The organism is Ensifer adhaerens (assembly GCF_002007205.1).
GTDB lineage: Bacteria > Pseudomonadota > Alphaproteobacteria > Rhizobiales > Rhizobiaceae > Ensifer > Ensifer adhaerens_D.
Genome location: NZ_LAZS01000006.1, coordinates 792,430 through 848,579 on the forward strand (window position 1 = coordinate 792,430; position 56,150 = coordinate 848,579).

Annotated in this window: 56 protein-coding genes and 2 pseudogenes (2 of these 58 only partly in view); 34 read left to right on the plus strand and 24 right to left on the minus strand. The window is 62.9% G+C overall.

What is annotated here, in order from left to right:
- Window positions 1–511: the 3' portion of a bifunctional phosphopantothenoylcysteine decarboxylase/phosphopantothenate--cysteine ligase CoaBC gene (gene coaBC / locus XB14_RS16440; RefSeq protein WP_077962639.1), read on the plus strand. It extends 704 nt beyond the left edge of the window; 511 of the gene's 1,215 nt are visible here — the last part of the coding sequence; the start codon falls outside the window, past its left edge; it ends in the stop codon at window positions 509–511.
- Between the two features lie 202 nt (window positions 512–713).
- On the opposite strand, the gene XB14_RS16445 is transcribed toward coaBC, so the two are convergent.
- The gene (locus XB14_RS16445; RefSeq protein ID WP_077962640.1) at window positions 714–1,520 is read right to left on the minus strand and encodes a class II glutamine amidotransferase; all 807 of its coding nucleotides are present in this window, start codon (window positions 1,518–1,520) and stop codon (window positions 714–716) included.
- 271 nt (window positions 1,521–1,791) lie between these two features.
- Between XB14_RS16445 and XB14_RS16450 the strand changes: the two genes are divergently transcribed.
- The 7 genes from XB14_RS16450 to XB14_RS16480 all read left to right on the plus strand — a co-directional run bounded on the left by XB14_RS16450 (window position 1,792) and on the right by XB14_RS16480 (window position 10,841).
- Window positions 1,792–2,919: a Gfo/Idh/MocA family protein gene (locus XB14_RS16450; protein WP_077962641.1), complete on the plus strand. Its 1,128-nt coding sequence runs from the start codon at window positions 1,792–1,794 to the stop codon at window positions 2,917–2,919.
- A 246-nt stretch (window positions 2,920–3,165) separates the two neighbouring features.
- Window positions 3,166–4,020, plus strand: a complete 855-nt coding sequence (locus XB14_RS16455) for a MurR/RpiR family transcriptional regulator (RefSeq protein ID WP_077962642.1) — start codon at window positions 3,166–3,168, stop codon at window positions 4,018–4,020.
- A 124-nt stretch (window positions 4,021–4,144) separates the two neighbouring features.
- Window positions 4,145–6,082, plus strand: a complete 1,938-nt coding sequence (locus XB14_RS16460; protein WP_077962643.1) for a bifunctional 5-dehydro-2-deoxygluconokinase/5-dehydro-2-deoxyphosphogluconate aldolase — start codon at window positions 4,145–4,147, stop codon at window positions 6,080–6,082.
- 74 nt (window positions 6,083–6,156) lie between these two features.
- On the plus strand, window positions 6,157–8,010 hold the full coding sequence (gene iolD, locus XB14_RS16465) for a 3D-(3,5/4)-trihydroxycyclohexane-1,2-dione acylhydrolase (decyclizing) (protein WP_077962644.1): 1,854 nt from the start codon (window positions 6,157–6,159) through the stop codon (window positions 8,008–8,010).
- A 285-nt stretch (window positions 8,011–8,295) separates the two neighbouring features.
- Window positions 8,296–9,195 (plus strand): myo-inosose-2 dehydratase, encoded by a 900-nt coding sequence (gene iolE, locus XB14_RS16470; RefSeq protein WP_077962645.1) that lies wholly within the window; start codon window positions 8,296–8,298, stop codon window positions 9,193–9,195.
- Window positions 9,196–9,449: 254 nt separating this feature from the next.
- Window positions 9,450–10,250 carry a 5-deoxy-glucuronate isomerase gene (iolB, locus tag XB14_RS16475; RefSeq protein WP_077962646.1) on the plus strand — a complete coding sequence of 267 codons (801 nt, stop codon included), beginning with the start codon at window positions 9,450–9,452 and terminating at the stop codon, window positions 10,248–10,250.
- 171 nt (window positions 10,251–10,421) lie between these two features.
- Window positions 10,422–10,841: a GFA family protein gene (locus XB14_RS16480; RefSeq protein ID WP_077962647.1), complete on the plus strand. Its 420-nt coding sequence runs from the start codon at window positions 10,422–10,424 to the stop codon at window positions 10,839–10,841.
- 18 nt (window positions 10,842–10,859) lie between these two features.
- Here XB14_RS16480 and XB14_RS16485 read toward each other — a convergent pair whose 3' ends face one another.
- Window positions 10,860–11,555 carry a DUF2268 domain-containing putative Zn-dependent protease gene (locus XB14_RS16485; RefSeq protein ID WP_179119601.1) on the minus strand — a complete coding sequence of 232 codons (696 nt, stop codon included), beginning with the start codon at window positions 11,553–11,555 and terminating at the stop codon, window positions 10,860–10,862.
- A 185-nt stretch (window positions 11,556–11,740) separates the two neighbouring features.
- Here XB14_RS16485 and XB14_RS16490 point away from each other — a divergent pair, with 185 nt between their 5' ends.
- The 3 genes from XB14_RS16490 (at window position 11,741) to XB14_RS16500 (ending at window position 14,288) form a co-directional block, all read left to right on the plus strand.
- Window positions 11,741–12,547 (plus strand): AraC family transcriptional regulator, encoded by an 807-nt coding sequence (locus tag XB14_RS16490; RefSeq protein ID WP_077962649.1) that lies wholly within the window; start codon window positions 11,741–11,743, stop codon window positions 12,545–12,547.
- Window positions 12,548–12,638: 91 nt separating this feature from the next.
- On the plus strand, window positions 12,639–13,556 hold the full coding sequence (locus tag XB14_RS16495) for a DMT family transporter (protein ID WP_077962650.1): 918 nt from the start codon (window positions 12,639–12,641) through the stop codon (window positions 13,554–13,556).
- 33 nt (window positions 13,557–13,589) lie between these two features.
- Entirely contained in the window at window positions 13,590–14,288 is a 699-nt protein-coding gene (locus XB14_RS16500; RefSeq protein ID WP_077962651.1) for a B3/4 domain-containing protein, read from the plus strand.
- 76 nt (window positions 14,289–14,364) lie between these two features.
- Here XB14_RS16500 and XB14_RS16505 read toward each other — a convergent pair whose 3' ends face one another.
- Window positions 14,365–15,948, minus strand: coding sequence for a peptide chain release factor 3 (locus XB14_RS16505; protein WP_034797554.1), 1,584 nt, complete (start codon window positions 15,946–15,948; stop codon window positions 14,365–14,367).
- 91 nt (window positions 15,949–16,039) lie between these two features.
- Here XB14_RS16505 and dut point away from each other — a divergent pair, with 91 nt between their 5' ends.
- On the plus strand, window positions 16,040–16,513 hold the full coding sequence (gene dut, locus XB14_RS16510) for a dUTP diphosphatase (RefSeq protein ID WP_077962652.1): 474 nt from the start codon (window positions 16,040–16,042) through the stop codon (window positions 16,511–16,513).
- Between the two features lie 49 nt (window positions 16,514–16,562).
- Here the strand turns inward: dut and XB14_RS16515 are convergent, their stop codons facing one another.
- Window positions 16,563–17,000 (minus strand): Lrp/AsnC family transcriptional regulator, encoded by a 438-nt coding sequence (locus XB14_RS16515; protein WP_077962653.1) that lies wholly within the window; start codon window positions 16,998–17,000, stop codon window positions 16,563–16,565.
- Between the two features lie 132 nt (window positions 17,001–17,132).
- Between XB14_RS16515 and XB14_RS16520 the strand changes: the two genes are divergently transcribed.
- Window positions 17,133–18,047, plus strand: coding sequence for a DMT family transporter (locus XB14_RS16520; RefSeq protein WP_077962654.1), 915 nt, complete (start codon window positions 17,133–17,135; stop codon window positions 18,045–18,047).
- On the plus strand, window positions 18,044–18,349 hold the full coding sequence (locus tag XB14_RS16525; RefSeq protein WP_077962655.1) for an NIPSNAP family protein: 306 nt from the start codon (window positions 18,044–18,046) through the stop codon (window positions 18,347–18,349). The genes XB14_RS16520 and XB14_RS16525 overlap by 4 nt, the downstream gene beginning before the upstream one ends.
- Before the next feature lie 24 nt (window positions 18,350–18,373).
- Here XB14_RS16525 and XB14_RS16530 read toward each other — a convergent pair whose 3' ends face one another.
- Window positions 18,374–19,006: a LysE family translocator gene (locus XB14_RS16530; RefSeq protein ID WP_077962656.1), complete on the minus strand. Its 633-nt coding sequence runs from the start codon at window positions 19,004–19,006 to the stop codon at window positions 18,374–18,376.
- Between the two features lie 270 nt (window positions 19,007–19,276).
- On the opposite strand from XB14_RS16530, the gene XB14_RS16535 reads away from it, so the two are divergent.
- Together XB14_RS16535 and cysK are read left to right on the plus strand one after the other, a co-directional pair.
- Entirely contained in the window at window positions 19,277–19,894 is a 618-nt protein-coding gene (locus tag XB14_RS16535; RefSeq protein WP_077962657.1) for a LysE family translocator, read from the plus strand.
- 137 nt (window positions 19,895–20,031) lie between these two features.
- A complete protein-coding gene (cysK, locus tag XB14_RS16540; protein ID WP_077962658.1) occupies window positions 20,032–21,000 on the plus strand; it encodes a cysteine synthase A in 969 nt (322 codons plus the stop codon).
- A gap of 74 nt (window positions 21,001–21,074) precedes the next feature.
- Here the strand turns inward: cysK and XB14_RS16545 are convergent, their stop codons facing one another.
- The gene (locus XB14_RS16545; protein WP_234804059.1) at window positions 21,075–21,629 is read right to left on the minus strand and encodes an SRPBCC family protein; all 555 of its coding nucleotides are present in this window, start codon (window positions 21,627–21,629) and stop codon (window positions 21,075–21,077) included.
- Window positions 21,630–21,816: 187 nt separating this feature from the next.
- Window positions 21,817–22,719: pseudogene (locus tag XB14_RS16550) on the minus strand (YifB family Mg chelatase-like AAA ATPase); the annotation flags it as partial.
- 438 nt (window positions 22,720–23,157) lie between these two features.
- On the opposite strand from XB14_RS16550, the gene XB14_RS16555 reads away from it, so the two are divergent.
- The gene (locus tag XB14_RS16555; protein WP_143348402.1) at window positions 23,158–23,385 is read left to right on the plus strand and encodes a hypothetical protein; all 228 of its coding nucleotides are present in this window, start codon (window positions 23,158–23,160) and stop codon (window positions 23,383–23,385) included.
- 101 nt (window positions 23,386–23,486) lie between these two features.
- Here XB14_RS16555 and XB14_RS32690 read toward each other — a convergent pair whose 3' ends face one another.
- The 6 genes from XB14_RS32690 to XB14_RS16585 all read right to left on the minus strand — a co-directional run bounded on the left by XB14_RS32690 (window position 23,487) and on the right by XB14_RS16585 (window position 29,086).
- On the minus strand, window positions 23,487–23,771 hold the full coding sequence (locus XB14_RS32690; protein ID WP_143348403.1) for a hypothetical protein: 285 nt from the start codon (window positions 23,769–23,771) through the stop codon (window positions 23,487–23,489).
- 239 nt (window positions 23,772–24,010) lie between these two features.
- Window positions 24,011–25,264, minus strand: coding sequence for a hypothetical protein (locus tag XB14_RS16565; protein ID WP_077962662.1), 1,254 nt, complete (start codon window positions 25,262–25,264; stop codon window positions 24,011–24,013).
- A gap of 6 nt (window positions 25,265–25,270) precedes the next feature.
- Window positions 25,271–25,528, minus strand: a complete 258-nt coding sequence (locus XB14_RS16570; RefSeq protein WP_077962663.1) for a hypothetical protein — start codon at window positions 25,526–25,528, stop codon at window positions 25,271–25,273.
- Window positions 25,529–25,684: 156 nt separating this feature from the next.
- Entirely contained in the window at window positions 25,685–26,842 is a 1,158-nt protein-coding gene (locus XB14_RS16575; RefSeq protein ID WP_419178595.1) for a protein rep, read from the minus strand.
- A 524-nt stretch (window positions 26,843–27,366) separates the two neighbouring features.
- Window positions 27,367–27,777 carry a very short patch repair endonuclease gene (locus tag XB14_RS16580; RefSeq protein ID WP_077962665.1) on the minus strand — a complete coding sequence of 137 codons (411 nt, stop codon included), beginning with the start codon at window positions 27,775–27,777 and terminating at the stop codon, window positions 27,367–27,369.
- 55 nt (window positions 27,778–27,832) lie between these two features.
- Entirely contained in the window at window positions 27,833–29,086 is a 1,254-nt protein-coding gene (locus tag XB14_RS16585; RefSeq protein ID WP_210190023.1) for a DNA cytosine methyltransferase, read from the minus strand.
- 222 nt (window positions 29,087–29,308) lie between these two features.
- Here XB14_RS16585 and XB14_RS16590 point away from each other — a divergent pair, with 222 nt between their 5' ends.
- Both XB14_RS16590 and XB14_RS16595 read left to right on the plus strand, forming a co-directional pair.
- Window positions 29,309–29,551, plus strand: coding sequence for a helix-turn-helix domain-containing protein (locus XB14_RS16590; RefSeq protein ID WP_077962667.1), 243 nt, complete (start codon window positions 29,309–29,311; stop codon window positions 29,549–29,551).
- A 165-nt stretch (window positions 29,552–29,716) separates the two neighbouring features.
- Entirely contained in the window at window positions 29,717–30,586 is an 870-nt protein-coding gene (locus XB14_RS16595) for a Cfr10I/Bse634I family restriction endonuclease (RefSeq protein WP_210190024.1), read from the plus strand.
- 274 nt (window positions 30,587–30,860) lie between these two features.
- Here the strand turns inward: XB14_RS16595 and XB14_RS16600 are convergent, their stop codons facing one another.
- The 10 genes and pseudogenes from XB14_RS16600 to rsmI all read right to left on the minus strand — a co-directional run bounded on the left by XB14_RS16600 (window position 30,861) and on the right by rsmI (window position 41,344).
- Window positions 30,861–32,555, minus strand: a complete 1,695-nt coding sequence (locus tag XB14_RS16600) for a recombinase family protein (RefSeq protein ID WP_077962668.1) — start codon at window positions 32,553–32,555, stop codon at window positions 30,861–30,863.
- 43 nt (window positions 32,556–32,598) lie between these two features.
- A pseudogene (locus XB14_RS16605) lies at window positions 32,599–33,240 on the minus strand (magnesium chelatase domain-containing protein); the annotation flags it as partial.
- Between the two features lie 221 nt (window positions 33,241–33,461).
- The gene (gene gshB / locus XB14_RS16610) at window positions 33,462–34,409 is read right to left on the minus strand and encodes a glutathione synthase (protein ID WP_077962669.1); all 948 of its coding nucleotides are present in this window, start codon (window positions 34,407–34,409) and stop codon (window positions 33,462–33,464) included.
- 148 nt (window positions 34,410–34,557) lie between these two features.
- The gene (locus XB14_RS16615) at window positions 34,558–35,547 is read right to left on the minus strand and encodes an endonuclease/exonuclease/phosphatase family protein (protein ID WP_077962670.1); all 990 of its coding nucleotides are present in this window, start codon (window positions 35,545–35,547) and stop codon (window positions 34,558–34,560) included.
- A complete protein-coding gene (locus tag XB14_RS16620; RefSeq protein WP_077962671.1) occupies window positions 35,544–36,656 on the minus strand; it encodes a sn-glycerol-3-phosphate import ATP-binding protein UgpC in 1,113 nt (370 codons plus the stop codon). Before XB14_RS16620 ends, XB14_RS16615 begins: the two co-directional genes overlap by 4 nt.
- A gap of 66 nt (window positions 36,657–36,722) precedes the next feature.
- Complete coding sequence (ugpE, locus tag XB14_RS16625; RefSeq protein WP_077962672.1) at window positions 36,723–37,565, minus strand: sn-glycerol-3-phosphate ABC transporter permease UgpE; 843 nt, start codon at window positions 37,563–37,565, stop codon at window positions 36,723–36,725.
- Window positions 37,566–37,575: 10 nt separating this feature from the next.
- Window positions 37,576–38,577 (minus strand): ABC transporter permease subunit, encoded by a 1,002-nt coding sequence (locus tag XB14_RS16630; RefSeq protein ID WP_234804060.1) that lies wholly within the window; start codon window positions 38,575–38,577, stop codon window positions 37,576–37,578.
- A gap of 5 nt (window positions 38,578–38,582) precedes the next feature.
- Window positions 38,583–39,881, minus strand: a complete 1,299-nt coding sequence (locus XB14_RS16635; protein ID WP_077962674.1) for an extracellular solute-binding protein — start codon at window positions 39,879–39,881, stop codon at window positions 38,583–38,585.
- A gap of 160 nt (window positions 39,882–40,041) precedes the next feature.
- Window positions 40,042–40,410 (minus strand): YraN family protein, encoded by a 369-nt coding sequence (locus XB14_RS16640; RefSeq protein WP_077962675.1) that lies wholly within the window; start codon window positions 40,408–40,410, stop codon window positions 40,042–40,044.
- Window positions 40,400–41,344 (minus strand): 16S rRNA (cytidine(1402)-2'-O)-methyltransferase, encoded by a 945-nt coding sequence (gene rsmI, locus XB14_RS16645; RefSeq protein WP_419178598.1) that lies wholly within the window; start codon window positions 41,342–41,344, stop codon window positions 40,400–40,402. The genes XB14_RS16640 and rsmI overlap by 11 nt, the downstream gene beginning before the upstream one ends.
- A 236-nt stretch (window positions 41,345–41,580) precedes the next feature.
- On the opposite strand from rsmI, the gene dnaN reads away from it, so the two are divergent.
- The 7 genes from dnaN to XB14_RS32695 all read left to right on the plus strand — a co-directional run bounded on the left by dnaN (window position 41,581) and on the right by XB14_RS32695 (window position 46,741).
- Window positions 41,581–42,699 (plus strand): DNA polymerase III subunit beta, encoded by a 1,119-nt coding sequence (dnaN, locus tag XB14_RS16650; protein ID WP_077962677.1) that lies wholly within the window; start codon window positions 41,581–41,583, stop codon window positions 42,697–42,699.
- Window positions 42,700–42,934: 235 nt separating this feature from the next.
- Window positions 42,935–43,537, plus strand: a complete 603-nt coding sequence (gene pmtA / locus XB14_RS16655; RefSeq protein ID WP_077962678.1) for a phospholipid N-methyltransferase PmtA — start codon at window positions 42,935–42,937, stop codon at window positions 43,535–43,537.
- 4 nt (window positions 43,538–43,541) lie between these two features.
- Window positions 43,542–44,129 (plus strand): histidine phosphatase family protein, encoded by a 588-nt coding sequence (locus tag XB14_RS16660; protein WP_077962679.1) that lies wholly within the window; start codon window positions 43,542–43,544, stop codon window positions 44,127–44,129.
- Between the two features lies 1 nt (window position 44,130).
- Window positions 44,131–44,835 carry an orotidine-5'-phosphate decarboxylase gene (gene pyrF, locus XB14_RS16665; protein WP_077962680.1) on the plus strand — a complete coding sequence of 235 codons (705 nt, stop codon included), beginning with the start codon at window positions 44,131–44,133 and terminating at the stop codon, window positions 44,833–44,835.
- A gap of 116 nt (window positions 44,836–44,951) precedes the next feature.
- Window positions 44,952–45,239 (plus strand): DUF1330 domain-containing protein, encoded by a 288-nt coding sequence (locus XB14_RS16670; RefSeq protein WP_077962681.1) that lies wholly within the window; start codon window positions 44,952–44,954, stop codon window positions 45,237–45,239.
- Window positions 45,240–45,358: 119 nt separating this feature from the next.
- Entirely contained in the window at window positions 45,359–46,339 is a 981-nt protein-coding gene (locus XB14_RS16675) for a complex I NDUFA9 subunit family protein (RefSeq protein ID WP_077962682.1), read from the plus strand.
- A gap of 240 nt (window positions 46,340–46,579) precedes the next feature.
- The gene (locus XB14_RS32695) at window positions 46,580–46,741 is read left to right on the plus strand and encodes a hypothetical protein (protein ID WP_113132000.1); all 162 of its coding nucleotides are present in this window, start codon (window positions 46,580–46,582) and stop codon (window positions 46,739–46,741) included.
- Between the two features lie 165 nt (window positions 46,742–46,906).
- Here XB14_RS32695 and XB14_RS16680 read toward each other — a convergent pair whose 3' ends face one another.
- Entirely contained in the window at window positions 46,907–47,713 is an 807-nt protein-coding gene (locus tag XB14_RS16680) for an undecaprenyl-diphosphate phosphatase (RefSeq protein WP_077962683.1), read from the minus strand.
- Between the two features lie 159 nt (window positions 47,714–47,872).
- On the opposite strand from XB14_RS16680, the gene XB14_RS16685 reads away from it, so the two are divergent.
- From XB14_RS16685 to XB14_RS16720, 8 genes are all read left to right on the plus strand, one after another.
- A complete protein-coding gene (locus XB14_RS16685) occupies window positions 47,873–48,565 on the plus strand; it encodes a glutathione S-transferase family protein (protein ID WP_077962684.1) in 693 nt (230 codons plus the stop codon).
- Window positions 48,546–49,748 carry a tRNA epoxyqueuosine(34) reductase QueG gene (queG, locus tag XB14_RS16690; RefSeq protein ID WP_077962685.1) on the plus strand — a complete coding sequence of 401 codons (1,203 nt, stop codon included), beginning with the start codon at window positions 48,546–48,548 and terminating at the stop codon, window positions 49,746–49,748. Before XB14_RS16685 ends, queG begins: the two co-directional genes overlap by 20 nt.
- On the plus strand, window positions 49,736–50,611 hold the full coding sequence (locus tag XB14_RS16695) for an SDR family oxidoreductase (RefSeq protein WP_077962686.1): 876 nt from the start codon (window positions 49,736–49,738) through the stop codon (window positions 50,609–50,611). Before queG ends, XB14_RS16695 begins: the two co-directional genes overlap by 13 nt.
- Before the next feature lie 461 nt (window positions 50,612–51,072).
- On the plus strand, window positions 51,073–51,447 hold the full coding sequence (locus XB14_RS16700; protein ID WP_077962687.1) for a septal ring lytic transglycosylase RlpA family protein: 375 nt from the start codon (window positions 51,073–51,075) through the stop codon (window positions 51,445–51,447).
- A 136-nt stretch (window positions 51,448–51,583) separates the two neighbouring features.
- The gene (locus XB14_RS16705; RefSeq protein WP_077962688.1) at window positions 51,584–52,870 is read left to right on the plus strand and encodes an RsmB/NOP family class I SAM-dependent RNA methyltransferase; all 1,287 of its coding nucleotides are present in this window, start codon (window positions 51,584–51,586) and stop codon (window positions 52,868–52,870) included.
- 189 nt (window positions 52,871–53,059) lie between these two features.
- The gene (locus XB14_RS16710) at window positions 53,060–54,340 is read left to right on the plus strand and encodes an imelysin family protein (RefSeq protein ID WP_077962689.1); all 1,281 of its coding nucleotides are present in this window, start codon (window positions 53,060–53,062) and stop codon (window positions 54,338–54,340) included.
- Window positions 54,341–54,388: 48 nt separating this feature from the next.
- Window positions 54,389–55,918 carry a di-heme oxidoredictase family protein gene (locus XB14_RS16715; RefSeq protein WP_077962690.1) on the plus strand — a complete coding sequence of 510 codons (1,530 nt, stop codon included), beginning with the start codon at window positions 54,389–54,391 and terminating at the stop codon, window positions 55,916–55,918.
- Window positions 55,918–56,150, plus strand: partial view of an imelysin family protein gene (locus tag XB14_RS16720; protein ID WP_077962691.1) — the start only. 880 nt of this gene lie beyond the right edge of the window; the window shows 233 of its 1,113 coding nt (coding positions 1–233); it begins with the start codon at window positions 55,918–55,920; its stop codon lies beyond the right edge, outside the window. Before XB14_RS16715 ends, XB14_RS16720 begins: the two co-directional genes overlap by 1 nt.

A 56,150-nucleotide genomic window follows, 5' to 3' on the forward strand; every position in this document is an offset into this window, starting at 1 on the left:
GGTCTCCGGCCCGGTGACGATCCCGGATCCGGCGAGCGTCAGGGTCGTGCATGTGGAGCGGGCCGAGGAGATGCGCGACGCGGTGCTTGCCGCCCTTCCCGCCGATGTCGCGGTCATGGTCGCCGCCGTTGCCGACTGGCGGGTGGCCACAGCCGCCGGCAACAAAATTAAGAAGAAGCCGGGCGAGGCCCCGCCTCCGCTGCAGCTTGCGGAAAACCCCGATATCCTGAAAACGGTCGGCCATCATGCCAAGCGGCCGAAGCTCGTCATCGGTTTTGCCGCCGAGACCGAGAACGTCGCCGACAACGGTCGCGCCAAGCTCGAGCGCAAGGGCGCCGACTTCATCCTCGCCAACGACGTTTCGCCTGCAACCGGCATAATGGGCGGCGACCGCAACAAGGTGAAACTGATTTCCGCTGCCGGCAACGACGACTGGCCGGAGATGGACAAGGACGCCGTGGCGGAGAAGCTGGCTGCGATGATTGCAGAGCAGTTGGCGCTGAAAGGCTGAGCAATCGACGACTGCCCCCTCACCCTAACCCTCTCCCCGCAGGCGGGGCGAGGGGACGTGCCCTGCGTCAACGAAGCGTTCGCAGCAAGCACGTAGAGTAGGGAGAGTGCGGCATTGTCCCTTCTCCCCGCTCGCGGGGAGAAGGTGGCGGCAGCCGGATGAGGGGCTAGCGCCGTTCGTCAAAGTGGTAAGCCATCCCGCCTCAGGCGAGATGCCGCGACCGGACCGGAGCACCTTTGGTCGAAAACAGCCGAACATCAACGCCATTCTCGCCGACGATGACCGCGGTGCCGTCGGGGATTTCGACCCAGGCGCTGTCGTCGTCGTTGAGCGGTTCGGAGACGAGGCAATAGCCGCCGCTCGGGCCCATCGGTGCGGCATAGAGCGTCGGTGCCTTCCAGTCGGAGGCATAGCGCACGGCGTAGAGATCGTGACCATCGGAGAAGGCGGCGGTAAAGCGGACCAGCACCTGGCGCTCCAGATGTTCGGCAAGCTGCTCGATGAAGGCGAGCGCTTCGGCGATCGCACCGAGTGGATCGCGATCGAGCCCGAACTGCATGGCGAGCAGGAACAGAAGCTCGGAATCCGTCGTGCCCGTGCGCGCCGAATAGAGGTCGTTGTCGAGCATGCTTTCCATCGGCCGGCGCAGATGCTCGAAATCGCCGATCTGGCCGTTGTGCATGAAGGACCAGCGGCCGAAGACGAAGGGATGACAGTTGTCGCGCCTGGTGCCGCCGCCGGTTGCGGCGCGCACATGGGCGAGGAAGAGCGGCGAGCGTATCTGCCGTGCGATGCTCTTCAGGTTGCAATCGGACCAGGCGGGCAGGATATCGCGATACCGTCCCGGCTCCGGGTGATCGCCATACCAGGCGATGCCGAAGCCGTCGCCGTTGGTGGCGGTTTTCGCCCGCGTCGCGCAATGGGACTGTTCGATCAGCGAGTGCGCCGGAGAGGTCACCAGTTCCTCGAGATAGAGCGGCTCTCCGCGATAGGCTGCCCAGCGGCACATGCTGATTTCACTCCAGCTCCGCCCCATCCAATGCGAGGCGATTCGTTAACCATGACGAAATGCGATGTTTCAACGGAACATGGTAAAAATGCGTTAACACATTCCCCCTTCGTCAAGGTGAGGTTAGCCGGAACGCACAGATTTGGCTGTTTCGGACGGCACAGTTTCGGCACTGCCGCAACATTTCGAACAAATATTCCATATTGACAAAACTTGCACAATTCATTTCATTTCAGCCCAATACGGCAGCGCCGCCAGGGAGGAATTCAGTATGAGCAGCAAGCGCAAACTCGGGATCGGCCTGATCGGCACGGGCTTCATGGGCAAGGCCCATGCGCTCGGCTTCACCATCGCGGCGCGGGTCTTCGACCTGCCCTTCGAGCTCGATCTCGTTTCGGTCGCCGACGTGACCGTCGAAAGTGCCGAGCGTGCGCGCGGCCAGCTCGGCTTCCGCAAGGCGACGGCCGACTGGCGCGAACTTCTGACCGATCCGGACATCGACATCATCGACATCACCACGCCGAACCTGCTGCACAAGGAAATGGCGCTGGCGGCCATCGCCCATGGCAAGCATGTCTATTGCGAAAAACCACTGGCGCCGACGGTTGCCGAATGCCGCGAGATGGTCGAGGCAGCGGAAAAAGCAGGTGTCGTCACCCAGGTCGGCTTCAACTATCTGAAGAACCCGCTGATCTTCCTTGCCAAGGACATCATCGCAAGCGGCGAGATCGGCGAAATCCGCTCGATGCGCGGCATCCATGCGGAAGACTTCATGGCCGACGCGCAGGTTCCGTGGGGCTGGCGCCTGAACCCGGCCAGCGGCGGCGGCGCGCTCGCCGATATCGGCAGCCACATCATCGCCTCCATGCGCCACCTGGTCGGGCCGATCAAGCAGGTGCTCGCCGAAACGATCATCCAGATCCCGGAACGCCCGGTAGCCGCCGGCTCCAGCGAAACCCGCGCGGTCGAAGTCGACGACATCACGCGTGCCTTCGTGCGCTTCGAAAACGGCGCCACCGGCAGCTTCGAGGCAAGCTGGATCGCGACAGGCCGCAAGATGCAGCACGATTTCGAGATCTACGGTTCGAAGGGCAGCATCGTCTTCACCCAGGAGCGGCTGAACGAAATCCGCCTCTACAAGATCGGCGATGATATCCGCACCCGCGGCTTCCGCACCATCTGGGCCGGACCGGAGCATCCGCCCTATGGCGCGTTCTGCGTAGCGCCGGGCCACCAGATCGGCTTCAACGACCTGAAGGCCATCGAGGTGAAGGAGTTCCTCGACGCCATCGCCGGCGGCAAGTCTCCCTCGACCGATTTCCGCGAAGGCTACGAGGTGCAGAAGGTGCTTTCGGCGACCTATCAATCGGCCAAGACAAACGAATGGGTGCGGATCTAGGCGGCTTCGACGGCCGGCGTGTCGTAGGAAAACCATCTATTTTTGCACGCACGTCGGGACGCTAAACCGCTACGCACTTTTGCTGGAAATGCCGCCCGTCTTGCTGCGCATTTCGGACGCAAAACCGCTGCGCACTTTTCCTGGACATGCTCCGAGAAAAATAGAATGCCTGTTCTATCCCGTTCCCGACTAATCGATTAGGGTGAGGCCGAAAGCCAGACTGACATCGAGGGAGACGAGCGAGACATGGCCATGCCGGAAACGACGACAGAGGTGCCGCAGGATTTCGAGGCGCTGAAAGCCGCCATTCTGGAACGCAAGGCGGAGCTGCCGAAACGGCTGCGCCAGGTTGCCGCCTATTCGCTCGACAATCCCGATGAAATCGCCTTCGGCACGGCAGCGAGCATCGCGACTTCCGCCGAAGTGCAGCCGTCGACGCTGGTGCGCTTCGCCCAGCATTTCGGCTTCGAGGGCTTTTCCAGCCTGCAGCAGATTTTTCGCGCCCGGCTGCGTGAGCGCACACCCGGCTATGAGGACCGGCTGAAGGCGCTCAGCGCCAACGACCACAGCAAGCTCGAAAGCGGTTCGATCTTCAACGGCTTCGTCGCTGCCGCCCACCGCTCGCTCGACAACATCGCCTCCTCGGTGGATCCTGAAGCCTTCGAACGCGCCGTCGATATCCTCGCCAAGGCCGACACCGTCTACCTGATCGCCAAGCGCCGCTCCTATCCGATCTCCAGCTACATGGCCTATGCCTTCGGCAAGCTGAAGGTGAAATACCAGCTCGTCGGCACCGCCGCCGGCATCGACGAGGACATGCTGGCGATGGCGACGAAAAACGATGCCGCCTTTGCCGTCAGCTTCTCGCCCTACGCCTCCGAAAGTGCGGCCCAGGCGCGGCTTCTCGCCGAACGCAAGGTGCCCGTCGTGTCGCTGACGGACTCGGCCTTCTCGCCCTTGGCAGAATCCTCGAAGGTCTGGTTCGAACTGGTCGAGGCCGACCATGCCGGTTTCCGTTCTCTTTCCGCCAGCATGGCCTTCGCCATGGCGCTGACGGTCGCCATTGCCGAGAAGCGGCAGCGGCTGGCGGAGGAGAAATAGCACAAACGGAATGAATGGAATGAAAATTCCATATTGACGAAACGTCGGAATTTATGTTTCATACCGCCATCACCCACAGTACGGAAATGGTCGGGCCCGCCAAGGTGTCCGCGGGGAGGAAGCAGTGAGCCAGAACGTTTCGGCACAGGGAGCAAAGCCGCTCGACCTGATCACCATCGGCCGGGCCTCGGTCGATCTCTATGGCCAGCAGATCGGCACGCGGCTTGAAGACGTTTCGAGTTTTGCCAAGTCGGTCGGCGGCTGCCCCTGCAACATTTCCGTCGGCACCGCGCGGCTCGGGCTCAAGTCGGCCCTGCTCACCCGCGTCGGCGACGAGCAGATGGGCCGCTTCATCCGCGAACAGCTCACCCGGGAAGGCGTCGAGACTCGCGGCATCGTCACCGATCCGGAGCGCCTGACGGCGCTTGCGATCCTCGCGGTCGAAAACGACAAGTCCTTCCCGCTGCTCTTCTATCGCGACAACTGCGCCGACAACGCGCTTTGCGAAGACGACGTCTCGGAGGAGTTCATCCGTTCCGCCCGGGCGATCCTCGTTTCCGGCACCCATTTCTCCAAGCCGAACACCGATGCCGCCCAGCGCAAGGCGATCCGCATCGCCAAGGAGAGCGGCGCCAAGATCGTCTTCGATATCGACTACCGCCCGAACCTCTGGGGCCTGGCCGGCCATGACGCCGGCGAAAGCCGCTATATCGCGTCGGATCGCGTCTCGGCGCACCTGAAGACCGTCCTTGCCGATTGCGACCTGATCGTCGGCACGGAAGAGGAAGTGCTGATCGCGTCGGGCGAGAGCGACCTGCTGCAGGCACTGAAAACCATCCGCTCGCTATCCAGGGCGACGATCGTGCTCAAGCGCGGACCGATGGGCTGCATCGTCTATGACGGCCCGATCACCGACGATCTCGAAGACGGCATCGTCGGCAAGGGTTTCCCGATCGAGGTCTACAACGTGCTCGGCGCCGGCGACGCCTTCATGTCCGGGTTCCTGCGGGGCTGGCTCAAGGACGAGCCGCACGCGACATCGGCCACCTGGGCCAACGCCTGTGGCGCCTTCGCCGTCTCCCGCCTGCTCTGCGCGCCTGAAATCCCGACCTGGACGGAGCTCAAGTTCTTCCTCGAAAACGGCAGCAAGGAACGGGCGCTGCGCAAGGACGAGGCGATCAACCACGTCCACTGGGCGACCACCCGCCGCCGCGACATTCCGCTTCTGATGGCGCTGGCGATCGACCACCGCAGCCAACTCGAAGACATCGCCGCCGGCGATCCGGCACTGCTTGCCCGCATTCCCGCCTTCAAGGTTCTGGCGGTCAAGGCCGCAGCGCAGGTCGCGGCGGGACGCTCCGGCTTCGGCATGCTGATCGACGACAAATATGGCCGTGATGCGCTCTATGCCACCGGTGCCTATCGCGACTTCTGGATCGGCAAGCCGATCGAGTTGCCCGGCTCGCGCCCGTTGCAGTTCGAATTCAGCCAGGATCTCGGCAGCCGCCTGATCGACTGGCCGGTCGACCATTGCATCAAGGTGCTCTCCTTCTACCACCCGGACGACCCGGCCGAGCTGAAAGCCCAGCAGGTGGCAAAGCTCCGCTCGGCCTTCGAGGCGGCACGCAAGGTCGGTCGCGAAATCCTGATCGAGATCATCGCGGGCAAGCATGGCAAGCTCGACGACCAGACCATTCCGCGCGCGCTCAACGAGCTCTACGATGCAGGCCTCAAGCCGGACTGGTGGAAGCTCGAGCCGCAGGCAAGCCGCAGCGCCTGGGCAGCGATCGACGCCGTCATTGAGGCGCGCGATCCGCTCTGCCGTGGCGTGGTGCTGCTCGGCCTCGAAGCGCCCTATGAGCAGCTCAAGGACGGCTTTGCGGCCGCCCGCACCTCGAAGACCGTCAAGGGCTTCGCCGTCGGCCGCACGATCTTCGCCGACGCCGGACGGGCCTGGCTCGGCGGCACGATGACGGACGACCAGGCGATCGCCGACATGGCCGGAAAGTTCAAGGCCCTGGTCGATCTCTGGCTGCAACTGGGTGAAACAAAGGCGGCATAGGATCGACGCAATCGTTGACCATGCAGCAGACAGGGTGGAACGGGACGATTTCGCCCACGAGGAGGAAACAGATTATGAGCCAGAAGACCGTGCGCCTGACCATGGCCCAGGCCGTGGCGCGGTTCCTGACCCGCCAGATGACCGTCATCGATGGCAAGAAGGTGCCGATCTTCGGCGGCGTCTTTGCCATCTTCGGCCACGGCAACGTCGCCGGCGTCGGCGAGGCGCTGCATGCGATCAAGGAGACGCTGCCGACCTATCGCGCCCAGAACGAGCAGGGCATGGCGAATGCGGCGATCGCCTTTGCCAAGGCGAGCTTCCGCCGCCGCTTCATGGCCTGCACCACCTCGATCGGCCCGGGCGCGCTCAACATGGTGACCTCGGCGGCACTCGCCCATGTCAACCGCCTACCGGTCCTGTTCCTGCCCGGCGATGTTTTCGCCAACCGCCGGCCCGATCCGGTGCTGCAGCAGGTCGAAAGCTTCGGCGACGGCACGATCTCGGCGAACGACTGCTTCCGCCCGGTGTCGCGCTACTTTGACCGTATCACCCGTCCCGAACAGATCGTCCCGGCGCTGCGGCGCGCCATGCAGGTGCTGACCGATCCCGCCGATTGCGGCCCGGTGACGCTGTCGCTCTGCCAGGATGTGCAGGCGGAAGCCTATGACTATCCGGAAAACTTCTTCGACGAGAAGGTCTGGGTGCCGCGCCGCATCGAACCCGATCTCGACGAACTGGCAACGGCGATCGCGGCGCTCAAAGCAGCAAAGAAACCGATCATCATCGCCGGCGGCGGCGTGCTCTATTCGGAAGCGAGCAAGGAGCTCGCTGATTTCGCCGAGCGCCACGGCATTCCCGTCGTCGAGACCCAGGCCGGCAAGTCGGCGCTGCCGCATTCGCATACGCTCAACATGGGCTCGGTCGGCGTGACCGGCACCTCTGCCTCCAACGCGCTCGCCGAGGATGCCGACGTCGTTCTCGCCGTCGGCTCGCGCTTGCAGGACTTCACCACCGGCTCCTGGGCGCTGTTCAAGAACGACGGCCTGAAGATCATCGGCCTCAACGTCCAGCCCTTCGATGCCGGCAAGCATAACGGCCTGCCGCTGATCGCCGACGCCCGAGCCGGTCTTAACCGCATCTCCGGCGGCCTCGGCGGCTACAAGGCCGATCCGAGCTGGACCGCCAAGGCCAAGACCGGCAAGGCCGAATGGCTGGCCGCTGCCGACAAGGCGACGGCGACGACCAATGCAGCCCTTCCCTCGGACGCCCAGGTGATCGGCGCAGTACAGCGCGCCCGCGGCGGCAAGAACACGACGCTCGTCTGCGCCGCCGGCGGTCTGCCCGGTGAGTTGCACAAGCTCTGGCAGGCGGAAGAGCCAGGCGGCTATCACATGGAATACGGCTTCTCGACCATGGGTTACGAAGTCGCCGGCGGTCTTGGCGTCAAGCTCGCCAAGCCCGAGAGCGACGTGATCGTCATGGTCGGCGACGGCAGCTACATGATGCTGAACTCGGAGATCGCCTCCTCGATCATGCTCGGCGCCAAGTTCACCATCGTGCTGCTCGACAATGCCGGCTACGGCTGCATCAACCGGCTGCAGATGGGCACCGGCGGCGCCAACTTCAACAATCTCTTGAAGGACACGCACCACGTCGAACTGCCGCAGATCGACTTCGCGGCCCATGCCGGTGCCATGGGCGCCGTCACCCGCAAGGTCGGCTCGATCTCCGAGCTTGAAGCGGCGCTCAAGGAGACCGCGAGCGAGACGCGCACGACCGTCATCGTCATCGACACCGATCCGCTGATCACGACGGAGGCGGGCGGCCACTGGTGGGACGTGGCGGTGCCGGAGGTTTCAGAGCGTAGCCAAGTGAACGACGCGCGCCAGGGCTACGAGAAGGCCCTCACCGCCCAGCGCTTCGGCTAAGATTGCCCTTTCGGCGCCCGCGTTTTCGCGCGGGCGTCATTCTGCTTTATGCCCCTCACCCTAACCCTCTCCCCGCATGCGGGGAGAGGGGACATCGAAGAGCCCGGCGTGTCCGTTTCGCGACGCCTAAGAGAGGATACGAAGGGGCGCGACATATCCCTTCTCCCCGCCTGCGGGGAGAAGGTGGCGGCAGCCGGATGAGGGGCCATTGTCCTCTCCTTCCGCGCCAACCAGACAACACGAACGATCCGCCTGCGCGGACAATGCTATAGGAAACGACAGACAATGATCCGCTACGGAACCAACCCGATCGCCTGGAGCAACGACGACGATCATTCGATCGGCGCGCATCTGACGCTCGAGGACTGCCTCTCCGATTGCCAGAAGATCGGCTTCGACGGCATCGAGAAGGGCCACAAGATGCCATCCGACCCGGAGGCGCTGAAGCAGAAGCTCGGCTCCTACGATCTCGTCTTCGTTTCCGGCTGGCACTCGACCAACCTGCTCACCCATGACGTCGAGGCCGAGAAGAAGGCGATCCAGCCGCATCTCGACCTCCTGAAGCACAATGGCTGCAAGGTGGCGATCGTCTGCGAAACCTCGAACGCCATCCATGGCGACGACGGCAAGTCGGTTGCCAGCGACAAGCCGGTGCTGCCGGCCGACCAGTGGAAGAAGTTCGGCGCCGACCTCGAAGCGATCGCTCAGTATTGCGCCGACCAGGGCATCGATCTCGTCTACCATCACCACATGGGCACGATCGTCCAGACGGGCGAGGAGATCGACCTCCTGATGCAGAACACCGGCCCGGCGACCAAACTTTTGCTTGATACCGGTCACGCTTGGTTCGGCGGTTCCGATCCGGCTGAGGTCGCCAAGAAATACATGCATCGTGTGCGCCACATCCATTGCAAGAACGTGCGTCCCGCTGTCCGCAAGGTGGTCGAGGGCGAAGGCCTCTCCTTCCTCGAAGGCGTGCGCCGTGGTGTCTTCACGGTTCCCGGCGACAGCGAGGGAGGCGTCGACTTCCTGCCCGTGCTGAAGATCGCCGCCGAACACAACTATTCCGGCTGGCTGGTCATCGAGGCGGAACAGGATTCGGCCGTGCGCAACCCGTTCGAATACCAGTCGCTCGGCCTGAAGTCGCTGAAGGCCTTCGCCAAGGAAGCCGGGCTCGACAAGTAAGCCCAGACTTTCGGTCGCCGGACTTGGAGTGAGTGCCCCTCATCCGGCTGCCGCCACCTTCTCCCCGCTGGCGGGGAGAAGGGATATGCCGCGCGCCCTCCGGCCCCTCGCGACGTAGAGGTGGGGAGCGCGAAGCAAACTCCGAAAATCCCCTCTCCCCGTAAGCGGGGAGAGGGTTAGTCCTCGGTTAAACCCGAGGAGAGGGGCAAGCCATAAGTTCGGCCTGCCCGTAGCAAAGAATCAGGGAGATCGACATGTCCAAGCTGCTCGTCAAACCGAAGGCCAAATCGGGCCTTATGCAAAACGTGACGCCGGAGAGCGCCGGCTGGACCTATGTCGGCTTCGCGCTGGAACGGCTGAAAGCGGGCGAGACGACCGAGGGCGAGACCGGCGACAAGGAAATCTGCCTGGTGCTGGTTTCCGGCAAGGCGAAGGTCGCGGTCGACGGCGAAAGCCTCGGCGAGCTCGGAGAGCGCATGACCCCCTTCGAGGGCCAGCCCTATGCCGTCTACGTGCCGAAAGGCAGCCGCTGGCAGGCAACGGCGACCTCCGATCTCGATCTTGCCATCTGCTCGGCGCCGGGCGGCGACGGCTTCAAGGCGAAGGTGATCGCGCCGGGCACGCACAAGCAGATGACCCGCGGCAAGGGCACCAATACCCGCTACGTCACCAACATCATGCCGGAAGACGACGGTTCGGCCCAGTCGCTGCTCGTCGTCGAGGTGATCACGCCCGGCGGCCATACCTCCTCCTATCCGCCGCACAAGCACGATCAGGACGACCTGCCGGCCGAAAGCTATCTGGAAGAGACCTATTACCATCGGCTGAACCCGCCGCAGGGTTTCGCGATGCAGCGCGTCTATACCGACGACCGCTCGCTGGACGAGACCATGGCGGTCGAGGACGGCGACGTGACGCTGGTGCCGAGGGGCTATCACCCGGTTGCCGCCGTGCACGGCTACGACGTCTACTATCTCAACGTCATGGCCGGGCCGAAGCGCATCTGGAAGTTCCACAACGCCCGCGAACACGAGTGGCTGTTCACCGGCGTGTAGGCGGTAACGAACCAAGCGGTCGTGCTCCGCCGCTCGTCGTCCATGTATCGCGGGACACGGCGAGGTGCTGCACCCCTTATCCCGTTCGCTCCCTGAGGCTTCGGGGCGGGTGAGAGCGGCATACACTTTTGCCCGTTCCGCCCTAGCTTCCCTGCTTTCAGGGAGGCCTTGATGCAAATCGACGGACAATGCCATTGCGGCTTCGTCACCTACGAGGCGGAGATCGATCCGGCCGACGTGGGGATCTGCCATTGCACCGATTGCCAGCAGCTGACCGGAACCGCCTATCGCGTCACGGCCGGTACGGCGCGCGAGAACTTTCGCCTGACCGGCGGCGAACCGAAGCTCTATGTGAAGATCGGCGCAAACGGGCGGCAGCGCCTGCAGTTCTTCTGCCCGAACTGCGGCTCGCCGATCTATACGACCGGCACCGACGAGGATGCCCTCGAGGTCGGGATACGGGTGGGTACGATCAACCAGCGCCGGGAACTGAGGCCGCGGTCGCAGATCTGGTGTTCCTCGGCGCTCCCGTGGATCGGTCATGTCAGGAAATTGCCGGGGCGCGAGCGTGACGAAGCGCCCCACGCGTAGACCAGCGCGACCGGGGCATCATGCGGCGGCGAGCAGACGATCCTTCAGCGGCGCCCACGCTTCGCCGATCACGACAGATGCCGGTGTCGCCGTCATCTGCGACGGGCGCGCATCCGGGTTTGCCGCAAGATAGGTCTTCACCAGATGATAGCCGATCGTGTAGCCGGCCCAGCGCGGCAGAGAACGATCGGTGCCAAAGAACCAGCCCGCATGATCGTAGGTCTCGGCCCAGAGCTGCCGTTCGGCACTTTCCAGCACCGCGGCCCAATCGGCCGCTGCGATGGCGTGGTTCCACGCATGGCCGTCGCCGCCGTTGATCTCGGCATCGAAGGCATCGGCCAACCCCTCGGTGACCAGAGCTTCACCGAGCTTGGAGCCATAGCCGCAGGTCGCGTGGCGGAAGGAGTGATGCAGCTCGTGCGTCAGCAATTTCCGCACCTCTCCCGCTGCAAGGCTCGCCTCGAAGTTCTCGTTGCCGGGATCGACCGTGAAGAAGACCAGCGCCCTGCGGTAGCAGGCGCCTCCAATGCCGAGTTCGGGGATCGTCTCGCCCGCACGATACTCGACGAGGACATCGATGGGAGCGGCGCTGTCAGAGGCGGAAACCGACGCGCCGACACGCTCGGCGGTTTCACGCACCGCCTCCCGTATCCGTTCGCGCCACGGCGCCAGAGATCCGTCCGCTTCGAGGAAGTGAACACGCAGATCCAGCATTTCGACCATCTCCTATTGTCTCTCCGCCTGGCATCGCAACGTAAGGATGCGGCCAGTGATTGCAACGCCGGAAAGATGAAAGTTTCGAAGGACCGCCGATATCGGCCAGACACGGCGTCAATGCGATGGCCGGATGTGGCGCCGCGGTGTACAAGACAGGCAAAAGAACGGAGCCGGCGCGCGGAATGGCAAAGGGTCACATCAGGATGCTGCGCAGTGCCGCCGCGGGCATAGACGCGGTCGAGGCCGAAACGCGCCAGTCGTTCGCCCGCCACACGCACGACCAGTTCGGCATCGGGCTCATCTATGAGGGCGCGCAAAAGTCGCTCAGCGGCCGCGGCATGGTGGAGGCCGGCGCCGGCGACATGATCACCGTCAACCCCGGCGAGGTACACGACGGCATGCCGATCGGCGACGCCGGGCGTGCCTGGCGCATGCTCTATTTCGATCCCTCCGTCATTGCCGCCGCCGCCGAGGATATCAGCCAGGGCCGCGCGCATTCCGGCGAGTTCACCGCCCCCGCCTTCCACGACCGGGCGGTGGCCGATCAGTTCCGATCACTGTTTGCGGCAATCACCGCCCCGATGGCGCAGGGTGACGCCATCCGGCACGACGAGCGGCTTCTGTTGCTGCTTGCGAGCGTTCTCGCCACCGGCGGCCACCGGCCCATGGAAAGACCGGCCACGGTCACCGCCGCCAAGACGATGATCGACGACGATCCGACGGTCGCGATCACGCTTGCCGACCTCGCCGCCGAGACAGGACTCAGCCGTTTCCAACTGGTGCGCCACTTCGCCGGGGCCGTCGGGCTCACGCCGCATGCCTATATCGTCCAGCGCCGCATCGATCTCGCCCGCCGCCTGATCGGCGGAGGCATGCCGCTGGCGGAGGCAGCATTTGCCGCCGGTTTCGCCGACCAGAGCCACATGACCCGTGTCTTCGTCCGCAAGTACGGTCTTTCGCCCGGCGCCTATGCCGAGGCCAAAAAGTAACGCCTGCAATTCCGTTCAAGACCCGCCCTTTCCTCTGGCGCATTGCTCACCTGCGCATCGACGACGCGCGGCATCGCAATGGAGAACGGACATGTCGGGAAAATTTCAGGGCTATCTCTATCTGTCGCTGGCGATGATCCTTGTCGGCAGCACCGTGATCGCCAGCAAGGTCATTGCCGTCGGCCTTGCGCCCTTCACCGCAACAGCCCTGCGCTTTGCCGTCGCCTTCCCGCTCTTCCTGCTGTTGATGTGGTTCACCAGGACATCATGGCCAAAACTCAAGGTCCGCGACTGGCTGCTCCTCACTGCCCAGGCGGGCGCCGGTAGCGTCGGCTACACGACCTTGCTGATCTCCGGCCTGCGCCTGACGTCTGCAACCGATGCCGGCGTGGTGATCGGCACGCTGCCGGTCGTTTCCGCGGCAATCGCCATCGTCGTTCTCAGCGAGCGCCCGGACCGCAGGGTGCTTGCGGCGATCGTACTTGCCGCAGTCGGCGTGCTGACGATCGTCTTCAAGCCCAGCGAAGGCGGCGTCCATTCGGCGCTCGGCATCGCCCTCATCTTCGGCGCCGTCATCTGCGAAGGCCTGTTCATCCTTCTCAACAAACGCGTGAAGACTGAGATCTCGCCGCTCGCACTTTCGACGCTGATGGCCGTCCTCGGCTTTGCCGTCGCTCTCGTGCCCGCCCTCTTCGAGACACCTTCGGCTGAACAGATCGACAGGAGCGCGATCGTTGCGGTGCTCTACTACGCGCTCATCCCGACGGTGGCCGGGTTCGTGCTCTGGTATGCCGGTTCCGCAAGGGTGAGCGGCACCGAGGCTTCCGTCTTCACCGCGCTGGCGCCGGTCTCGGCCGTGCTCTTTGCCTTCCTTCTGCTCGGCGAGCCGGTCGGCGTCCACCAGTTGCTTGGGATCGGCTGCGTTCTTGCCGCCGTCCTCGGCCTGACCTTGCCTCAGATCCTTGCCGGCCGAAGGACAGCACGCGCCCTTCCCGCCGCAGAGGCTTGAACCAGAATGAACCCATCCGATTCGAGGCCTTCCATGCACTTCCAACACGCAGACGACATCTGGCGCGATTTCCCGGAGCTCAGCGCCGGAGCGCTTTTCATCGACGGCATAAACGGTGACGTTTCGGTTGAGGACCATGCTCACCAGTTCCAGGCGATCGCGAATGATCGCCTCGAAACGGCTTCGGAAAGCGACCTGCCCGAGATCCAGGCCTGGCGCCGAACCTTTGCCAGGATGGGATTGAAGCCGACGCAATACCGCTCGGCCGCCGAAGCCTTGCTTCGGCGCTTCCGGAAAGAAGGCAGCCTGCCGGCGATCCACCCGCTGATCGATCTCTGCAACGCCGCCTCGCTCGCCTTCGCCATTCCGATCGCGGTGTTCGATCTCGCGCAGGTTGCCGACTACCTCCATGTCCGTCGAGCGATCGGCGACGAGACCTACCTGACATTCGCAGGAGAGATCGAGAACCCGGAAACCGGCGAAGTGATTTTCGCTGACGCCAAAGGACAGGCGCATGCCCGGCGCTGGACCAACAGGCAGAGCGGCCTCTCAGCCATAAGGCCACAGACGACGCGCGCGCTGATCGTGGCCGAAGCGCTGCACGAAACGGCGCGCGCGGATATCGAGCGGCTGATGGCAGCGCTTTCGCAAGCGCTCGAAAGCACCTTGGGCGCTCGCCCGAACATAACCATGCTCGATCGTTCGTCGCCGCGTTTCGATTTTTCGGTTTAGGGATTTCGTTCAGATACGGCGCTCCGGCGCCGAGAGACCGGCCGATGCCTTTGCACCGGCCGGTATGATCAGCTGATCACGCCGCCTTGGCGACGTGATATTCCTTGATCGCGACCATCTTGATCGCCGGATAACGCTCCGCCTCGTAGCGCAGCGAGAAGCTGTCCTGCGCCAGGAACACCGGGTCGCCGTCGAGATCGCGGGCGATGTCGCCGCGACGTGCGGTCACGAACTTGTCGAGCTCGGCAGGCTGATCGGACGAAATCCAACGGCAGACCGAGAAGCGCGACATTTCGAAGGAAACCGGCAGGCCGTATTCGGCGCTGAGGCGCTCCTTCAACACGTCGAGCTGCAGCGCACCGACGACGCCGACGATCGCCGGCGAGCCGTCTTCCGGCGAGAAGAGCTGCACGACGCCCTCTTCCGCCATCTGCTGCAGCGCTTCCTTCAGCTTCTTCGCCTTCATCGCATCCTCGAGCCGCACGCGGCGCAGGATTTCCGGCGAGAAGTTCGGCACGCCCTGAAACACCAGCGGCTCGCCCTCGGTCAGCGTGTCGCCGATACGGAGCGTTCCGTGGTTGGGGATGCCGACGACGTCGCCGGCATAGGCGGTGTCGGCGAGCTGGCGCTGCGAGGCGAAGAAGAACTGCGGGGCGCTGAGTCCAAGCTGCTTGCCGGTGCGCGACAGGCGCGCCTTCATGCCGCGTTCGAGCTTGCCGGAGCAGACACGGGCAAAGGCGATGCGGTCGCGGTGGTTGGGGTCCATGTTGGCCTGGATCTTGAAGACGAAGGCCGTCATCTTGTCGTCGGTCGCATGCACCGTGCGGATATCGGCGACCTGGTCGCGCGGCGGCGGCGCGATGTCGCCGAGCGCGTTGATGAGATCGCGCACACCGAAGTTGCGCAGCGCCGAGCCGAAGAACACCGGCGTCAGATGGCCTTCGAGGAAAGCCTTCTTGTCGAACGGCTTGCAGGCCTCGATCGCCAGCATCAACTCTTCGGTGAAGGCGTCGCGCTCGTTTTCCGGCAGGCGGTGGGAGGCCATCTCCGGACCGTTGACCTTGGTCGGGATTTCCTGCGTGTCCGAACCGCGCACCGTGTTGTCGGCGAGATTGTAGGAGCCGCAGAAGGTCTTCGAGCGGCCGATCGGCCAGGTGACCGGCGCGCAGTCGAGCGCCAGCTTCTCCTCGACCTCGTCCAGGATCTCGAAGGGATCGCGGCTCTCGCGGTCCATCTTGTTGACGAAGGTGATGATCGGGATGTCGCGCATGCGGCAGACTTCGAAGAGCTTCAGCGTGCGCGGCTCGATACCCTTGGCGGCGTCGATGACCATGACGGCCGCATCCACCGCCGTCAGCGTGCGGTAGGTGTCGTCGGCGAAGTCTTCGTGACCGGGCGTGTCGAGGATGTTGAAGACGTTGCCGCCATACTCGAAGGTCATCACCGAGGTGACGACCGAGATGCCGCGCTCGCGCTCGATCTTCATCCAGTCCGAACGGGTCTGGATGCGATCCTTCTTGGCCTTGACTTCACCGGCGAGCTGGATCGCACCGCCGAACAGCAGCAACTTTTCAGTGAGCGTGGTCTTACCGGCGTCCGGGTGGGCGATAATCGCAAATGTGCGGCGGCGGGAGACCGCCTCGGCGAGAGTTTCAGCCATGTCGTAAAATCCTGTGAGTTGCCGCGTCCTTTACAGGCTCGGCCCCGATTATGCAATTGACCGAGGCGCCCGCCGCCCGGCTTATGCGGGCATGAGCACGCACACTTCCGAAACCCGCCCGACCCTCAACCTCGTTCGCCTGCCGCATGGCGAAGGCCTGGAGCTGCCGGCCTACGAGACGGCAGGTGCCGCCGGCATGGATTTGCGCGCGGCCGTGCCCGGCGATCGTCCGCTGATGCTGATGCCCGGCAAGCGCGCGCTGGTGCCGACCGGCTTCGTCTTCGAGGTGCCGGCAGGCTACGAGGCGCAGATCCGCCCGCGCTCCGGCCTTGCCTTCAAGAACGGCATTACCTGCCTCAACACACCCGGAACGATCGACAGCGACTATCGCGGTGAGGTGAAGGTGCTGCTCGTCAATCTCGGCGACGAGGATTTCATCATCGAGCGCGACATGCGCATCGCCCAGATGGTGATCGCGCCGGTGACCCAGGTTGCCGTGTGCGAGACCGACAACGCCAGCGAAACGACGCGCGGCGCCGGCGGCTTCGGCTCGACCGGGGTCTGATCCGCACTTCCGGACGGAAAACCGCTTCACACTTTTCCTGGAATTGCTTCTAAAGCAGCGGCGGCAGGCGGCGCTTGACGGGCGTCGACTTGACGATCGAGGTGTTGGTCTGCGCCTTCTCGGCGATCCGGTCGAGGATCGTGTCCAGTTGCGCCATGTCGCGCACGAAGAGCTTGGCGATGAAGCAGTCGTCGCCGGTAACCTTGTCGCATTCGACGATTTCGGGCGTGTCTTGGATCAGCCGCTCGACGATGTGCAGCATGCCCGGCATCGGCCGGACACGGATGACCGCCTGCAGAGGATAGCCGAGTTTCATCGGGTTCAGAGCGATGGTGAAGCCATCGAGCACGCCGCGCTCTTCCAGCTTGCGCAGCCGATCGGCCGCACTCGGCGAAGACAGGCCAGCCTCCTGCGCCAGTTCCTTCAGCGACACCCGGGCATTGGCGGCCAGAATGTCGAGGATTCGTCGGTCAATCTCGTCCAGCATCACGGCACCCTAAGTCACAACACCAAACCGAACTTCGATAATTAGGCAATCTAGCACAACTGCCTTCGTTGAGCCATGGGAAAGACCACAGGCACCGGTTATTCTGCGGCCAGCAACATGGGAGCAGCAATCATGAATTCCGAACTCAAGCGCGGCAGCATCGAGATGACGGCAGCGATGCTGATCTCCGGCACCATCGGCTGGTTCGTGCTGATGTCGGGGCAGCCGGTGACGAGCGTCGTGTTCTGGCGCTGCGTCTTCGGGGCGGCGACGCTCGTTGTCATCGCCTGGGCGCTCGGGCTTATCGACCGCCGGCACTTCAGCCGCCGGATGCTTTTGCTCTCGGTCGTTGGCGGCATCGCGATCGTCGTCAACTGGCTGTTGCTTTTCGCCGCCTATTCCCATTCCTCGATCTCGATCGCGACCATGGTCTACAACACGCAGCCCTTCATGCTGCTCGGGCTCGGCGCGCTCTTCCTCGGCGAGAAGATCACCGCCACCAAGATCTTCTGGCTCTCGGTCTCCTTCGTCGGCATGCTGGCGATCATCGCAGCCAAACCCGGCCAAGGCTTCGCGCCCGAAAGCTACCTGATCGGCATCGCGCTTTCGATCGGCGCCGCCTTCTTCTACGCGATCGCCGCCATAACGACGAAGCTGCTCAAGGGGACGCCGCCGCACCTGATCGCGCTGATCCAGGTGATCACCGGCACCTTGATGCTGGCGCCGATGGCGCTGGCCGCCCCTGCCCCGTCAGGAGCGGCGCAATGGTCGATCCTCGTTTCCGTCGGCGTCATCCACACGGGCCTGATGTATGTGCTGCTCTACGGCGCGATCCAGCGGCTGCCGACGCACATGACCGGGGCGCTTTCCTTCATCTATCCGATCGCCGCCATCGTCGTCGACCGGATCGCCTTTGGCCACCAGTTGCAACCGGTCCAGATCCTCGGCTCCATCGCCATCCTCATTGCCGCCGCCGGCATGAATCTCGGCTGGAAACTTCGCCTGCCCTCTTCTATCAAGCGGAAGCGCGAAGGGAGAACCGCATGATCACCTGCTACCTGAAATACGTCATCGATCCCTACAAGACGGCCGAGTTCGAGCACTACGCCAAGCTCTGGATTCCGCTCGTCAACCGTCTCGGCGGCACGCATCACGGCTATTTCATGCCACATGAAGGGGCGAACAACATCGCGCTGGCGCTCTTCAGCTTTCCAAGCCTTACGGCCTATGAAATCTATCGCCAGGAAATGGCCGCAGATCCGGAGTGCCAGGAAGCCTTCGCCTACGCCGAAAAGACGCGTTGCATCTTGAGCTACGAGCGCAGCTTCATGCGTCCGGTCTTCGAATAGCGCCAGGGGCGAGGCGAGCGCGGATTAACGCCGCGCTTCCGCCGCCATGCTCAGCGCAAAACCGAACAGCGCCGTGCCCATCGCCCAGCGCTGCACGACCATGAACAGCGGCCGTCCGGCGAGGAAAGCCGAGATGCCGCCTGCGGCAAGCGCGATCAGCGCATTGACGGTGACGCTGGTGACGATCTGGATCGAGCCAAAGACTAGGGACTGGCCGAGCACGTTGCCGAGCTCCGGCCGGATGAATTGCGGCAAGAGCGAGAGATAGAGGATCGCCACCTTGGGATTGAGCAAACTCGTCAGGAAGCCCATCACGAACAGCTTCTTCGGCCCGTCCTTCGGCAGATGGCGAACCTGAAACGGCGAGCGGCCGCCGGGCTTTATCGCCTGCCAGGCGAGATAGAGGAGATAGGCAGCCCCCGCGAACCGCAGCGCGTCATAGGCGAAGGGCACGGCAATCAGCAGCGCGGTGATGCCGAGTGCCGCCGAGACCATGTAGACGACGAAACCGAGCGCAACGCCGCCGAGCGAAATCAACCCGGCAGCAGGTCCCTGGCTGATCGAGCGCGAGATCAGGTAAATCATGTTCGGTCCCGGCGTCAGCACCATGCCGAGGGCCAAAAGCGCAAAGCCGATCATGTCTTTCAGTTCGGGCATGGAAACGTCTCCCGCTTATCTTCCACCGCAAGCTCTACGCACCGGGCGCCGCCAGACAATGACTGACTTGTCACCGGGTCAATATTTGTCGCCGAGCAACCACTGCACCACCCCTCAAGCGCGCATAGGCGACGATAACACCTCCAATGGCTGCAGTATCGCTAAATCGGCTGAGCATTCGGGCAGCAAGCGGCAGGCGCTGTCGTTCTCGACGTTCCCTTCTTTAGCGGATTACGCTAAAAGGCTGCATCATCACCGGAAGGATCGTTCATGACGCTCGTGGCTCTCATCGCCTATAGCGGCGCGCTCTTCATCGCCGCGGCCATCCCCGGTCCCGGCGTCACCGCGCTGGTCGCCCACGCGCTGGGCTCCGGTTTCCGCGAGACCTTCTTCATGGGCCTCGGCATCGTGCTCGGCGACATGATCTACCTGACGGCCGTCATTCTCGGGCTGGCGCTGATCGCCCAGACCTTCACGACCGCCTTCCTGGTCGTGAAGTTCGCCGGTGTTCTCTATCTCGGCTACATCGCCTGGAAGCTCTGGAGCCCGGGTCTGCTGCCGGAGGACATCAAGGCAAAGCCGTCGACGAGTGCGGCCATGTCCTTCCTGTCGGGCCTGCTGGTCACGCTCGGCAACCCGAAGACGATGCTGTTTTACGTGGCGCTGGTGCCGACGCTGATCGACATCGAGGCGATCGGTCCCCGCGACTACGGCCTGCTCCTCACGGCAACCTTCCTGGTGCTCCTGGCGGTGCTTACGCCCTACATGCTGCTCGCGGCACGTGCGCGCCTGCTGCTCAAGCAACCGAAGGCGCTCAAGGCGCTGAACCGCGTTGCGGCCAGCGTGCTGGCAGGAACGGCGGCCTATATCGCCGTCCGCGCCAACTGAAAAAACTTTTCCCGAACAACGACTTCGCCGGTGCTTTTTCCTCCGGCAGATCGCTGGACTGCGTTTGCCGTTCTGGAAACGCGCGGGCATTGTTCCTATTCTCATAGCTCGACAATTCACGCCCAAGGGAGAAACCCATGTCCGACACACGCAAGCCCGGCCGCGGCCGCGTCTATTCCTCGATCACGGAAACGATCGGCGATACCCCGATCGTGCGCCTCGACAAGCTTGCCAAGGAAAAGGGCGTCAAGGCGAACCTGCTCGCCAAGCTCGAGTTCTTCAACCCGATCGCGTCGGTGAAGGACCGTATCGGCGTAGCGATGATCGAGAGCCTGGAAGCGCAGGGCAAGATTACGCCCGGCCGTACGACGCTCGTCGAACCGACCTCGGGCAACACCGGCATCGCGCTCGCCTTCGTCGCGGCTGCCAAGGGCTACAAGCTGATCCTGACGATGCCGGAGACCATGTCGGTCGAGCGGCGCAAGATGCTGGCGCTGCTCGGCGCCGAGCTGGTACTGACCGAAGGCGCCAAGGGCATGAAGGGCGCGATCGCCAAGGCGCAGGAACTGGTCGAAACGCTGCCGGACGCGATCATTCCGCAGCAGTTCGAAAACCCGGCCAACCCGGAAATCCACCGCAAGACCACGGCCGAGGAAATCTGGAACGACACCGACGGCGCCGTCGACATTTTCGTCTCCGGCATCGGCACCGGCGGCACCATCACCGGCGCCGGCCAGGTGCTGAAGGCGCGCAAACCCTCGATCAAGGTGATCGCCGTGGAGCCTGAAGAATCCCCGGTTTTGTCCGGCGGCGCGCCCGGCCCGCACAAGATTCAGGGCATCGGCGCAGGCTTCGCGCCGGCGATCCTCGACACCTCGATCTATGACGAGATCGTTACGGTCAACAGCGCCGAGGCGATCGAGGCCGCCCGCCTTGTCGCGAAGCTCGAAGGCGTGCCGGTCGGCATTTCCGCAGGCGCGGCGCTGACGGCGGCGATCGAAGTCGGCCAGCGCGACGAAAACGCCGGCAAGACCATCGTCGTCATCATCCCGTCCTTTGCCGAACGCTACCTCTCGACGGTGCTGTTCGAAGGGCTGGGCGGCTGATTGGCTGACATCACTTCCAATTGGAAAGGGCGCCACGGGCGCCCTTTTGTTTTGCCGTTGATTCGCGTTCCGCTTCAGCCAGCTTGCTCCATGAAGCTTGCAAGATTTGCGAGTGTCGAGCGCAGGCCGGCGTCGTGATCTACTCTGGAAATACCATCCGGCACGTTTTCGCAGGTGACGCTCACGCGGGTGCCATCTGCCACCGGCTCCAGCGCCCAAGTGATCCGCATCGTCCCGGCAAAGGCCGGATCGTCGGATTGAAACTCGGTCTCCTGCACCACGCACCGATCCGGCTCCAACGCGACGAAGCGGCCGGAAACGATGTCGGCATCCTCCGAACTTTTGCCCTGCGTCCTGTCGTCCGGCGCCTCGTAGATCAGTTTCATGCGGAAGACGCCGCCGACATGGGGCTCAAAGGCATGCACCTGCCCCTTCATGCCTTCGGGCGGTAACCATACCGCCACCGCAGCGGGATCGATCAGCGCGGCATAGACCGCCGACGGCGACGCCTTGATCAGCCGTTCGGCGCGATCGGTTCTTCTGTCGTTTGATGCATCCGTCATCCGGTTCACCCCCTGTCGGCCAATCATTTCAGGATGATCGTACGGAGTTTGCGGCGGCGGTGACATACAGCTCATCCGCAACGTCGAGAATTCGAGATCGGCAAGCGCGCCGCTGCCCCGGGAAAGACCCGCACATTACAAGACTGATCAGCCCAGCCAAGCGTTTCGAGCAACGGCTATGCCTAGGGGAGGACATGGTGTCGGAACCTCAAAACAGGAAACATGGATCGGATTGCCGCAGTGAGGGCGATCGCTATGCCGCCGCCTGTAGCCGCTCACCGGCAATGCGATAGGAAATCGCCTCGGCGAGATGGATGCGACCGACGGTTACTGCGCCATCGAGATCGGCGAGCGTGCGTGCAACCTTCAGCACACGATGGTAGCCGCGGGCGGAGAATTTCATCTTTTCGGCAGCGTCCCTGAGAAGCTGCAGCCCCGCCGCGTCGGGTGCTGCGATCTTCTCGATCAGCGAGGTCGACGCGCGGGCGTTGCTGGTCAGGTCCGCGTGGCCGAGGACGGCAAACCGGTCGATCTGCATGGCACGGGCGCGAGCAACGCGACGGGCAACGACCTCGCTGCTCTCGGCAGCCGCAGGCTTGAGGAGATCGGCGGCGCTGACGGCCGGCACGTCGATGCGGATATCGATGCGGTCCATCAGCGGACCAGAAATGCGCGCCTGATAGTCGGCCATGCAGCGCGGCCCGCGGGCGCAGGTGCGGCCGGGTTCACCCGCCATGCCGCAGCGGCAGGGGTTCATGGCGGCGACGAGCTGGATTGCGGCGGGGTAGCTGACGCGGTGGTTGGCGCGGGCGATGATGCATTCGGCGGTTTCGAGCGGCTGGCGCAGCGCGTCGAGAACCTGCGGCGTGAATTCCGGGAACTCGTCGAGGAAGAGGACGCCATTGTGCGCCAGCGACGCCTCGCCGGGCTTGGCGCGCAAGCCGCCGCCAACCATGGCGGCCATGGTCGCGGAATGGTGCGGTGTGCGGAACGGCCGCCGGTCCGAGAGCTTGCCGCCCGGTAGCTGCCCGGCGATCGAATGGATCATCGAGACTTCGAGCAGTTCGGCCGGATTGAGCGGCGGCAGGATCGAGGGCAGACGCGCGGCCAGCATCGACTTTCCCGATCCGGGCGGGCCGACCATCAACAACTTGTGTTGCATACTACCCATCGCTACCGTGAAGCATGACGATCATTCAAGGCGATGCCAAGTGACGCTCACGGGGGCGCAGCCCCCTGCCGCGCCTGTCGGCTTGGCTCCCCCGCTCTCATTGGCGAGGGCCTAGTCCGGAGCAGGGCAGAAGGGCGGCCTGTGGCCTCGTTTCCCTTCCGTCCTGCTCCTGGGGTCGGTATTGTTTGGTCGCTTCGGACCGTCAATGGGAATTATCTGGGACCGTGGCTCGGCTCCGCCTGCGCCCGCACCATTCCCAGAAATTCCCATTGACCGCCCTCCCGCTCCGGTGACCTCCTGCACTGATTAAGAGTTTACGAAACGAATTAAGGAAGCCCGCGTCCTAAGTCCGGGTTCCCCTGGGCTCTTTCAACCAAAATTGTAAAAATAACCTCATGAAATCATTCGTTTATGAGGTTTCCCATGAAATTGACGACGACAAAAATTAGGGCGCTGACGTTTACAGTTCTCATCGAGGAGGCAACCAGCAGCGGCACCAATGGTCAGCCCCTTTTCTATCTGGCGTCGGTCTACAAGTTAACTGACAACGGTACCAAGCAATTGCTGCGGCGCTCGCGACTCCCGGGAGCCGCACTCACCCTGAAAATCGAGATCGAGCGAGACGGATTGCGTGCCTTCGACCGCCTTTGAGGCCCGCGCCGGAACGAGCGTTTCCGAAGGCATCCAACATCATCCGACCCGCGCAAAAGCGTTGTACGGGCCTGCAAATGCGAAGAAATGTTGACCGCCGACTAACGACGGCGGTCATTTGCATTTTCCAGCACCGGCGGTGATGACGTTCGATCCAGCCGCCACGCCTCAGCGCGAGCCTTCATCGCCCGCGACGTCGCGGGCAGATTGCCGGGAACGTCACAACGCAATAGGTCTGACCACTCCCCGAAATCGAATGCATTCTTGATCCAGTCCGCCGCCTCCGGAACATCCCGCATCAGCGCGGCCTTCGCCGCCGTCAACCTCGTAGATTCCCGCATGGGCTTATGCCTGCGGATGAAAACCATGGCGTCGTCTCCGGACATGTAGATTTCCTTTGGAGGCAGGGGGGCAGGAGCGCGCCCCTGCGGCTCTCCCGACCCAGAACCCGACGTCACCCGCTGTAAAGGCATCAACGGCATCGAACCAACGAGAGCGGCGAAGATGGCGAGAAGTTGGGCGGTGGCACCTTTCGGCGACATTTCGCGATGGGCTTGACGCGCCCGCTTCATCCTCATTGCTATCCTGTGCCCGCAATGGCGCGGTCTTTCATTTGATTTCGCTTTCATCTCGGCCTGTACTCCCTTCCCTGTTTCAACTCTGGCTCATACCGAGCAAGCCTGCCCCGGAGTTCATTCACTTCCATCCAAGCGTCATTTCGCTGGGCGGCGAGAGCACGCACTGATGCCGCCGATGCCTCAGCCTTTCGCTCAGCGTCGCGGCGGCGATCCTTCTCGGCTTGGATTTCACCACGAGCGCCATCCAGGAGCCGCTGCGCCCGGTCAATTCGCCCACGGAACTCGCTTGCAACAGCCTCACGCACTTTCGAAATCAGCAGACCGTCGAAAAACGAGCGCAGAAGCCCGCCAAAGCCTTTCGTACGCTCTGCCGATCGCTGAGACTCCTCCGCCGCTTGACGTGCCTTGACGGCTACGGCTGACGCTTTCTCGGCCCGTTCCCGTTCACGGCTGGCCCTCTCTGCGGCGCGATCAGCAGATGCCTTCATTTGGACGGCCTTTGCGGTCTCCGCCGAAGCGGCTGCCTTCGCTTGAGTGACAAACTCACGGCCCTCTGACTGGACAGCTTGCGCCCGCTCCATTGTCACCTTCAGGGCCTGCGCCTGTTTCTGCTCAGCTTGCCATTCGTCGCGCCGGAGACGACGGCGGCGAGGACCGAGGCGGGTCAATCCCGAAGGTGCGGCGACCGCATGAAAATAGCTGTCCTGCCACTTGCTCATTGCGGCCCGATAGGCTGCATCACCGCGGCGGTTAAGGGCTTTATCGTCCTCGCCTGGACGAGGGCCCTCCGCCATGACTGCAGCCTTCGCCTGTTGCCCAGGATGGAACCTTGACGCCTTCATGTCCTTGCCGCCCGGAAGGGCATAGGCATGTAGGTGCCACCTCGATTCATCCTCATGCCGTATTACGGACGTCAGACCGTCTCCGAACTGCGCCTTGAGCCATAGAACGTTACGGCGCTCCCAAGCCTCCACCGCCTGTCGCTTGGCGGGATCGGCCCGAACTTCCTCCGGCGTGAAGGGGTGGCTGACGACGATCGTGCAGAGCGTATGCTGATCTTTCCGCACTGCTCGCTCTTTCCCGCCCCGCGGCGTCGTCTTCGCCTGGGCGGCGCGCTCGTCGTGCAAGCGCTCGATCTCATCAAGTCCGATTCCAAAGACGACTACAGGTGGACGAGGGTCCCGAACATGGACGGAGGCGGCAGGATCGCGACGAGCCTCGGAGAACACAAAGCTGGTGGACCGCCCCTTGCGATCACCCTTGCGACTGAAGTTCTCCATGTGTGCAAACTGGAACGCCATGCGCCACTACCGCCTCAATAGAGCGATGGCTTCGGCCTCGGCTTCTGAATCGAATTCAACGTCTCGGCGATGGTCCCCGACCCGCCGGTGTGTGGCGGCGTCGGTCCATCCCCCAAAATGATAGACGGCACAGTCCAGGCACAGCCAACCGCCTTCATCGGTCTGAACGTCCGGCGCGTTTTCACAAAATGGGTCGATACACATGAAGGTGCCATTGGCATACTTGATGACCGGGCGTCCTTCGCATTCCTTTGCATGTTTCATTTACACGTCTCCCGCTTCTTCAAACATTGTCATCGCCGGCGGCCTCAGAGGCAACGATTAGTGACCGACTAATGCTTTTCCCTTTGGTCAAAGCGTCGGCTCTCCGAGGGGCCTTTCAGGCAGACCCTCTGGGGCCTGGCTGGGGCCTCTGGCGGACTATGCCGCCACCAGTTCAAGCACCAGCCGCAACGGCGGCGGGCGGAACGTCAGGCCGAAGGCGACGGCATGACCGCGCTCGCGATCCATCGCCGTGCGCACCGCCTCGCCGCCCGAGCAACCAGACCGTTGCCGGACGTCATCGGCGCGAGCGGCGACCGTCCACGCAGACGGCACATGTTCTCGGGTCCGCGCAGGCTCACCCGTCTCCTGCGCATGACCTGCGAGTTCGAGCGCCAGCCGCTCGACTTCCGCCCACCGATCCGCGCCGAAGTCCTCGAGCGCGGCGAGCACGGTAGACGCCCTCTTGCGAGACATGAGCGTGTTCCAGATGTCGCGGCGCAGGTATCCTGCCGCCTGCTCTTCCGGGGACTCCTCTTCTCCGGGGCGCTCCTCGTCCTCGTCCGCCTCGATACCGAGAGCGGCGGCGATCCCGGGCGAGACGACGCAGGAGCGAACCCCCTTCATCGCCGCGGCATACTCCAGCCAAAGGGCTTTCATGCCGTCGTCGCCAGACGCCAGTTCGAGGATTTCGAACGGATGCAGCCCCTCTTTCGAGCGGGCCTTTTTCGTCGCCTGTCCTGCCATTTCCCACGCGACGTCGCGGGTGCGCCCAACGCCCTTGGCGATGTATTCGGCCAGCTTCTCTTCTGACCGAATGACGGCGACGTCCTGCCCGTCGAGCAAGGCCGAATAGCCCGCCGCCTGGACGGCTTCCAGATACCGCCGCACGAACCATTCCCCGAGGTCCTGCGTCTCAGCTCCCGAGCCGCGCAAGAGCAATGCGGTATGGATGTGGAAGTGCCAGCCGTTGGCCTTCGAGAACGTCACTTCTGGCGCAGAAATGACCCCGAAAATCCCATGCTGCTTCTTCCGGCGCGCCCACGGCGCACCCTGCCGCGCCTTCCGCGAAGCGGCCTGAACGACCTTCCGGAGATCGGCCAGACCCTGCCCGCGGCTATGCCGCACGGTTAGGGTACACATGACCATCTGCCCGTCGCTGAAGCCCTTTACATGGTCGAAGACCTCTGCCATGCGGTCGCGGCGCTCTTGCCCCTTGCGCGGAGCGCAAACGGGGCAAAGCCAGCCCGAGTCACAAGCGAACGTCCCCGAGGTCCGCGCACCTGCTGCGCGGAGGTGCAAGCCCACCTCCTCCACCTCAAACCCTGCCCGACCGCAACCGCAGACAGAGGGGCCGCGCCCCTCTTCGGGGCGAAGGATCGAGGCCGCGACGTCGCGGAGCGCCCACCGCTTCCGCCTCTGCCGGAATGCCTCTTCTGCCCCTGCCTCTTTTGCAGGGGGGGGCAACGCAGCTCCTCTCTTGTCAAGACGGCTCGCTTCGCCCGCCGCAACAACGCGAACGCCCTGCTGTCGCGGGCGCTTGTCAACAATTTTGACTGGAGGGTTTAGAGAGGCTGCTAAATCGGCTGGGATATGTCCCAGCCCCGGGCTCAATCAACCGTCAACGGCGGCTTTACAATGTCAGCAATGTCGGTCAACATTTAAGAACATACCCCGAAAAAACCGCCGTAGGGTCGCAAGCCCGATGATCGGCGGTTTTTCTATGGTCAGTCGCCGGCGCGCAGGGGTCAAGCGCCGAACGATATCTCGGCGTGACACAGCCGCGGCAGTGTGACCAATGTCACGAACGCCCATCAAACCTAGCGTGCGACGTCAGTCGATTAATCCAGAAAGTCGCGCAGGCGATCCGCCAAATTGTCCGCAGTCGTCTCACACTCCCAGATCACAAGCACACGCCATCCTTCGGCAGTTAGAGACTCTATGTGCTGCTGATCCCGCTCCTCGTTCCTTGCAATTTTCGGGACCCAATAATCCCTCCTGGATTTTGGTAATGTCGCGTCTTTGCACGAAGGGTCCGGATGACGGTGCCAAAAACAGCCATGGACGAAGATAATGGCCCTCCTGCTTGGGAACACCAAATCAGGCTTACCCGGCAGGTCTCGCCGGTGAAGGCGATACCTGTAGCCCATCGCATGGGCCATTCGCCTGACAATCATTTCAGGCTTGGTGTTCTTTGAAGCAATGCGCGCCATGTTGGCGCTACGCCTCTCCGGCGTTAGCTTGTCTACCAAGGTTTACCCCTAAGTCGGGGAACTTCGATCCTGAGCCTCGCTGAAGGTCACCGTCTCATGCCGAGCGTCTAGCCCCATCAGGCGCAAAGTTCGCCGCCCGTTCATCCGTCGACTCTCCGAACCCATCGAAGACGCCGGCGGGCGTGTAAGCGTCCACGAGGACAGCTTTTGCCATAGTCGCGACTGCGTAGGCAAGCAAGGGCGGAACGGCGTTGCCTATTTGCTTCAGCATCTGCCACTCGCTGCTCTTGAAGACAAATCCGTCGTGAAACGACTGCAACCGCGCCGCCTCCCGCACAGTGATCCACCGATCGAGCTTGGGGTGAACCCATTCCGAGAGGTCACGGTGCATCTGTGCCAGAATTGTGTAGCTGGGCAAATCGGGATGCAGACGACGCCATTTTTCGGGACGCGCACCGTTCCATATTTCCTTCGGCAGCGAGTCGGCCTTCTCTCCCGGTTTAAGATATGTGATTAGGCGCGCGCGTTTCGCCATCATTTCCTTGGTATGGTGATTATGTAGCTGAGCTTCGCCGCGGCCAATCGCCCGCTTGCGTTTCGTAGACTTGGCGTAACATCCTTCCGAGTAGTCGAGCCGCATCATTTGCAAGAATGGGTGCGGTCGCTCAACAGATGGATATGGCAGCGTGGCTCCGGAGGGGACGACTTTACTCGGCAGATCGCCGATGGCGTCCCACACTGTCGTCTGCTTTTCCACCTTTTGCGTATCGAGGAGCTTGAGTGCGAAGTCGGTTATCTCTCCGCCGCAATTCAGATCGTCCCGCGTGCCGAAGAAAAACACCCGCTCACGCGTTTGGGGAACGCCAAAGTCAGCCGCGCTGACCTTAACAAACGTCGTATTGCCATAGCCCAAACCGCGAAAGTGCTCGATTATAGCGTCGCGGAAATGCCCCTTTTTCATCAACAGGATGTTGGGGACGTTCTCCAAGAGAAACATCCTCGGCCGAAGCTGATCAACTACTCGGGCGAACTGGGTATACAGCTGGTTCCGGTCATCAAAGAGATTGCGGGGGCCGATTTGGCTGAACCCTTGGCACGGCGGGCCACCGAACACCAAGTCGACATCCTCTCCGCACATCTTCTGATGCTTGTCGAAGTTCTCTCCGGAAAGGAAATCATGAATATCGCCTTCGAAAAGAGGCGTCTTCGGGAAGTTCGCGCGATACGTCTCGCAGGCGAACCGATCGAACTCAACCGCCGCCTTCACTTCAAACCCGGCAAGCTCAACCCCCTCGCAAAACCCGCCGCACCCCGAAAAGAGGCTAACTGCCGTTGGTTTCTTCGTCATAGCTTTTCCTAAAAGTGGCCGGCGCATTGAAGGGACTCATGAGTCCAGCTTCAGCGACCTTAAAGGTGGTCAATCAAGCTGGCAACAGTCCATGTAGCCTGAGTCTTGGGGAGACGGTGGGAAAGTGACTTTCCCCTGTGGACTAGCCATATGTGACTCATAGTCCGTGGAGACCACCCGTAATCAGTCGTACTCAGGAGGCCAATACGACTTAGGGGCACTATGGACCTGTCGAAGTACTACGGCGCTGCCGTGCGTCAGCACCGACTGCTCGTGCGTCTATCGCAGGAGGAATTGGCGGAGCGTGCCGGGCTGGACAGGACATATGTCAGTGGGATCGAACGCGGCCGCCGGAACCCGTCACTGCGCAATCTCCAGAATATCTCTGAGGCGCTGGGGGTTGATCTCGACGTCATGTTCGCGACCGCGCGACAGATAGCCCTCAACCAATCGGGGAAAAACTAGGTGCCATTTACGTTCCCCAGCGCTCCCCACAGCGATAGTCAAGCGATCGTATGCCTCAATTGCAATGCCGCGGGCAAGGGATGCCTTGTGGATACGAGAGGAGGGAGGATACGCGGGCGCAAGACCCAATTCCAGATAACTCAGCGGCGAGTTATGGATTGTGCATTGGACACCTTCGTTCCCGGCACCGACAACGATCCCGACCCAACTCGTCTGTTTGCTGACTACCGGAGACAAGCATACGAGAACGTTGACACAGCTGGCCATGTGATCTGGCCCGGAGCATTCGAGTTGACCGAAGCTCAGAAGGCGAAGGTCGACGGGGATATCTATGAAACGATGGAGGCGGCCGCGCTTTGGAATGCCGCCGCGGTCTGGAATTCGTTCATGGACACCGGCGTCTGGTCGAGCGCCGTATTTACGCAGCCAAAGAACGCCGTCCCCAGCCCAGCGCGCAAAGTTGCTATCGTGAAAATGGCTCGCGGGGCCGATACGACCCTCATATTGAACGACAAGGCGCGCGCGGAGTACAAGGCATTCGAAGTGGCGCTTCAGACGCGCGGCATGGAACTAAAGCTCAGCACGCCGGACATACTAGGTCTTAGGATGCCTGATCCCATGCCCGAGGGCTTCAGGCCCTTTCTGTCCCCTCTACCTGATTTGACACACGGAAGTCAGGAAATTTTGGACACAGCCTGGCAAGGGATTCAAGGCACTCTTGAAGGCCGCCACTTCCTGTTTGCCATCGCAGTGAAAACGAGTACACGAAGCGACAGGTTGTATCAGGCGCTCTTCGAGGCCAACGTTCTGAAATACATTCTGGGTTACGTACTTCGGGGCCCTGCGATCAAATTTCACGCCCATCTTGAAACGTTCGCCAACGCTGATGTCGTCGGACGCTACAAGGCCGCATCAATGACATCGCTCTTAGCCGGAGGGACTCCCGCGAAGGCAATCGACGAGACATATCTGGCGCTTTCCCCCCGCGATACGGCCCAGCACATCTTGGATCAGCTACCCGAGTTTCCACTGTAGCGGCGTCCATACATTCCCCATCCAGGAACATCGGCGCTGCTGGTGACTGCGCTTCTGAGATCGCAGGCGCATTCCCTTGAGGACCGCCACGCTCACGGCTCTGATAAGCTTAGCTATTGGAATCGTCACCGGTGGCGAAAACCGAGAGATGAGGCCGACGGATCGGCCTTCTGCCTGGGATGTCAATTTTTTGGAGCTCTAGGAAGCCCGTACAACAACGAAGAGACATCGGGATGATCCATAGGACGTCCCGCATCTCCCCCCGGGCACGGCGTCAGCCTACCGCGCTGCCAGAAGGATACAGGCCTTTTAATTCGTTCTCCGCATCTTGAATTTCACGATCGGAAATCAACGGCGGGAGCGGCGTCATAGTGTAAGTCGAGCTGCCGTCGCTTCGCCCAGCCCCATGCAACCACCTGTTCACGTAGGCCATCACCGCGCCCTCGTCCGGCAGGTTCTCTTCCGCCTCGAAGCCGAGTGCCGATCTCGTATGAAACCTTGTCGGACCGACTGTGATCTTTTCTATCACGCTCCGGAGCATGTTCGAAACGTAGGTACGCAGCTCGACATTCCCGGGCTCTTCGCGCAGCCTAGTTGCCAAAACGGCGGCTTCCTTCATAGTCACGCCAAAATTGCGGGCGACGGTATCTCGGTTCGCTGCATTCTTGGCTTTTGCCAACGCCGTCTCGGCCTTGGATTTGTCCTTCTCAAGACTTGCGAGGCGCTGCTGTAGAGTTTCACTCAGTCCGTTGCGCTCGACCGCGTCGGCCATGCGCTCAAGGCGCGCCTGAATATCCATAAGAGCGGATTCACATGCCTGAACCTCGACGACTTTTTCGTTCTCCGCCTCATTGACCGTCGGGGAACAGTTCATAACAACTTTGGCTTCAAGCGTTTCATACGCATGCTTTTTGTTATGATCGCATCCGGCGTGCAGCAACGACGAACTGCATTGGAGATAAGGCTTCCCGCCTCTCTTGCCTTTATCGATGTAGTGCATACCACCACCGCAGACCTGGCAGCGAAGCAGACCTGACAAGACATTCCGGTGCACACCGGCGGATCGTCTCACGGACGACGCCGCGCGCGCCTTCATCATCACCTGGGCTTTGTGGAAAGTTCTTTCATCGATAACTGACGGGTAATAGTCCTTCAGTGTTGCGGACGCAGTAGCGTCCGACCCACCCGCCAGCTTCCCTCGGGGCGTGAACTCCCCATAGGTTGCGGGGTTGTCGAGGATTTTCTTGATATACGAGTCGTACCAAATCCGCCCCCCTCCAAACGGCTTGACCCCGTCGGCGTTAAGCTGCTTCGCAATGGAGCGCGTTCCGATGCCAGAGATTGACGATTCGAATATTCGTCTGACCACTGCGGCGTGTTCAGGGATCAGCCTGTATTCGTCGCCGTCCTTTTTCATCCACGCCGGACATATTTTCGTCATGGCCTTCCCCGACGAGGCCGCCAGTTGCCGTTTCTTCTCCCATGCTTCGAGAACACGGTGGCCTTTAGTGGCGGATTCTTCGTGGGCACGCGCCATGATGCCTAGAGAAATCATGAGCTGGTAATTATTGGCCTCTACGCTCTCACGCGAATACTCCTGGCTATCAAGAAGCGTCACAATGCGAATGCCAGCGTTGAGCAGATCGAGGAAGCGAGGAAGCGCATCGAGGACGTGTTCGCGTGATAACCTATCCAAGGACTCGACCAAAAGGTAAGAGCCTCGTGGGACGTCTCCGGTCTCCACTGCCTTTAGGAAAGAGCCTAGAGCAGCGCGGTCGTCCACGTTCCTCCCGCGGAATGCTGAGACCCCTTCGTCGCGCAGGGACTCGTCCAACTCAAGTCCATGTTTGTCAGCAAAGAGACGCGCCTTCTCAAGTTGTCGTCGCAGGGAGTCCCCACGAGCCTGCTCGGGCCGCGAGAAACGGATATAGCTGTATACCTTCGGCTTTGCGGAGAAATCTATCTTCATAGAAAAGCGCTATCATTTCAATGTCTAGCGTGCAACATGCTTTCAGCAGATTGTGGTTGCCGGCCGCCGCCACCTCCAGCGCCCGCTTGGCGCTTTCCTGGCCCTTGATGTCGCCGAGGTCGGGCAGGTCGGACGCACCCGAGCGGATCGCGGCCTCAGGCCGTGAAAGCACCTGTGTGCCGCGGAAATGGTTGGCAATCGCGATCAGGCTGCGCGGCGCAAGTATGTCTATCTCGGCACCGGCCCAGGCGGCCTCGGGGCCGCTCTCGGCGGGGCAGATCAGACCCTTGCCGAGCGCATTGGCGCCGATCGCCGCCGGCAGTGCGCCGGCAACGGCGGCAATCGTGCCGTCGAGATTGAGTTCGCCGATCACCACATAGGGTGCCAGCGCATCACCGGGGATGGCGCCCAGCGCCGCCATCAGGCCGAGCGCGATCGCCAGATCGAAATGGCTGCCTTCCTTGGGAAGATCGGCGGGGGCGAGATTGACGGTAATGCGCTTGGCCGGCAGCGCCAGGCCGGAGGCGTGAAGGGCCGCCTGCACCCGCTCGCGGCTTTCGGCGACAGCCTTGTCGGGCAGGCCGACGATCTGCATGCCGACCTTGCCCGGCGCGACCATCACCTGAACGTCGACCGGCAGACCCTCGATACCCTGAAATGCGACCGTGCTGACGCGCGCGACCATGATTATCCCCTCGCCCGAGCAGCCCGTATTCCCGGGCCGCACAACCGCTTTGGGTTGCAAGACGGAGCCTTGCACGGATCACGCACAAAAACAAGAACAATTACAGAACATTCGCAAGGAGGGCCGGCGCGCACCCGGCAACAGGGCGCTCCGGCAAATGGCCGCGGGCAATGGTCCGCGGCCTCAGTCGACCCGAGATGGGTCTCAAGCAAAACGCTCGATCAGGCGCGCTTGCGCTCGATTGCGTCCCACAGCAGGCTCGCGACATCGGCGCCGCCGAACTTCTTGACTTCGCGAATGCCGGTCGGCGAGGTCACGTTGATCTCGGTCATGTAGTCGCCGATGACGTCGATGCCGACGAAGAGGAAGCCGCGCGCCTTCAAGGCAGGCGCGATGCGGGCGCAGATTTCCTTTTCGCGTGGCGTCAGTTCGGTCGGCTCGGGGCGGCCGCCGGCATGCATGTTGGAGCGGGCGTCGTGGTCTGCCGGAACGCGGTTGATGGCACCGACCGGTTCGCCGTCGACGAGCAGAATGCGCTTGTCGCCCTTGCGCACCGCCGGCAAGTATTCCTGGGCGATGAAGGGCTCGCGGAACATCTGGCCGAACATTTCGAGCAGAGAGGACAGGTTTCGGTCGTCGCGGGTCGAGTGGAAGACGCCGGCACCGCCATTGCCGTAGAGCGGCTTCAGGATGATGTCGCCCATCTCCTGGCGGAAGCTGGCGATCTCGGCGGCATCGCGGGTGATCAGCGTCTTCGGCATCAGGTCGGCGAATTCGGTGACGAAGATCTTCTCCGGCGAATTGCGCACCCAGGCCGGATCGTTGACGACAAGCGTCTTCGGATGCAGGCGCTCCAGAAGATGCGTCGAGGTGATGTAGCCCATGTCGAAGGGTGGATCCTGGCGGAGCAGGATGACGTCCATGGTCGACAGATCGACACGTTCCGGCTCGCCGAGTGTGAAGTGGTCGCCCTTGACGTCGCGCAGCGTCATCTGCTGTACGCTCGCATAGACATTGCCGTCGCGCAGCGACAGTTTCTCTGGCGTGTAGTGGAAGAGGCGATAGCCGCGCGACTGTGCCTCGAGGCTCATGGCAAAGGTGGAATCGCCCGCAATGTTGATGCCCGACACATGGTCCATCTGGACCCCGACATTGACGATTTTCGCCATCTTCCCGTCCCCTCATGGATCACGGAGAGCCGTGATCGATTTCAAACCGCCGGAACGGAAGAGGACGAGAAAACCGTCGCCCTCTGCCGCACTGGCAAAGCCCTCGACATGTAGAATGCGGGCGGGCCTTAGGCAAGGAGAGGCGCGCCTATTCGAAGCCTTCGACCACGCAGGTGATGAGATCATGGTCCGAGAGCGGCCGGCCGGTTTCATCGAGCGAAGGAATGATCGTGGTCTCGCCGACCTTCAGCCCGCGCGACAGGAACCAGTCGAGCTTCATCGCCCGCTCCGGCCAGCGGGTGATCAGGCTCGGCCGCGTGGTCATCACGTCGAGCGGCCCTCCATGGCGGGTGAAGCCCCTGACAGCGCTCATGGCAAAGAGCCTTTCAGCCTCGAAATCGCCGCCGGCGTGGTTGCCGGTGTTGAGATCACCGCCGATCAGCACCGGCAGGCCGGGGAAGGCTTCGTCGAGCGCATCGATCAATTCCTTGACCTGACGCTCGCGATAGGCGGCGGTCGCAGCACTTTCGAGATGGGTGGAGACGGCGACGAAGGGACCTGCCTCGGTGTCGATGACGGCGCCGATCGCGAAGCGCTCGCCGAGACGCGGCTGCTCGCCGTCGGTAAACCAGAGGCGTTCGCCCCAGAGACGCAGCATGAAGGGGCGCCCGAGCGGCACGGACGCCATCAGCGCGTTGCCGTGAAATCCCTTGGCGTTGAAATTATCTTCGCAGAATTCACGTTCGGTGTCTGAACCAAGCCCAAGCTCGATGAACTCGATGCCATAGGCGTATTGCATACCGAGGTCAGCCGCGACTTCGGCCGTCGGATGACGTTGGCCGGTGCGGGCCATGCCGTTGTCCATCTCCGAGAGCAGGACGACCGGCGCCCGCGTCTCAGCGAGATGCGCAGCACTTTCCGGCGCAAACAGGCAGCGCTCAAGGTTCCAGGCGGCAACCGTGAACGGAAACGCGAGCGGCGTATCGGAGGCCGGTGTGCCACCGACCTCGATGCTGTTCATCTCGGGGCGAGCGGCCATGGCGGCATCGTGGGCCGCGATGGTGCGCACGATCTCGGCAAAGCCGGCGCGGATTTCAAGGGACGGGACGGCAAGCTGCTCGACGATTTCACGGATCACGATGCCGTCTCCAGTCGGTGGGTCTCGACCGGCGCGTCGCCTGCGAAGGACGTGCCGCGTTCGAGCCGCTTGCCGGTTTCCGGCGAGAAGAAATGCAGGCGGTCGACGGCGATCGTCACGGCCAGATCGCCGGACAGCGGCGTTTCCGGGGAGAGCGCGATGGTGAGCGCCTGGCCGTCGATGCTGCCGTGCACCAGCCGCTGGGCACCCAGTTCCTCGACATAGTCGACCTGGAACAGCATCGCGTCCTCGCCGACGCCGGCAAGCTTCAGGTCTTCGGCCCGCAAGCCGACGGTGACGGGACCTTCGACCGGCGCGCGGCCGCCGAGTTCGATCCTGTAGAGTCCGATCTGCAGGTTGCCGCCTTCGATCTGGCCCTTGACCAGGTTCATCGCCGGCGAGCCGATGAAGCTCGCAACGAAGGTCGAGGCCGGGCGGTGATAGACGTCGAGCGGGCGTCCGATCTGCTCGATGCGGCCACCGTTCAGCACCACCAGCCGGTCGGCGAGGGTCATCGCCTCGAGCTGGTCGTGGGTGACATAGAGCGACGTGGTGCCGAGGCGCTTCTGCAGGCGCTTGATCTCGCCGCGCATGGAGACGCGCAGCTTGGCATCGAGGTTGGAAAGCGGCTCGTCGAAGAGGAAGGCTGCGGGCTTGCGCACGATGGCGCGGCCCATGGCGACGCGCTGGCGCTGGCCGCCCGAGAGCGCGCGGGGCTTGCGGGAAAGATAGGGCTCGATCTCCAGCATGCGCGCGGCTTCGGCGACCCGGGCGTCGATCTCCGCCTTCGGCGTCTTGCGGTTCTTGAGACCGTAGGCGAGGTTGTCGTAGACGGTCATGTGCGGATAGAGCGCATAGTTCTGGAAGACCATGGCGATGTCGCGCTCGGCCGGGTCGACGTCGTTGATGACGCGCGAGCCGATCGTCACGGTGCCCTTCGAAATCGTCTCCAGCCCCGCGACCATGCGCAGCAGCGTGGACTTGCCGCAGCCGGACGGGCCGACGAGTACGATGAATTCGCCGTCCTCGATGTCGATCGAGACGGATTTCACCGCCTCGACATTGCCGTGATAGATCTTCGAGACCTCGGCGATGGTAATGGCCGCCATGGCTGCCTCCGTAAATTTGGTGTCGTTTCAGGACCGGGCGGGACACTTGCCCCGCCGCCACTCCGCTTACTTGTCGCTTTCGGTCAGGCCCTTGATGAACCAGCGCTGGAAGATCACCACGATCATCACCGGCGGCAGCATGGCGAGGATCGCCAGCGCAAAGGCCTCGTTATAGTCGGGGATGTTCGAGCCGACCCAGACGAGCAGGATCTGCTTGATGCCGCGCACCAGCGTGAAGAAGCCTTCGTCGGTGGTCATCAGCGTCGGCCAGAGATACTGGTTCCAGCCATAGACGAACATGATGATGAAGATCGCCGCCATCATGGTGCGCGAGAGCGGCACCAGCACGTCGATGAAGAACTTGAACGGCCCGGCGCCGTCGATGCGCGCCGCTTCCAGAAGCTCGTCGGGCACCGACTTGAAGAACTGCCGGAAATAGAAGGTGCCGGTGGCCGAGGCCAAGAGCGGCACGATCAGGCCGGTATAGGTGTTCGTCAGCTTCAGCGTGTTCATCACTTCGTAGGAGGGAAGGATGCGCACTTCGAGCGGCAGGAGCAGCGTGGTGAAGATCACCCAGAAGAAGAAGGTCGCGAGCGGAAAGCGGAAATAGACCAGCGCATAGGCCGCCAGCATCGACAGTACGATCTTGCCGACCGCAAAACCCAAGCCCAGGATCATCGAGTTCAGCATCATGTTGAAGCCGGTGATCTTGCCGGTGAAGCCGCCTTCGCGCGTCAGAACCGTCTGGTAGGTCTCGACGAAATGGCCGCCCCAGCTGAGGCTGAGCCCGTTGCGGTGGATATCGGCTGCCTCGTGGGTGGAGGTCATGAAGGCGACGACGACCGGCGCCACCATGATGAAGACGCCGAGAAGCAGGATGACGTGGTCGAAAATCTTGGTGCGATACATCGGCCCCACCTCAATTGTAGTGCACGCGCCGCTCGATGAAGCGGAACTGGAAGATGGTGAGAACGAAGACAATCAGCATCAGGATCACCGATTGGGCCGAAGAGCCACCGAGATCGTTGCCGCGGAAACCGTCCATGTAGACCTTGTAGACAAGGGTGATCGGGTTGTTGGCGGCCTTGTCCTTCACCATCACGTCGATGGCGCCAAAGGTGTCGAACAGCGCATAGGTAACGTTGATGATCAGAAGGAAGAAGGCGGTCGGCGCGAGCAGCGGCAGGATCACCGTCCAGAAGCGACGGAAGCCCGAGCTGCAGTCGATCGCCGCAGCTTCCCGCACCGAGACCGGAATGCCCTGGAGCCCTGAGAGGAAGAAGATGAAATTGTAGGGGATCTGCTTCCAGACCGAGACGACCACCATGGAAAAGGCGGTGTCGAAGTAGTTGAGACCAACCTTGATGTCCCAGCCGAACCAGCGGGCAAGCTCGACGATCGGGCCGATATGCTGGTCGAAGAACATCATGCCGATGAGGCCTGCGACCGGCGGGGCAATGGCATAGACCCAGATCAGCAGCGTCTTATAGGCGGCGTTGCCGCGGATGACACCATCGGCCTTGACCGCGAGCAGCAGCCCGATCGAGAGCGCAAAGAAGGTGACGAGGGCCGTGAAGACCGCGGTGAAACGGGCAATGCCGAGATATTCGCCCGATTTCAGCACATCGGTGTAGTTGGTCATGCCGACGAAGGTCGAGCCGAAGCCGAAGGGGTCTTCGAGATAGAAGGAGGACTGGATCGCCTGGACCGACGGCCAGTAGAAGAAGATGAAGATGATCGCGAGCTGCGGCGCGAGAAAAAGGTAGGGCAGGAACGGCGAGGCGAACTGCACGCGCTTGGCAGCACTTTCCCCTCCGCTCGACTGGCCACCGAAAAGCCGGAAGGCGCCGAAGCGACGCCCCCCGGTCCTGGTTCCGGTCCCTCCCCGCGCTGCGGGGAGGAGATCTGTCGCGGTCGTCATCGAGATCAGCCGGCCGTCTTGGCGAAGCGAGCGAGCAGCTCGTTGCCTTCCTTCTCGATCGTGTCGAACGCGTCCTTGACGGTCGTTTCGCCCGAGAAGATGCGGCCGTATTCGCGTTCCATGATTTCGCGGATCTGCGGATAGAAGCCGAGGCGGTAGCCCTTCGACCAGTCGCCGGCCGGCAGCATCAGCTGCTTGATGCCGACTTCGGCAACCGGCTTCTCCTTGTAGTAGCCGTCCTTCTGGGCAAGCTCGTAGGCTGCCTTCGTGATGGCCACGTAGCCGGTGGCCTTGTGGTAGAAGTACTGGATCTCAGGCGAGGTCAGGAACTGGAAGAAGTCGGCAACGCATTTGTTTTCTTCATCCGACTTGCCGGACATGGCGAAGAGTGCCGCGCCGCCGATGAAGGAGTTGGTGCCGGCGCCCTTGATCGAACCCCAGTAGGGCAGGAAAGTTGCCGAGAACGGCATCTGTGCGGTCTTCTGCAGGCCGCCGAAGGAGCCCGACGAACCGATCCAGAACGCGGCCTTGCCTTCTTCGAAGACCTTCTGGTTGTCGTTCCAGCCGGCGCCGTAGAAGGCGAAGTAGCCCTCGTCCTTCCAGGCCTTGAGCTTGTCGAACATCATGACGAGGTTCGGGTCGGTGACCTTCAGCTCAGTGTCGACGACGGCGTCGTAGCCGTTGTTGTTGGTGGCGAACTGGATGTTGTTGCGAGAGAAGAAGTTCTCGGTGAACTGCCAGGTGAGCTGCGACTGGACGAGCGGGATGTAGCCGGCTTCCTTCAGCTTGGGTGCTGCGGCTTCGAACTCTTCCCAGGTCTTCGGCGCCTCGACGCCGGCCTTCTTCAGGGCTTCGTCGTTGATGTACATGATCGGCGCGGAGGAGTTGAACGGCATGCCGACGAACTTGCCTTCGCTGTCGGCGTAGAAGTAGCGCACGCCATCGATGAAGGCGTTGCGGTCGAAGTTGTGACCGGCCTTGATGATCAGGTCTTCGGCCGGGATGACCGCGCCCTTGGCGTTGATGATGGTGGCGGCACCGGCGTCGAAGACCTGGAGGATGTTCGGCTGTTCGCCCGAGCGGAAAGCGGCAATACCGGAAGCAAGCGCTTCCTCGTAGGTGCCCTTGGAAACCGGGGTCAGCGCGCAGGCGCTCTGGGCTTCGTTGAACTTCTTGGAAACTTCATTGATGACTTCGCCGTTGCGGCCGGCCATGCCGTGCCACCAGGTAATGTTGGTCGCGGCAAGCGACGAGGTCGCTGAAAAAGCGAGGGTAAGGGCTGCGAGCGTAAACTTCTTGAACATGACTAATCCTCTCCACCGGGTTGCGGATGGCAGTGGACTAGTGACCTTCAATGACAGGCCAGTTACGCTTTTGTGTCGGAACGATTACAAATTCGAGAATATGTTCCAACGAGGGGCACCCGCGGAACAACGCAATCATTTTCCTTCATTATGCGCCGATTCAGAACGCGTCCGGCAGGTGCCGCGGCCAGCCCCAGGGCGTCACCGTGACGATGTCGTAACGCACGGAAAGCCTGTTGAAATCCGGCTGTTTCGCCAGCCAGAGATCGCTCGCGGCACGGATACGCCTCTGCGCCGTGGCCGTTACGGCGAAGACGCCGTCCTCGGCCGATCGGCGGGCCTTGACCTCGACACAGGCGATGAGATCGCCGCGCCTTGCGATGATGTCGATCTCGCCAAGCCTGGTGCGATGGCGCATGGCGACGATGCGGTAGCCCTTGAGCAGGAGGCAGAGGGCCGCGCGGTATTCGGCGAGATACCCTCGCCTCAGCGCATTCAGCTTCCGCTTGTCGCCGCCATCAGTCGTCATGTCGCTCCTTCAACTGCAGCAGCCGATCGTAGAGCTCCTTGCGCGGCAGGCCTGTCTGGCGGGCGGCTTCGGTTGCCGCCTTGCCGGCCGGCATATCGGCGACGAGACTTCGCAGCAGAGCGTCGACATCGGCCGCCTCCGGCTCGGGTGCAGCGTCCGGCGGGCCGATCACCAGAACGATTTCGCCCTTGACCGCGCCTGCCTCTTCATAATGGGCGGCAAGCTCACCGAGCGTGCCGCGGCGGAACTCCTCGAAGGTCTTAGTCAGCTCGCGGCAGACGGACGCCCGCCTGCCTTCCCCCAGGACCTCAGCTGCCGCCGCGACCGTTGCGGCGATCCGGTGCGGCGATTCAAAGAACATGATGGTTGCAGGCACGCTTGCGAATTCCTTCAAGCGATCGCGCTTGGCCTTGTCCTTGGTCGGCAGGAAGCCGGCAAAGAGAAAGGCGTCGTTCGGCAGGCCGGAGCCGACAAGGGCTGCGAGCGGCGCCGAGGCGCCCGGGATCGGCACGACACGGTGCCCGGCCTCGATCGCGAGCTGCCCCAGGCGGTAGCCGGGGTCGGACACCAGTGGCGTGCCGGCATCGGAGACAAGCGCTACCGACCGGCCCTCACCGAGGGCGGCGAGCAGTCGTGGGCCGGCCTCGTCTGCGTTGTGCTCATGGTAGGCGTAGGGACGGTTGGTGATGCCGTAACGGTCCAGGAGGACGCGCGTCACGCGCGTGTCCTCGCAGGCGAGCACATCGGCGCCGGCCAATGTTTCCAGCGCCCGCAACGTAATATCACCGAGATTGCCGATCGGGGTTGCCACCAGATAGAGCGCCGCCTCGAGCGGGCGAGCCGGAACGCTCACATTGTGCAGACGATAGCTGCGCTCCCTCTGTCCGCCTGCCGGTTCCGCTGTCTTCTGCTTTTCCACCTGTAACGTCCTGATCGTGCTCACCGATGTGTCTATCCGGTCTTTATGAGTGAGCCACCATGGCAGAGCAAGGGCAAGACGACGGGCCTACGTGCTGCATCTGGGGACAGAAGCCCTCAAACCCCTTGCTTTCCGGGCGCTCTTTCTGCCATTTTGCCGGTCCACATCTATCCGGTCGGTCGGCCGGGGCACTCGCAGTTGACGCTCAGGCGGACGTTCGCCCGCCGGGCAATGGTTGAAAGCGGCATCCCATGCGCATTACTCTCGAGCGATCCAACCTCCTGAAATCGCTGAACCACGTGCACCGCGTGGTCGAGCGGCGAAACACGATCCCGATCCTCTCGAACGTGCTTCTGCGTTCCGACGGCGCAAGCCTCGAAATGAAGGCGACCGACCTCGACCTCGAAATCACCGAGGCGACCCCGGCCCAGGTGGAACAGGCTGGTGCAACCACCGTTCCGGCGCATCTGCTCTATGACATCGTGCGCAAGCTGCCCGATGGCTCGGAAGTGCTGCTCGCCACCAATGCCGAGGGCACGGCGATGACCGTCGCCTCGGGTCGTTCGAAGTTCTCGCTGCAATGCCTGCCGCAGTCCGATTTCCCGGATCTGACCGCCGGCAGCTTCTCGCATTCCTTCCGCCTGAAGGCGACCGACCTCAAGATGCTGATCGATCGCACCCAGTTTGCGATCTCGACCGAGGAAACCCGCTACTACCTCAATGGCATCTTCGTGCACACGGTCGAGAGCAAGGGCGAACTGAAGCTGCGCGCCGTCGCCACCGACGGCCACCGCCTGGCGCGCGCCGACGTCGAGGCGCCATCCGGCTCCGAAGGCATGCCGGGCATCATCATCCCGCGCAAGACCGTCAGCGAATTGCAGAAGCTGCTCGATAGCCCGGACCTCGTCGTCACCGTCGAAGTCTCCGACGCCAAGATCCGCCTGACGATCGGCTCGATCGTCATGACCTCGAAGCTGATCGACGGCACCTTCCCGGACTACCAGCGCGTCATCCCGGCCAACAACGACAAGGAACTGCGCGTCGATTGCCAGTCCTTCGCGCAAGCCGTCGACCGCGTCTCGACGATCTCGTCCGAGCGCGGCCGCGCCGTCAAGCTGGCGCTGAACGAAGGCCAGATGACGCTGACGGTCAACAATCCGGACTCCGGCAGTGCTACCGAAGAACTGCCTGTCGGCTACGACCACGATCCGCTCGAAATCGGCTTCAACGCCAAGTACCTGCTCGACATCACCTCGCAGCTGACCGGCACGGACGCAATCTTCATGCTGGCCGATCCGGGCTCGCCGACGCTCGTGCGTGATCTGGCTGCTGAAGATGCGCTCTACGTGCTCATGCCGATGCGCGTGTAGCCGGGCCTGACGCGGCGCGAAACGCTAACCCGTCACGCCCGCGCGTGGCGGGTTTTTTGTTGGCCGCGGCATTTGCGGGCTGTTGATAAGAGAACGCTTTCAGGCGCAGACAGACTTGTTTTTGCCGCAGATGGGGACACATTATGTTGACGCCGCCGCAACCGTCTCGAATCACCGGGTAGGGAGTTCAGCGGACGGCCTGTGCGAGGAGAGGACAGCGGTTTTGAGGGGTTCAATGAATTTGCGCGTGAAGGTGAAGGAACGGCTCGGACGGAAGTTCGACGAGGAGATTCGCTTTTTCAAGGGATGGATGAGCAATGCCAAGGCCGTCGGCGCGATCCTGCCGACCTCCTCCGTCACCGCGCGCCGGATGGCGAGCGTCATCAATCCGGCCTCGGGCCTTCCGGTTCTCGAGCTCGGCCCCGGTACGGGCGTCATCACCAAGGCGATCCTGGAACGTGGCCTTGAACCGTCCAATCTCGTGTCGATCGAGTACTCGACCGATTTCTACAATCAGCTCAGGACCAACTTCACCGGCGTCAACTTCATCAACGGCGATGCTTTCGATCTGGAGCATACCCTCGGCGAACTCAACGGCCAGACCTTCGACAGCGTCGTCTCTGCCGTGCCGCTTCTGAACTTCCCGATGCACCGGCGCGTCGAGCTGATCGACGACCTGCTGTCGCGCATTCCGGTCGGAAGGCCGGTCGTGCAGATTTCCTATGGACCACTGTCGCCGGTCGTTGCCATGCCGGACCGCTACAGCATCCAGCATCTCGACTTCGTCGTGCGCAACATTCCGCCGGCGCAGCTCTGGGTCTATCGCCGGGCACACTGACGGGATGTTCGGCGTCTACGTTACCCATCCGCAGGTCCAGATCGATCCGGACGTGCCCGTCCCGCAATGGGGACTTTCCGCTGTTGGCCGCGAGCGCGCGGTCATCACTGCCGCCTTGCCCTGGGTGCGCTCGCTCGGACGGGTCGTCTCGAGCGACGAAACCAAGGCGATCGAGACGGCGCAGCTGCTGGCCGATGCGGCCGGCGTGACCGTCGAGATCCATCACGATATGGGCGAGAACGATCGCTCCGCGACCGGCTTCCTGCCGCCGCCGGAATTCGAAAAGGCGGCCGACTGGTTCTTCGCCAACCCCACCGAAAGCTTCAAGGGCTGGGAGCGGGCCGTCGATGCCCAGGCGCGGATTTCGAGCGCAGTCTCCCGCGTGCTCGACAGCCACGATCCGAAGGTCCCGATCGCCTTCGTCGGCCATGGTGGCGTGGGCACGCTTCTGAAATGCCGGCTCACCGGCGCGCCGATCTCGCGCGCGGCCGACCAGAAGGGTGGCGGCGGCGGCAATGTCTTCGCTTTCCGCCTTGCGGATCGCACCGTCGCATGCGACTGGACCGCGATGGAACACTGGCAGGGGATCTAAGATGACCGAAACCGCGCGCGACCGACTGATCGTAGGCCTCGACCTCCCGACGATTGCCGCGGCCGAGAAGATCGTGTCGACGCTCGGAAACGACGTATCCTTCTACAAGATCGGCTACCAGCTCGTCTTTGCCGGCGGGCTGGAATTCGCGCGCGACCTGGCCGGAAGCGGCAAGAAGGTCTTCCTCGACATGAAGCTGCTCGACATCGACAACACGGTGGCCAAGGGCGTCGAGAACATCGTCAAGATGGGCATGTCGATGCTGACCCTGCACGCCTATCCGAAGGCGATGAAAGCTGCAGTCGAGGCCGCAAAGGGCTCCGATCTCTGCCTGCTCGGCGTCACCGTGCTCACCTCGATGGACGAGCAGGACGTGATCGACGCCGGTTATGAATACGATCCGCACACGCTGGTGCTGCGCCGGGCCGAACAGGCCCGGGCCGCCGGCATGGGGGGCATCGTCTGCTCGGCGGAGGAATCGGCGGCGGTGCGCAAGATCATCGGGCCGGACATGGCGCTCGTCACCCCGGGCATTCGCCCGGCCGGCGCGGACAAGGGCGACCAGAAGCGGGTGATGACGCCCTCCGAGGCGCTCAAGGCCGGATCCAGCCATCTCGTCGTCGCGCGCCCAATCGTCGCAGCCGCCGAGCCGCTTGCGGCTGCCCGGGCAATTCTGTCGGAGATGGACGGCGCCCTCGCGCGCTGACACGGGCAGCCCTCCCGATATCTTGGCACCCCGGGCCGATCCGCTTGACCTCAACAAAAATTTGCCGGAAGTAACACTCCCGTCAGCCTTTCGTGCTGCAAGACGAGGAGCTCAATATGGCCAAGGGATACTGGATCGCACGGGTCGATGTCCGCGACCCCGAGCGCTACAAGGACTATGTGGCGGCCGCAAAGCCGGCCTTCGAGAAATACGGCGCCAATTTTCTGGCGCGCGGCGGTGAACACCAGCGGCTGGAGGGCGGCGTTCGCGCCCGCAACGTCGTCATCGAGTTTCCATCGCTGCAGGCAGCGGTCGACTGTTACAACTCGCCTGAGTACCAGATTGCCGCCGCGATCCGTCAGGAAGTCGCCGACGCCGAGATGGTGGTCGTCGAAGGCGTCTGATCCCAGGCGTCACCACTTCTGCGGGCTCTGCAAGCCGACGTCGATTGGCCTTCACCTCTCGCGGCTGTTGGGCTATGTAGCAATCAATTCTTTCCGACCCGATCAGGAGTGCACATCCCATGACCTTGTCCAACCTTCCGCCGCTGGTGACGATTTTCGGCGGATCCGGGTTCGTCGGCCGTCATGTGGTGCGCGCGCTCGCCAAGCGCGGCTATCGCATCCGCGTCGCCGTTCGCCGGCCGGACCTTGCGGGTCATCTGCAGCCGCTCGGCAATGTCGGCCAGATCTCCTTCGTCCAGGCAAACCTGCGCTACCGTAAATCGGTCGACCGCGCCGTCGAAGGTTCCGACCACGTCATCAACTGCGTCGGCGTGCTGTTCGAAAGCGGCCGCAACACCTTCGATGCGGTCCAGGATTTCGGCGCCCGAGCCGTCGCGGAAGCAGCCCGTGGCGTCGGCGCGACGCTGACGCATATCTCGGCCATCGGCGCCGACGCGTCCTCCGCGTCGAACTACGCCCGCAGCAAGGGCCACGCCGAGGCAGCCATCCTTGAGACCAAACCTGACGCGATCATCCTGCGTCCCTCGATCGTCTTCGGCCCCGAGGACGGCTTCTTCAACAAGTTCGCCGGCATGGCGCGCTTCTCGCCGGTCCTGCCTCTGATCGGCGGCGGCGAGACGAAGTTCCAGCCCGTCTACGTGACCGACGTGGCCGAGGCCGTGGCACGCGCCGTCGACGGCAAGCTTGCCAAGGGCAAGATCTACGAACTCGGCGGCCCTGATGTCTTGAGCTTCCGCGACTGTCTCGAGATCATGCTCAACACGATCGACCGCAAGCGTACGCTCGTCTCGCTTCCCTTCGGCGTTGCGTCCTTCATCGGCAGCATCGCCTCGATGGTGCCCTTCGTCACGCCGCCTCTCACCGCCGACCAGGTGGTGTTGCTGAAATCCGACAATGTCGTCTCCGCGAACGCCGTTTCTGAAGGACGAACGCTTTCGGGCATCGGCATCGAGCCGACGATGCTGGAGCCGATCCTGCCGACCTATCTGGTGCGCTACCGCCCGCAGGGCCAGTATACCCGCAGCGGCCGCGCCGCCTGACCAGCCGCACCCGATCGATTTTTTTGAACGGCCGCCGGAACCACCGGCGGCCGTTTTCTGTTGTATCGCGGTAACAGCGTTGCAGTTCTGCCGCAGTTGCAAAAGCGATTGGCATTTACCGCAAATTCAACATGTCCTGATATTGATCATGTCATATCCACCCACTAAACACCGCCTCGCGCCCTCGATCCCAAGGCATGATGGCGGGCGGCAGCAGCAATCTCGAAAGGCATAGCGTCCATGGGCAAGTCGATCGCAATCTTTTTTGCGTGTGCGGCACTGATCATTCTGGCTGGCTCATTCATCGCGCCGAACACGGTCGCGAGCAGCGGCAAGGGCTGTGCGCCGGCCTACGGCGTCGATCCGTGCACGACGGCATCGATCGATCTTTCCGGCAACTAAGGCCGGCGCCTCGACGAGGCATCAAAAGTTATTGGCGGGGGCCAGCAGCCGCGTGCGTTTCACCTTGAAATGCACGCGGCTTTGTTTTTTGGGGACCGGCTTGCGGTCAAAGAAAAAGGCGCGTCCGGAACGCGCCTTTTTTCGTTCGAGATCGTCGGTCCCTGCTCAGCCGAGCAGCCACAGCCCGATCAGGCCGGCCGTACCGACGATGATGCGCCAGATGGCAAACGGCGTGAAACCGCGGCGCGAGACGAAGTCGAGCAGCGAGCGCACGACGAAGATGCCGGCGACGAAGGCGGCGATGAAACCGACGGCAACCAGGGTGAAATCGTCGAAGGACAGCGCGTCGCGGTTCTTGTAGAGGTCCAGCGTAAAGGCGCCGACCATGGTCGGCATGGCCAGGAAGAAGGAAAATTCGGCGGCCGAGCGCTTGTCGGTTCCCATCAGCAGCGCGCCGGCGATCGTCGCGCCGGAACGGGACGTGCCGGGGATCATCGCCAGGCACTGGAACAGGCCGATCTTCAGCGCCAGCGACGGCGGATAGTCCATCACGTCCGTATAGCGCGGCTTCAGCGGCAGGTGGTCGATCGCATAGAGGATGACCCCGCCGACGATCAGCACGACGCAGATCAGGACAGGCGTTTCAAACAGCACCGTCTTGATGAAATCATGGGCGATGGCACCGATGACCGCCGCCGGCAGGAAGGCGATCAAGACGGAGAGCACGAAGCGGCGCGCCTTGATGCTTGTCGGCAGCGCCAGCGCAATCGACAGAAGCTTCTGGAAATAGACGAGCAGGATCGCCAGAATGGCGCCCAGCTGGATAAGCACGGCGAAGGTGTTGCCCGGCGATTTGAAGCCGAGGAAGTGGCCGGCGAGGAGAACGTGCGCCGTCGACGAGACGGGGATAAACTCCGTCAGGCCCTCGATCAGACCGAGGACAAGCGCGCTGATGATCGATTGATCCGCCATATATGAGATTTTCCTGACAAGATTTGGAGTGGGAGGAAAAGGCTGATTCGCTTGTGTTTGCCACCACAAATTTCTATAGCTCTAACACATGAGCAGTGGCCAGACGCTTGCGCCGCCACGCTGACGCCCCCAGCAAAGCCCTGAGAAGCCAGATCATCGATGCCGACACTGTATCACCACCCCATGTCCGCCGCTTCACGCTTCGTTCGCCTGATCCTTTCGGAATACGGCTACCAGACGGAATTGACGGACGAGCAGCCCTGGGAGAACCGGCGCGACTTCCTGGCTTTGAACCCGGCCGGAACGCTACCGGTGTATGTTGACGATAGTATGAGGGCGCTCTGTGGGGCCACGATCATCTCGGAATATCTCGACGAGACGAACGGCATCATGAAGCGGGATCGCCGGCTTCTGGCCGAGGATCCGTTCCAGCGCGCCGAAATCCGCCGGCTGGTCGAATGGTTCCTGCAGAAGATGGAAGCCGATGTGACGCGGCCGCTGGTGCGCGAGCGGATCTTCAAGCTGCAGATGACGCCGGACCAGGGCGGCGGCGCACCCGACAGCAAGGTCCTGCGGACCTCGCGCGCCAATATCCGCCAGCACATGAAGTATCTCTCCTGGCTTGCCGGTTCGCGCACCTGGCTTGCCGGCGACCGGATTTCCTATGCCGATCTCGCCGCCGCGGCGACGGTGTCGGTGCTCGACTATCTCGGCGAGATCGACTGGTCGGACGCCCCGACCGCCAAGGAGTGGTACCAGCGGCTGAAGTCCCGCCCCTCCTTCCGACCGCTGCTTGCCGAGCGCGTGCGCGGCGTGACCCCCGTTCCGCACTATGCGGATCTCGACTTCTGAGGCGAAAACCGTGCCCGGCATCGATGCCAAGGCAGACAGCGAGGAACGGCGGCGGCAGAAGCTGACGGCGTTCCTGAAGGCCGAGGCGGCCGACAAGGGCTTCGATCTCTGTCGCATCACCCGGCCCGACGCCATTCCGCAAGCACCAGCCCGGCTCCGGGACTTTCTCGACGAGGGCTTCCACGGCACGATGGACTGGCTCGAAGAGACAGCCGAGCGCCGTTCCGACCCGCGCACGCTCTGGAGCGAGGTGCGCTCCGTCGTCATGTTCGCGATGAACTACGGACCGGAAGACGACCCGCGCGGGATCCTGGAACAGGCCGACCGCGGCGCGATTTCCGTCTATGCCCAGAACCGCGACTATCACGACATCATCAAGGGCAAGCTCAAGGAAGTCGCGACCCGCTTTGCCGCCCGCGCCGGCGAGGACGTCAAGGTTTTCGTCGATACGGCCCCGGTGATGGAAAAGCCGCTCGCCGAGAAGGCCGGCCTCGGCTGGCAGGGCAAGCACACCAATCTCGTCAGCCGCGAGTTCGGTTCGTGGCTGTTTCTCGGCAGCCTGTTCACCACGGCGGACCTCACCATCGACGAGGCCGAGCGCGACCATTGCGGCTCCTGCCGGGCCTGCCTCGATGCCTGTCCCACCGACGCATTCCCTGCCCCCTACCGGATCGACGCGCGGCGCTGCATTTCCTACCTGACGATCGAGCACAAGGGCCCGATCGACAGGGAATTCAGGCCGCTGATGGGCAACCGCATCTATGGCTGCGACGACTGCCTTGCCGCTTGCCCCTGGAACAAGTTCGCGCAGGCGGCCTCCGAAATGAAGCTGAAGGCGCGCGAGGACCTGACGGCGCCGTCCCTCCGGGCCCTGCTCGATCTCGACGATCCCGCCTTTCGCAGCCTGTTTTCGGGCTCGCCGGTCAAGCGCATCGGCCGCGACCGCTTTGTCAGAAACGTCCTGATCGCGGCGGGCAACTCCGGCGATGCAGCGCTGGTGCCGTCGGTCCGCGCACGGCTGGCCGACAGTTCCGCCGTGGTGCGGGCGATGGCGGTCTGGGCCCTGTCACGATTGGTCGCGCCGGCAGCGCTTGCGCAAATTGCCGAACAATGCGAGCCAGAGACCGACGAAGACGTCCTCAACGAATGGCAGATCGCGGGAGTGAGCCGATGCATGTCCTGATCCTTGGCGCCGGCTACTCCGGCACGGCAATCGCACGGGCCATGGCGCCGACAGCGAAAAGTGTCGTCGGCACCACCCGCACCGAGGAGAAGGCGGCAAGGCTCGAAAAGGCAGGGATCCGCCCGCTCCTCTTCGACGGCGAATCGGTCTCCGACGAACTGGGTGTCGCCCTTGGCCAGGCCACCCACCTGATCCAGTCGATCGCGCCCGGCCGCGACGGCGACCCCATGTTCCGCGCTTCCAGCCCGGACCTCGCTCAACTCGCGCCGAACCTCAAATGGATCGGCTACCTCTCGACGGTCGGCGTCTATGGCGATCACGGCGGCGCATGGGTCACCGAGGACATGCTGCGCAAGCCGGTTTCCGCCCGCTCGGTCGAGCGGGTGGAAGCGGAGGACGCCTGGATCGCCTTCGGCGCGAAGCAGGATATTCCGGTCGCCGTGCTCCGGCTTGCCGGCATCTACGGACCGGGGCGCAACGCGTTCTGCAATCTTGCAAACGGCACCGCCAGGCGCCTGATCAAGCCGGGCCAGGTGTTCAACCGCATCCGTGTCGAGGATATCGGCGCTTCCGCTCTGTTCCTTGCCGACAACGGCACTTCGGGCGTCTTCAACATCACCGACAACGAGCCGGCACCGCCGCAGGACGTGGTGACGGAAGCAGCAAGGCTGATGGGCGTCGAGCCGCCACCGGAGACTCCGTTCGAGCAGGCGGAACTCTCGCCCATGGCCCGCACCTTCTATGGCGAGAACAAGCGGGTTTCGAATGCCCGCATCCGTGCCGCAGGCTTTGAGTTTGCCTATCCCGATTATCGCGTCTCGCTTGCACAGCTCTGGCAGTCCGGCGCGTGGCGCGGACAATGAAATGCAACACGGCACGCACCAGATAGCATAACCCGTAGTGCTTACAGAACGCCGATAGTCAGTCCGTCAGTAATGGCCAGGGCCTGTCCATCGCAATTGTGACATTCTTTGGATATTCGTTCGATACTTGGCGAATTTCATACAACCTGTGCGCTAGTAACGAATTTTCGACCATCGAGAATCCGGAAGATTCGTCCAATTCGAAATTTTTAATGAAATTTTTCGTTTACCACCGAGCTCGGCCCGCGTGCGGAAAGCGGCGAGCGTTCAACCGCTGATTCCAAAGAACTTCCGAGACCTGTTTAAACTAATTCAAACAATCTTCGTTTTTAAATTTTCGTCATTTTTTAATAAATCCTAATAGATCGTAAATGGTTGAAGCACGTTTTTGCCATTTTTCGCCCCAATTAGCGGTTCCCAGAAGTTTTTAACCAAGTGTTTTGACCGAGGGGATCGCCAGTTTGACGCCAGCGAAGATCAAGACTGCTGCCGCGGCAGCGCTGTTCACGACCGCGATCGGTCTCGTTTCGGTTTCCGACAGCCATGCCGCCGGTGCTGGCTGCGGCGGCGCATCCTGGTATGCGCTGAGCTCCAAGACCGCCTCCGGCGAGCGCATGAACGCCGCTCACCTGACGGCCGCCCACCGCAGCCTGAAGTTCGGCACCAAGGTGCAGGTCACCAACAAGCGCAACGGCAAGACCGTGGTCGTTCGCATCAACGACCGTGGGCCGTTCATTCGTGGCCGCGTGATCGATCTCTCCAAGGCTGCAGCCTCGCAGATCGGCATGATCCGCTCCGGCCACGCCAGCATCTGTTATCGCGTCGTCAATTCCTGAACTTGAAATACTGCTGCCCGGCCTGTCGTCGGGTGGATCTACTTGCGTAAAGACCGTTCCTGGCGGTTATTGTTCTCCACCGTCTTGCTCTTCGATGCCATCGCCGCTACCACGGCGAAAAAGGAGTTGATCGAAGATGCGTTTGGGCGGCAGGCTCGCTGGAGCCATTGAGGTTCTTGAGGATATCGAAAAGCGGAAGCGCCCGGTCGCCGACGCGCTCAAGGATTGGGGGCTTTCCCACCGCTTCGCCGGATCCGGCGACCGCTCCGCGATCGGCAACATCGTCTACGACGCCCTTCGCATGAAACTCTCGCACGCCTACCTGATGGACAGCGACAGCGCCGCAGCACTCGGCCATGCCGTCATGTACCGGCAATGGGGCTTTTCGCCCGAGGCGCTAGCCGCCGAGCTCGATGGCGACAAGTTCGCGCCGGAAGCACCCGCCGAACAGCTTCAAGCCTTCACCTCACGTCGTCTCGAAGACGCGCCGGCCCATGTGCAGGGCGATATCCCCGAATGGGTCCAGGCCTCCTTCGAGGAGAACTTTTCCGACGACTGGCTCGACGAGGCCAAGGCGCTTGCCGGCCGACCGACGCTCGACCTGCGCGCCAACACGCTGAAGGCGTCGCGCGCCAAGGTGCTGAAGGCGCTGGAGCGCAGCGGCGCCGAGCCGGCGACCATCGCCCGCAACGGCATCCGCATTCCGGCCGGCGAAGGCGCCTCGCGCCTGCCGAACGTGACGGCCGAGCTTTCCTTCCAGAAGGGCTGGTTCGAGGTTCAGGACGAGGGCTCGCAGATCGTCGCCGATCTCGCCTATCCGCAGGAAGGCGAGCAGGTGCTCGACTATTGCGCCGGCGGCGGCGGCAAGACGCTCGCCATGTCGGCGGCGATGAACAACAAGGGCCAGGTGCACGCCTACGACACCGACCGCAAGCGCCTTGCCCCGATCATCGAGCGGCTGAAGCGCGCCGGCACCCGCAATGTCCAGGTGCATGAATCGACCGACAGCCTCGCGCCGCTTGCCGGCCGTTTCGACCGCGTGCTGGTCGATGCGCCCTGCACCGGCACCGGCACCTGGCGCCGGCGGCCCGACACCAAGTGGCGGCTCAACCAGAAGAACCTCGAGGAGCGCATCTCCCAGCAGGAAGAAGCGCTGGCAAGCGCTGCCCAGTTCGTCCGTCCCGGCGGCCACCTGATCTACGTCACCTGCTCGGTACTGCCTGAGGAGAACGAGGCGCAGGTCTACGGCTTCTGCGAGGACAACCCGGAATTCGAGATCCTGTCGGCCGCCGATATCTGGGCGACGCTCTTCGGCACCGACAAGCCGCAGCCCTGGTCGGCGGACATGAAGACGGTGACGCTGACGCCGGCTTCCACCGGCACGGACGGCTTCTTCTTCTGCCTGATGCAACGCAAGGGTTGACGCCTTTTGACAACTGTCAAAACACGCGCATCAGATTGAAAACGTTCTAAACTATACACTTTGACACAAGTTTGCTTTTGGTTCATGAGAGGCAGGCCCGGCCGGGCCTCTTCGTGTGGCCCCAACGCCTGAACGACGCCGCATTTGCGGACTCGCTCGGCTGCGCCGAAGGAGCAACAGGAGAGGGTCATGACCAAGAAATTCTTCCGCGGCGCTGCACTGGCGCTGATGACGGCGACGTCGGCGCTCGCCCTGCAGCCGGCCCATGCCGCAACCGATGCCGCCGCCGTGGTGAAGCACTACGCCGCTGTCGCCCACGCCAAGTTCGAAGATGCGCTGACGACGGCGGAAGCGCTCGACAAGGCGGTCGATGCGCTGATCGCCACGCCGAGCGAGGAAACCCTGAAGGCTGCGCGCGAGGCGTGGCTCAAGGCCCGCAACCCCTATCAGGAAACCGAAGTCTACCGCTTCGGCAACGCGATCGTCGACGAGTGGGAAGGCAAGGTCAACGCCTGGCCGCTCGACGAAGGCCTGATCGACTATGTCGACCCGAGCTATGGCAGCGAGAGCGACGAAAACGCCCTCTTCACCGCCAACGTGATTGCCAACAAGACGATCAAGATCGACGGCAAGGACGTTGACGCTTCCAACATCACTCCGGAACTCCTGGCGGGAACGCTGCAGGAAGCCGGCGGCATCGAGGCGAACGTCGCGACCGGTTACCATGCGATCGAATTCCTGCTCTGGGGCCAGGACCTGAACGGCACCAAGGCGGGTGCTGGCAACCGTCCCTACACCGATTACGACGCCAAGGCCTGCACCGGCGGCAATTGCGATCGCCGCGCCGCCTATCTGAAGGCCGCTTCCGAGCTTCTGGTTTCCGACCTCAAGGAAATGGTCGGCAACTGGACGGCAGACGGTGCTGCCACCAAGGCCGTCGAGGCCGATCCGAAGGCTGGCCTCGTCGCCATCCTCACCGGCATGGGCTCGCTCTCCTACGGTGAGCTTGCCGGCGAACGTATGAAGCTCGGCCTGCTGCTGCACGATCCGGAAGAAGAGCATGATTGCTTCTCCGACAATACGCACAACTCGCATCTGCACGACGCAATCGGCATCCAGTCGGCCTATACGGGCGAATACACCCGCGCCGACGGCACCAAGATGACCGGCCCGTCGCTCTCCGAACTGGTTGCTGCCAAGGACGCCGCGCTCGACAAGGAGATGACCGGCAACCTTTCGACCACGGTCGAGAAGATGCAGGCGATGGCCAAGCGCGCGGAAACCACCGAGGCCTACGACCAGATGATCGGCGAAGGCAATGCCGAGGGCAACGCCACCGTTCAGGCGACGATCGACGGCCTGATCGCCCAGGCAAAGACCGTCCAGCGCGTCATTGCGTCGCTGGATCTCGGCACCGTCGAGCTTGAAGGTTCCGACAGCCTGGATAATCCTAACGCCGTCTTCCAATAAGCTGAAAAGGCGGGCCGCTCCCAACCGGTGCGGCCCGATCCTCAACTGATGAAACCTGGCGCACCCCGCCTTATCGCGCTGCTTCTCGCTCAGGCGCTCTTGACGGCCCTGCCCGCCGCTGCCGGCGACGATCTCCCGACCAAACGCACTGATCTCAGCAACGCTGACCGCGATCGCGTCGAGGCGGTGACGCGGCCGACGACGGACTTTTCCAAGGCGGAAACCTTCGAAGCCATGTCCGGTGGCGCCGCGACCTCGATCGCGCCCGTCAATGCCGACAGTTTTTCGCAATTCTCGGCCAATCTCACCTTCCAGGAAGAGGAAGGTTTCAAACTCGGCAATGCGCTGTTTCGCAAGCTCTGGGTTTCCTCCCCCTCTTCCACCCAGGCCTCGGACGGCCTCGGCCCGCTCTATAACGCCCGCGCCTGCCAGAGCTGTCACCTGAAAGACGGGCGCGGCCGTCCGCCCGAGGGTGCCGTCGACACGACCTCGATGTTCTTCCGCCTGGCGCGCCCGCCGCGCGACGACGCCGAGCGCCGGTTGATCGAGGCGCATAAGGTCGGCAACTTTCCGGATCCCGTCTATGGCGCCCAACTCCAGGATAGCGCCGTGCCCGGCCTAGCCGCCGAAGGGCATCTCAAGGTCAGCTACGCCGAAGAGCCCTTCGCCTTCCCCGATGGCGAGACGGCATCGCTGCGCCGGCCAAGCTATTCGGTGGGCGATCTCGCCTATGGACCGCTCGATCCGGAAACCACGCTCTCGCCGCGTGTGGCGCAGCCGATGATCGGGCTTGGCCTGATCGAGGCGATCCACGAGGCGGATATCCTCGCCCTTGCCGACCCCGACGATGCGGATGGCGACGGCATCAGCGGACGGCCGGCGCTGACGCGCGACGCCAGGACCGGCAAGCTCATGCTCGGGCGCTTCGGCTGGAAGGCGCAGAACGCCACCGTGCGGCAACAAAGCGCCGACGCCTTCGCCACCGATATCGGCATCTCTTCTCCCGACGCGGACCGGCCGCATGGTGATTGCACCAAGGCGCAGGCGAAGTGCCTGACCATGGCGACCGGCGTGCAGGCGCGTCTCGGGCCGACCGAGGCCCCCGATCCGGTGCTCGACCTCGTCACCTTCTATTCGGAAAACCTGGCCGTGCCGGCGCGGCGCAAGGCGAGCTTTGCCGAAACGCTGCGCGGCAAGAAGGTCTTCTACGACCTCGGCTGCATCAGTTGCCACACGCCGAAATTCGTCACGCGCCGGGATGCGGCCAACAAGGCGCAGTCCTTCCAGCTCATCTGGCCCTATTCCGATTTCCTGCTGCACGACATGGGCGAAGGCCTGGCCGACGGACAGCAGGTGGGTGTCGCGACCGGCCGCGAGTGGCGCACGCCGCCACTCTGGGGCATCGGCTTGACGAAGACCGTCAGCGGGCACACTTTCCTGCTGCACGACGGACGCGCCCGCAATTTCACCGAAGCGATCCTCTGGCACGGCGGCGAGGGGCAGAAGGCCCGCGACGCCTTTGCCGCCCTTGCCGCAAGCGATCGCCGCGATCTCCTTGCCTTCCTGGAGTCCTTGTGATGCCTCACATACGCAAACTTGCCCTCGCGCTCGCCCTGAGCACCGTCGCCCTCCCCGCCGCGGCGCAGGAAGGAAGCGCGCTCTCGCCGCGCGTCGTCAACGAGGCGGCCGTTCCCGCGGTGATGGCCAAGGCCGTCGACGCCTTCATCATCCCCGGCTACCGCAACCTGACTGAGAAAGCCGCGGCTGCGAGCGCCGCGACGGCCAAGCTCTGCGCGGCGCCATCGCAGCC

Coding starts and splice junctions, on each gene's coding strand:
- XB14_RS16445 (WP_077962640.1), bottom strand. CDS start 1,520: ATGTGCCGCTGGGCAGCCTATCGCGGAGAGCCGCTCTATCTCGAGGAA.
- XB14_RS16450 (WP_077962641.1), top strand. CDS start 1,792: ATGAGCAGCAAGCGCAAACTCGGGATCGGCCTGATCGGCACGGGCTTC.
- XB14_RS16455 (WP_077962642.1), top strand. CDS start 3,166: ATGGCCATGCCGGAAACGACGACAGAGGTGCCGCAGGATTTCGAGGCG.
- iolD (WP_077962644.1), top strand. CDS start 6,157: ATGAGCCAGAAGACCGTGCGCCTGACCATGGCCCAGGCCGTGGCGCGG.
- iolE (WP_077962645.1), top strand. CDS start 8,296: ATGATCCGCTACGGAACCAACCCGATCGCCTGGAGCAACGACGACGAT.
- iolB (WP_077962646.1), top strand. CDS start 9,450: ATGTCCAAGCTGCTCGTCAAACCGAAGGCCAAATCGGGCCTTATGCAA.
- XB14_RS16480 (WP_077962647.1), top strand. CDS start 10,422: ATGCAAATCGACGGACAATGCCATTGCGGCTTCGTCACCTACGAGGCG.
- XB14_RS16485 (WP_179119601.1), bottom strand. CDS start 11,555: ATGCTGGATCTGCGTGTTCACTTCCTCGAAGCGGACGGATCTCTGGCG.
- XB14_RS16490 (WP_077962649.1), top strand. CDS start 11,741: ATGGCAAAGGGTCACATCAGGATGCTGCGCAGTGCCGCCGCGGGCATA.
- XB14_RS16495 (WP_077962650.1), top strand. CDS start 12,639: ATGTCGGGAAAATTTCAGGGCTATCTCTATCTGTCGCTGGCGATGATC.
- XB14_RS16500 (WP_077962651.1), top strand. CDS start 13,590: ATGCACTTCCAACACGCAGACGACATCTGGCGCGATTTCCCGGAGCTC.
- XB14_RS16505 (WP_034797554.1), bottom strand. CDS start 15,948: ATGGCTGAAACTCTCGCCGAGGCGGTCTCCCGCCGCCGCACATTTGCG.
- dut (WP_077962652.1), top strand. CDS start 16,040: ATGAGCACGCACACTTCCGAAACCCGCCCGACCCTCAACCTCGTTCGC.
- XB14_RS16515 (WP_077962653.1), bottom strand. CDS start 17,000: ATGCTGGACGAGATTGACCGACGAATCCTCGACATTCTGGCCGCCAAT.
- XB14_RS16520 (WP_077962654.1), top strand. CDS start 17,133: ATGAATTCCGAACTCAAGCGCGGCAGCATCGAGATGACGGCAGCGATG.
- XB14_RS16525 (WP_077962655.1), top strand. CDS start 18,044: ATGATCACCTGCTACCTGAAATACGTCATCGATCCCTACAAGACGGCC.
- XB14_RS16530 (WP_077962656.1), bottom strand. CDS start 19,006: ATGCCCGAACTGAAAGACATGATCGGCTTTGCGCTTTTGGCCCTCGGC.
- XB14_RS16535 (WP_077962657.1), top strand. CDS start 19,277: ATGACGCTCGTGGCTCTCATCGCCTATAGCGGCGCGCTCTTCATCGCC.
- cysK (WP_077962658.1), top strand. CDS start 20,032: ATGTCCGACACACGCAAGCCCGGCCGCGGCCGCGTCTATTCCTCGATC.
- XB14_RS16545 (WP_234804059.1), bottom strand. CDS start 21,629: ATGTCACCGCCGCCGCAAACTCCGTACGATCATCCTGAAATGATTGGC.
- XB14_RS16555 (WP_143348402.1), top strand. CDS start 23,158: ATGAAATTGACGACGACAAAAATTAGGGCGCTGACGTTTACAGTTCTC.
- XB14_RS32690 (WP_143348403.1), bottom strand. CDS start 23,771: ATGTCCGGAGACGACGCCATGGTTTTCATCCGCAGGCATAAGCCCATG.
- XB14_RS16565 (WP_077962662.1), bottom strand. CDS start 25,264: ATGGCGTTCCAGTTTGCACACATGGAGAACTTCAGTCGCAAGGGTGAT.
- XB14_RS16570 (WP_077962663.1), bottom strand. CDS start 25,528: ATGAAACATGCAAAGGAATGCGAAGGACGCCCGGTCATCAAGTATGCC.
- XB14_RS16585 (WP_210190023.1), bottom strand. CDS start 29,086: ATGACGAAGAAACCAACGGCAGTTAGCCTCTTTTCGGGGTGCGGCGGG.
- XB14_RS16590 (WP_077962667.1), top strand. CDS start 29,309: ATGGACCTGTCGAAGTACTACGGCGCTGCCGTGCGTCAGCACCGACTG.
- XB14_RS16600 (WP_077962668.1), bottom strand. CDS start 32,555: ATGAAGATAGATTTCTCCGCAAAGCCGAAGGTATACAGCTATATCCGT.
- gshB (WP_077962669.1), bottom strand. CDS start 34,409: ATGGCGAAAATCGTCAATGTCGGGGTCCAGATGGACCATGTGTCGGGC.
- XB14_RS16620 (WP_077962671.1), bottom strand. CDS start 36,656: ATGGCGGCCATTACCATCGCCGAGGTCTCGAAGATCTATCACGGCAAT.
- ugpE (WP_077962672.1), bottom strand. CDS start 37,565: ATGTATCGCACCAAGATTTTCGACCACGTCATCCTGCTTCTCGGCGTC.
- XB14_RS16630 (WP_234804060.1), bottom strand. CDS start 38,577: ATGACGACCGCGACAGATCTCCTCCCCGCAGCGCGGGGAGGGACCGGA.
- XB14_RS16635 (WP_077962674.1), bottom strand. CDS start 39,881: ATGTTCAAGAAGTTTACGCTCGCAGCCCTTACCCTCGCTTTTTCAGCG.
- XB14_RS16640 (WP_077962675.1), bottom strand. CDS start 40,410: ATGACGACTGATGGCGGCGACAAGCGGAAGCTGAATGCGCTGAGGCGA.
- dnaN (WP_077962677.1), top strand. CDS start 41,581: ATGCGCATTACTCTCGAGCGATCCAACCTCCTGAAATCGCTGAACCAC.
- pmtA (WP_077962678.1), top strand. CDS start 42,935: ATGAATTTGCGCGTGAAGGTGAAGGAACGGCTCGGACGGAAGTTCGAC.
- XB14_RS16660 (WP_077962679.1), top strand. CDS start 43,542: ATGTTCGGCGTCTACGTTACCCATCCGCAGGTCCAGATCGATCCGGAC.
- pyrF (WP_077962680.1), top strand. CDS start 44,131: ATGACCGAAACCGCGCGCGACCGACTGATCGTAGGCCTCGACCTCCCG.
- XB14_RS16670 (WP_077962681.1), top strand. CDS start 44,952: ATGGCCAAGGGATACTGGATCGCACGGGTCGATGTCCGCGACCCCGAG.
- XB14_RS16675 (WP_077962682.1), top strand. CDS start 45,359: ATGACCTTGTCCAACCTTCCGCCGCTGGTGACGATTTTCGGCGGATCC.
- XB14_RS32695 (WP_113132000.1), top strand. CDS start 46,580: ATGGGCAAGTCGATCGCAATCTTTTTTGCGTGTGCGGCACTGATCATT.
- XB14_RS16680 (WP_077962683.1), bottom strand. CDS start 47,713: ATGGCGGATCAATCGATCATCAGCGCGCTTGTCCTCGGTCTGATCGAG.
- XB14_RS16685 (WP_077962684.1), top strand. CDS start 47,873: ATGCCGACACTGTATCACCACCCCATGTCCGCCGCTTCACGCTTCGTT.
- queG (WP_077962685.1), top strand. CDS start 48,546: ATGCGGATCTCGACTTCTGAGGCGAAAACCGTGCCCGGCATCGATGCC.
- XB14_RS16695 (WP_077962686.1), top strand. CDS start 49,736: ATGCATGTCCTGATCCTTGGCGCCGGCTACTCCGGCACGGCAATCGCA.
- XB14_RS16705 (WP_077962688.1), top strand. CDS start 51,584: ATGCGTTTGGGCGGCAGGCTCGCTGGAGCCATTGAGGTTCTTGAGGAT.
- XB14_RS16710 (WP_077962689.1), top strand. CDS start 53,060: ATGACCAAGAAATTCTTCCGCGGCGCTGCACTGGCGCTGATGACGGCG.
- XB14_RS16715 (WP_077962690.1), top strand. CDS start 54,389: ATGAAACCTGGCGCACCCCGCCTTATCGCGCTGCTTCTCGCTCAGGCG.